The 57077-nt window shown below is 64.6% G+C and carries 59 protein-coding genes and 1 pseudogene (2 of these 60 cut by a window edge); 21 read left to right on the top strand and 39 right to left on the bottom strand.

Annotated features, from left to right (window positions below; genetic code table 11):
* A protein-coding gene (locus QM797_RS18585) for an anthrone oxygenase family protein (protein ID WP_283277146.1) crosses the window boundary here: on the top strand, positions 1-459 show its 3' portion. Its footprint begins 30 nt before the window's first position; 459 of the gene's 489 nt are visible here — the last part of the coding sequence; the start codon falls outside the window, past its left edge; the stop codon is at positions 457-459.
* Here the strand turns inward: QM797_RS18585 and QM797_RS18590 are convergent.
* On the bottom strand, positions 435-638 hold the full coding sequence (locus tag QM797_RS18590) for a hypothetical protein (protein ID WP_141217065.1): 204 nt from the start codon (positions 636-638) through the stop codon (positions 435-437). The genes QM797_RS18585 and QM797_RS18590 overlap by 25 nt on opposite strands.
* Before the next feature lie 57 nt (positions 639-695).
* On the opposite strand from QM797_RS18590, the gene QM797_RS18595 reads away from it, so the two are divergent.
* Complete coding sequence (locus tag QM797_RS18595) at positions 696-1214, top strand: DNA-deoxyinosine glycosylase (RefSeq protein WP_283277147.1); 519 nt, start codon at positions 696-698, stop codon at positions 1212-1214.
* Here the strand turns inward: QM797_RS18595 and QM797_RS18600 are convergent.
* The 12 genes from QM797_RS18600 to QM797_RS18655 form a co-directional block, all read right to left on the bottom strand.
* Entirely contained in the window at positions 1180-2013 is an 834-nt protein-coding gene (locus QM797_RS18600) for an acyl-CoA thioesterase (RefSeq protein ID WP_283277238.1), read from the bottom strand. The two genes, QM797_RS18595 and QM797_RS18600, sit on opposite strands and share 35 nt — an antisense overlap.
* 96 nt (positions 2014-2109) lie before the next feature.
* Positions 2110-3528 carry a pyruvate kinase gene (gene pyk, locus QM797_RS18605; protein WP_082073683.1) on the bottom strand — a complete coding sequence of 473 codons (1419 nt, stop codon included), beginning with the start codon at positions 3526-3528 and terminating at the stop codon, positions 2110-2112.
* Positions 3529-3650: 122 nt separating this feature from the next.
* Entirely contained in the window at positions 3651-5156 is a 1506-nt protein-coding gene (locus QM797_RS18610) for a glutamate synthase subunit beta (protein ID WP_283277148.1), read from the bottom strand.
* The gene (gltB, locus tag QM797_RS18615; RefSeq protein ID WP_283277239.1) at positions 5149-9732 is read right to left on the bottom strand and encodes a glutamate synthase large subunit; all 4584 of its coding nucleotides are present in this window, start codon (positions 9730-9732) and stop codon (positions 5149-5151) included. The genes QM797_RS18610 and gltB overlap by 8 nt, the downstream gene beginning before the upstream one ends.
* A gap of 265 nt (positions 9733-9997) precedes the next feature.
* Positions 9998-10591: an NINE protein gene (locus tag QM797_RS26390; RefSeq protein WP_502942361.1), complete on the bottom strand. Its 594-nt coding sequence runs from the start codon at positions 10589-10591 to the stop codon at positions 9998-10000.
* Between the two features lie 34 nt (positions 10592-10625).
* Positions 10626-11483, bottom strand: a complete 858-nt coding sequence (locus QM797_RS18625; RefSeq protein WP_283277149.1) for a TM2 domain-containing protein — start codon at positions 11481-11483, stop codon at positions 10626-10628.
* Positions 11476-12483 (bottom strand): prolipoprotein diacylglyceryl transferase, encoded by a 1008-nt coding sequence (gene lgt / locus QM797_RS18630; RefSeq protein WP_283277150.1) that lies wholly within the window; start codon positions 12481-12483, stop codon positions 11476-11478. The genes QM797_RS18625 and lgt overlap by 8 nt, the downstream gene beginning before the upstream one ends.
* Positions 12480-13283: a tryptophan synthase subunit alpha gene (gene trpA, locus QM797_RS18635; protein ID WP_283277151.1), complete on the bottom strand. Its 804-nt coding sequence runs from the start codon at positions 13281-13283 to the stop codon at positions 12480-12482. Before trpA ends, lgt begins: the two co-directional genes overlap by 4 nt.
* Positions 13280-14617 (bottom strand): tryptophan synthase subunit beta, encoded by a 1338-nt coding sequence (trpB, locus tag QM797_RS18640; RefSeq protein WP_371833884.1) that lies wholly within the window; start codon positions 14615-14617, stop codon positions 13280-13282. Before trpB ends, trpA begins: the two co-directional genes overlap by 4 nt.
* 69 nt (positions 14618-14686) lie before the next feature.
* Positions 14687-15496: an indole-3-glycerol phosphate synthase TrpC gene (gene trpC, locus QM797_RS18645; RefSeq protein WP_283277152.1), complete on the bottom strand. Its 810-nt coding sequence runs from the start codon at positions 15494-15496 to the stop codon at positions 14687-14689.
* Positions 15497-15578: 82 nt separating this feature from the next.
* Complete coding sequence (locus tag QM797_RS18650) at positions 15579-16241, bottom strand: TIGR02234 family membrane protein (RefSeq protein ID WP_283277153.1); 663 nt, start codon at positions 16239-16241, stop codon at positions 15579-15581.
* A complete protein-coding gene (locus tag QM797_RS18655) occupies positions 16238-17806 on the bottom strand; it encodes an anthranilate synthase component I (RefSeq protein WP_283277154.1) in 1569 nt (522 codons plus the stop codon). Before QM797_RS18655 ends, QM797_RS18650 begins: the two co-directional genes overlap by 4 nt.
* An 85-nt stretch (positions 17807-17891) precedes the next feature.
* On the opposite strand from QM797_RS18655, the gene QM797_RS18660 reads away from it, so the two are divergent.
* Both QM797_RS18660 and QM797_RS18665 read left to right on the top strand, forming a co-directional pair.
* Positions 17892-18353, top strand: a complete 462-nt coding sequence (locus tag QM797_RS18660) for a peroxiredoxin (RefSeq protein ID WP_283277155.1) — start codon at positions 17892-17894, stop codon at positions 18351-18353.
* A gap of 151 nt (positions 18354-18504) precedes the next feature.
* Entirely contained in the window at positions 18505-19026 is a 522-nt protein-coding gene (locus QM797_RS18665; RefSeq protein ID WP_283277156.1) for a MarR family winged helix-turn-helix transcriptional regulator, read from the top strand.
* Here QM797_RS18665 and hisI read toward each other — a convergent pair.
* The 12 genes from hisI to QM797_RS18725 all read right to left on the bottom strand — a co-directional run bounded on the left by hisI (position 19017) and on the right by QM797_RS18725 (position 28047).
* Positions 19017-19373, bottom strand: a complete 357-nt coding sequence (gene hisI / locus QM797_RS18670; protein ID WP_283277157.1) for a phosphoribosyl-AMP cyclohydrolase — start codon at positions 19371-19373, stop codon at positions 19017-19019. The two genes, QM797_RS18665 and hisI, sit on opposite strands and share 10 nt — an antisense overlap.
* Positions 19374-19388: 15 nt before the next feature.
* Positions 19389-20162, bottom strand: a complete 774-nt coding sequence (hisF, locus tag QM797_RS18675) for an imidazole glycerol phosphate synthase subunit HisF (RefSeq protein WP_283277158.1) — start codon at positions 20160-20162, stop codon at positions 19389-19391.
* Positions 20159-20989, bottom strand: coding sequence for an inositol monophosphatase family protein (locus tag QM797_RS18680; protein WP_283277159.1), 831 nt, complete (start codon positions 20987-20989; stop codon positions 20159-20161). Before QM797_RS18680 ends, hisF begins: the two co-directional genes overlap by 4 nt.
* A 6-nt stretch (positions 20990-20995) precedes the next feature.
* Complete coding sequence (gene priA / locus QM797_RS18685) at positions 20996-21730, bottom strand: bifunctional 1-(5-phosphoribosyl)-5-((5-phosphoribosylamino)methylideneamino)imidazole-4-carboxamide isomerase/phosphoribosylanthranilate isomerase PriA (RefSeq protein ID WP_008715867.1); 735 nt, start codon at positions 21728-21730, stop codon at positions 20996-20998.
* Positions 21731-21838: 108 nt separating this feature from the next.
* Positions 21839-22048 carry a hypothetical protein gene (locus QM797_RS18690; RefSeq protein ID WP_283277160.1) on the bottom strand — a complete coding sequence of 70 codons (210 nt, stop codon included), beginning with the start codon at positions 22046-22048 and terminating at the stop codon, positions 21839-21841.
* On the bottom strand, positions 22045-22674 hold the full coding sequence (gene hisH, locus QM797_RS18695; protein ID WP_283277161.1) for an imidazole glycerol phosphate synthase subunit HisH: 630 nt from the start codon (positions 22672-22674) through the stop codon (positions 22045-22047). The genes QM797_RS18690 and hisH overlap by 4 nt, the downstream gene beginning before the upstream one ends.
* Positions 22671-23789 carry an MFS transporter gene (locus QM797_RS18700; RefSeq protein ID WP_283277241.1) on the bottom strand — a complete coding sequence of 373 codons (1119 nt, stop codon included), beginning with the start codon at positions 23787-23789 and terminating at the stop codon, positions 22671-22673. Before QM797_RS18700 ends, hisH begins: the two co-directional genes overlap by 4 nt.
* 61 nt (positions 23790-23850) lie before the next feature.
* Positions 23851-24474 carry an imidazoleglycerol-phosphate dehydratase HisB gene (gene hisB, locus QM797_RS18705; protein WP_283277162.1) on the bottom strand — a complete coding sequence of 208 codons (624 nt, stop codon included), beginning with the start codon at positions 24472-24474 and terminating at the stop codon, positions 23851-23853.
* Positions 24471-25601, bottom strand: a complete 1131-nt coding sequence (locus QM797_RS18710; protein WP_283277163.1) for a histidinol-phosphate transaminase — start codon at positions 25599-25601, stop codon at positions 24471-24473. Before QM797_RS18710 ends, hisB begins: the two co-directional genes overlap by 4 nt.
* On the bottom strand, positions 25598-26950 hold the full coding sequence (gene hisD, locus QM797_RS18715; RefSeq protein WP_283277164.1) for a histidinol dehydrogenase: 1353 nt from the start codon (positions 26948-26950) through the stop codon (positions 25598-25600). The genes QM797_RS18710 and hisD overlap by 4 nt, the downstream gene beginning before the upstream one ends.
* Positions 26951-27039: 89 nt before the next feature.
* Positions 27040-27558 (bottom strand): DinB family protein, encoded by a 519-nt coding sequence (locus tag QM797_RS18720; protein WP_283277165.1) that lies wholly within the window; start codon positions 27556-27558, stop codon positions 27040-27042.
* A 21-nt stretch (positions 27559-27579) separates the two neighbouring features.
* Positions 27580-28047, bottom strand: a complete 468-nt coding sequence (locus QM797_RS18725; protein WP_032403983.1) for an SRPBCC family protein — start codon at positions 28045-28047, stop codon at positions 27580-27582.
* A gap of 81 nt (positions 28048-28128) precedes the next feature.
* Here QM797_RS18725 and rhtB point away from each other — a divergent pair, with 81 nt between their 5' ends.
* Genes rhtB through QM797_RS18740 form a run of 3 tightly spaced genes read left to right on the top strand, consistent with a single transcriptional unit; the run spans position 28129 to position 29293 of the window.
* Complete coding sequence (gene rhtB / locus QM797_RS18730) at positions 28129-28755, top strand: homoserine/homoserine lactone efflux protein (RefSeq protein WP_283277166.1); 627 nt, start codon at positions 28129-28131, stop codon at positions 28753-28755.
* Positions 28756-28766: 11 nt separating this feature from the next.
* On the top strand, positions 28767-28913 hold the full coding sequence (locus QM797_RS18735; RefSeq protein ID WP_155292933.1) for a hypothetical protein: 147 nt from the start codon (positions 28767-28769) through the stop codon (positions 28911-28913).
* Positions 28910-29293, top strand: a complete 384-nt coding sequence (locus tag QM797_RS18740; protein ID WP_283277167.1) for a YchJ family protein — start codon at positions 28910-28912, stop codon at positions 29291-29293. Before QM797_RS18735 ends, QM797_RS18740 begins: the two co-directional genes overlap by 4 nt.
* On the opposite strand, the gene QM797_RS18745 is transcribed toward QM797_RS18740, so the two are convergent.
* Positions 29290-29706: a DUF5997 family protein gene (locus QM797_RS18745; protein ID WP_269608293.1), complete on the bottom strand. Its 417-nt coding sequence runs from the start codon at positions 29704-29706 to the stop codon at positions 29290-29292. The genes QM797_RS18740 and QM797_RS18745 overlap by 4 nt on opposite strands.
* Before the next feature lie 78 nt (positions 29707-29784).
* On the opposite strand from QM797_RS18745, the gene QM797_RS18750 reads away from it, so the two are divergent.
* Positions 29785-30768: a LysR family transcriptional regulator gene (locus QM797_RS18750; protein ID WP_283277168.1), complete on the top strand. Its 984-nt coding sequence runs from the start codon at positions 29785-29787 to the stop codon at positions 30766-30768.
* Between the two features lie 32 nt (positions 30769-30800).
* On the opposite strand, the gene QM797_RS18755 is transcribed toward QM797_RS18750, so the two are convergent.
* Genes QM797_RS18755 through nadA form a run of 4 tightly spaced genes read right to left on the bottom strand, consistent with a single transcriptional unit; the run spans position 30801 to position 34709 of the window.
* Positions 30801-31175 (bottom strand): RNA-binding S4 domain-containing protein, encoded by a 375-nt coding sequence (locus QM797_RS18755; RefSeq protein WP_283277169.1) that lies wholly within the window; start codon positions 31173-31175, stop codon positions 30801-30803.
* 33 nt (positions 31176-31208) lie between these two features.
* Complete coding sequence (gene nadC / locus QM797_RS18760; RefSeq protein ID WP_283277170.1) at positions 31209-32084, bottom strand: carboxylating nicotinate-nucleotide diphosphorylase; 876 nt, start codon at positions 32082-32084, stop codon at positions 31209-31211.
* A gap of 1 nt (position 32085) precedes the next feature.
* A complete protein-coding gene (locus QM797_RS18765; protein ID WP_283277171.1) occupies positions 32086-33654 on the bottom strand; it encodes an L-aspartate oxidase in 1569 nt (522 codons plus the stop codon).
* Complete coding sequence (gene nadA / locus QM797_RS18770; protein ID WP_283277172.1) at positions 33651-34709, bottom strand: quinolinate synthase NadA; 1059 nt, start codon at positions 34707-34709, stop codon at positions 33651-33653. The genes QM797_RS18765 and nadA overlap by 4 nt, the downstream gene beginning before the upstream one ends.
* A gap of 79 nt (positions 34710-34788) precedes the next feature.
* On the opposite strand from nadA, the gene QM797_RS18775 reads away from it, so the two are divergent.
* The gene (locus QM797_RS18775) at positions 34789-35496 is read left to right on the top strand and encodes an NUDIX hydrolase (RefSeq protein ID WP_283277173.1); all 708 of its coding nucleotides are present in this window, start codon (positions 34789-34791) and stop codon (positions 35494-35496) included.
* Positions 35497-35612: 116 nt separating this feature from the next.
* The gene (locus QM797_RS18780; protein WP_283277174.1) at positions 35613-36017 is read left to right on the top strand and encodes a MepB family protein; all 405 of its coding nucleotides are present in this window, start codon (positions 35613-35615) and stop codon (positions 36015-36017) included.
* Positions 36018-36097: 80 nt separating this feature from the next.
* Here QM797_RS18780 and QM797_RS18785 read toward each other — a convergent pair whose 3' ends face one another.
* The 3 genes from QM797_RS18785 to bioB are packed head-to-tail and all read right to left on the bottom strand — an operon-like array spanning position 36098 to position 37934.
* Entirely contained in the window at positions 36098-36640 is a 543-nt protein-coding gene (locus tag QM797_RS18785) for a DUF2567 domain-containing protein (RefSeq protein ID WP_283277175.1), read from the bottom strand.
* A gap of 54 nt (positions 36641-36694) precedes the next feature.
* Complete coding sequence (gene bsaP, locus QM797_RS18790) at positions 36695-36919, bottom strand: biotin synthase auxiliary protein BsaP (RefSeq protein WP_283277176.1); 225 nt, start codon at positions 36917-36919, stop codon at positions 36695-36697.
* Between the two features lie 22 nt (positions 36920-36941).
* Positions 36942-37934, bottom strand: a complete 993-nt coding sequence (bioB, locus tag QM797_RS18795) for a biotin synthase BioB (RefSeq protein WP_283277242.1) — start codon at positions 37932-37934, stop codon at positions 36942-36944.
* Between the two features lie 123 nt (positions 37935-38057).
* Here bioB and QM797_RS18800 point away from each other — a divergent pair, with 123 nt between their 5' ends.
* Positions 38058-38645, top strand: a complete 588-nt coding sequence (locus QM797_RS18800; RefSeq protein ID WP_283277243.1) for a TetR/AcrR family transcriptional regulator C-terminal domain-containing protein — start codon at positions 38058-38060, stop codon at positions 38643-38645.
* A 12-nt stretch (positions 38646-38657) separates the two neighbouring features.
* On the opposite strand, the gene QM797_RS18805 is transcribed toward QM797_RS18800, so the two are convergent.
* The 3 genes from QM797_RS18805 to QM797_RS18815 form a co-directional block, all read right to left on the bottom strand.
* Entirely contained in the window at positions 38658-39065 is a 408-nt protein-coding gene (locus QM797_RS18805) for an META domain-containing protein (RefSeq protein ID WP_283277177.1), read from the bottom strand.
* Positions 39058-41361 carry an accessory Sec system translocase SecA2 gene (gene secA2, locus QM797_RS18810; RefSeq protein WP_283277178.1) on the bottom strand — a complete coding sequence of 768 codons (2304 nt, stop codon included), beginning with the start codon at positions 41359-41361 and terminating at the stop codon, positions 39058-39060. The genes QM797_RS18805 and secA2 overlap by 8 nt, the downstream gene beginning before the upstream one ends.
* 74 nt (positions 41362-41435) lie before the next feature.
* Positions 41436-42008 carry a dihydrofolate reductase family protein gene (locus tag QM797_RS18815; protein WP_283277179.1) on the bottom strand — a complete coding sequence of 191 codons (573 nt, stop codon included), beginning with the start codon at positions 42006-42008 and terminating at the stop codon, positions 41436-41438.
* A 76-nt stretch (positions 42009-42084) separates the two neighbouring features.
* Here QM797_RS18815 and QM797_RS18820 point away from each other — a divergent pair, with 76 nt between their 5' ends.
* From QM797_RS18820 to QM797_RS18835, 5 genes and pseudogenes are all read left to right on the top strand, one after another.
* Entirely contained in the window at positions 42085-42666 is a 582-nt protein-coding gene (locus QM797_RS18820) for a TetR/AcrR family transcriptional regulator (RefSeq protein WP_283277180.1), read from the top strand.
* Positions 42667-42748: 82 nt separating this feature from the next.
* Positions 42749-43150 carry a GntR family transcriptional regulator gene (locus tag QM797_RS18825; protein ID WP_283277181.1) on the top strand — a complete coding sequence of 134 codons (402 nt, stop codon included), beginning with the start codon at positions 42749-42751 and terminating at the stop codon, positions 43148-43150.
* Between the two features lie 86 nt (positions 43151-43236).
* A pseudogene (locus tag QM797_RS26395) lies at positions 43237-43560 on the top strand (ATP-binding cassette domain-containing protein); the annotation flags it as partial.
* A gap of 9 nt (positions 43561-43569) precedes the next feature.
* Complete coding sequence (locus QM797_RS26400; RefSeq protein ID WP_502942363.1) at positions 43570-44007, top strand: AAA family ATPase; 438 nt, start codon at positions 43570-43572, stop codon at positions 44005-44007.
* Entirely contained in the window at positions 44004-45074 is a 1071-nt protein-coding gene (locus tag QM797_RS18835; protein WP_283277183.1) for an ABC-2 membrane transporter-related protein, read from the top strand. Before QM797_RS26400 ends, QM797_RS18835 begins: the two co-directional genes overlap by 4 nt.
* A gap of 47 nt (positions 45075-45121) precedes the next feature.
* Here QM797_RS18835 and QM797_RS18840 read toward each other — a convergent pair whose 3' ends face one another.
* A complete protein-coding gene (locus QM797_RS18840; protein WP_283277184.1) occupies positions 45122-45901 on the bottom strand; it encodes an SIR2 family NAD-dependent protein deacylase in 780 nt (259 codons plus the stop codon).
* Between the two features lie 47 nt (positions 45902-45948).
* On the opposite strand from QM797_RS18840, the gene QM797_RS18845 reads away from it, so the two are divergent.
* A complete protein-coding gene (locus tag QM797_RS18845) occupies positions 45949-46545 on the top strand; it encodes a CHAP domain-containing protein (RefSeq protein WP_283277185.1) in 597 nt (198 codons plus the stop codon).
* Between the two features lie 3 nt (positions 46546-46548).
* Here the strand turns inward: QM797_RS18845 and QM797_RS18850 are convergent, their stop codons facing one another.
* Complete coding sequence (locus tag QM797_RS18850) at positions 46549-47418, bottom strand: sensor domain-containing diguanylate cyclase (protein WP_283277186.1); 870 nt, start codon at positions 47416-47418, stop codon at positions 46549-46551.
* A 146-nt stretch (positions 47419-47564) separates the two neighbouring features.
* Between QM797_RS18850 and QM797_RS18855 the strand changes: the two genes are divergently transcribed.
* Positions 47565-48368: a helix-turn-helix domain-containing protein gene (locus QM797_RS18855; protein ID WP_283277187.1), complete on the top strand. Its 804-nt coding sequence runs from the start codon at positions 47565-47567 to the stop codon at positions 48366-48368.
* 529 nt (positions 48369-48897) lie between these two features.
* Here the strand turns inward: QM797_RS18855 and QM797_RS18860 are convergent.
* Entirely contained in the window at positions 48898-50106 is a 1209-nt protein-coding gene (locus QM797_RS18860; protein ID WP_283277188.1) for an MFS transporter, read from the bottom strand.
* Positions 50107-50363: 257 nt separating this feature from the next.
* Between QM797_RS18860 and QM797_RS18865 the strand changes: the two genes are divergently transcribed.
* The 3 genes in view from QM797_RS18865 to treY are tightly spaced (at most 56 nt apart) and all read left to right on the top strand, a layout consistent with a single transcriptional unit that may run on beyond the window.
* Positions 50364-52499, top strand: coding sequence for an acyltransferase family protein (locus QM797_RS18865; RefSeq protein ID WP_283277189.1), 2136 nt, complete (start codon positions 50364-50366; stop codon positions 52497-52499).
* Positions 52500-52555: 56 nt separating this feature from the next.
* Complete coding sequence (gene glgX, locus QM797_RS18870; protein WP_283277190.1) at positions 52556-54847, top strand: glycogen debranching protein GlgX; 2292 nt, start codon at positions 52556-52558, stop codon at positions 54845-54847.
* Positions 54848-54850: 3 nt separating this feature from the next.
* Positions 54851-57077 carry the 5' portion of a malto-oligosyltrehalose synthase gene (treY, locus tag QM797_RS18875; protein WP_283277191.1) on the top strand. Its footprint extends 149 nt past the window's final position, so 2227 of the gene's 2376 nt are visible here — the first part of the coding sequence; its start codon is at positions 54851-54853; the stop codon falls past the right edge of the window.

The following is a 57077-nucleotide window of genomic DNA, read 5'->3' on the forward strand; positions in this document are numbered from 1 at the left end:
GTTGCCGCCGTCGGATGCGGGCTCGTCGCAGGAGTGCTGCTCGCCTTCTCCATCAGCGTGCTTCCCGGCCTGGCAACATTGCCGGTGCCCGACGCGATCTCCGCGATGCAGAGATTCAATGCGGCGATTCTCAATCCGGTGTTTCTCGGCCTGTTTTTCGGGACGGCCGTATCGTGCACTCTCGCAGCAGTTCTCGCCGTGTCGACCGGTCGGGGTTCACCCGTGCTCGTGGTGAGCAGTGCCGTTCTCTACGTTCTCGGATGCTTCGCGATCACGACTGTTCTCAACGTCCCCCTCAACGACGCGTTGGCCGGTGTGGATCCCGGCAGTGCTGCCGGCGCCCAGGTGTGGCAGAACTTCACCGACAAGTGGACGCGATGGAACAACGTCAGGACGGTTGCTGCGACTGCCGCCTGCGCCGTCCTGATCTTGGGTCAGGGCAGATCGGCACTGGGCTGATCGGACACCGAATCCTGGTGTCGCTTGCGGATTTCTTCCTCGAACCGCGCGATGAGGTGGTCGGTGTCGGCGGTCGAGACATCCCGCGCGCCTTCGTCCATCGCGGCGTCACGCCCCCGGCGCAGTGCGGCGAGTTCGGCTTCGAGTTCGTTGTTGTCGAGTACGCGTGGATCCAACATGACATCCATTGTGGTCCCCCGTCCGCCGCCCCCGCGGGGATTTGCTGTAATCACGGAATGAACGTCGTGCACAGCTTCGAGCCGATAGTCGGACCGGACGCAACCATCCTGATCCTGGGGTCCATGCCCGGCGTCGCGTCGCTGACCGCGCAGCAGTACTACGCCCACCCACGAAATGCGTTCTGGCCGATCATGGGAACGGTATTCGGTGCCGGCCCCGAGCTTCTCTACGACGATCGAACCGAGCGCCTTCGCAGCCACGGGATTGCGGTCTGGGACGTACTGAAACTGTGCACGCGTGCGGGAAGTCTGGACTCGGCGATCGTCGAATCCTCCATCGTGGCAAACGATTTCGAGAATCTGTTCGCCGAGAATCCCGGCATCGACAGGGTGTTCTTCAACGGAGCCAAGGCCGCCGAGAGCTACCGTCGCCACGTGACGACGGTGACACCCCACGTGACATTCACACGACTACCGTCGACCAGCCCGGCGCACGCCTCACTGAACCTCGATGCGAAGACGCGCGCGTGGTCGGATGCACTCAGGCGCGGACCCGCGTCGGGAAGTGGCGAATGAGACCTTCCTGCACGACGGTAGCCAGCAACAGACCGTCCATCGAAAAGAAGCGGCCGGTGGCCAGGCCTCGCGAGCCGGCGGCCACGGGCGATTCGGTGGCATAGAGGGCCCACTCGTCGAATCGGAACGGGCGGTGGAACCAGATGGAATGGTTGACCGTCGCCGCAACGATGCGGTCGAGTCCCCACGACAGGCCGTGAGTGGTGATGATCGAGTCGAGCACCGTCGTGTCCGACGCGTAGCCCATGGTCGCGGCATGGAAGATAGAGGCGTCGGGCAGATCCCCGTCGGCCTTCATCCACACGCGATTGTGGTTGAGCTTCTCGCCGGTGCCGTGCATGATCCACGCCGGATCGTTCGCGTAGCGCATGTCGATCGGTTTGAGGGCGTCGACGAACATCTGTAGCCGGTCCTCGTACCCGACAAAGTGATCGCCGAGCGGAGGCAGTGCGTCGGGGTACGGAACCTCGGGCACCTCGACGCTGTGCTCGAGTCCCTTGCCGAAATCCTGGAAGGCCGCGAGCATGACGAACAGCTCGTTGCCGTCCTGCACCGCGGTGACCTGGCGGTTGGCGAAGGCTCGGCCATCGCGTTGACGAGAGACCCGGTACTCGATGGGCTTCTTGACGTCACCACCGCGGATGAAATGAGCATTGATCGCATGCACGTCCCGCGAGGTACCGGAGACGGTGCGGCCGGCCGCGATCAGGCCCTGAGCAACGAGTTGCCCCCCGAACGTACGGCTCCCCACCTGCTCGGGGTGAACGCCGACGAACACGTCCTCCTCGATCTCCTCCAGTGCGAGGAGATCGAGGAGCGTCTCGAGATCGGTCTTGCGTACAGCTGTACTGCTCGACGCGCTTTCGCTGACGCCGGTTCCCCCCGCTTCGACCACTTACCGGTCCTCTTCTCCGATTCGGTGCACATGGATCAAGTTGGTCGAGCCTACTGTGCCGGGAGGGGCACCGGCCACGATCACGACCTGATCGCCCTTGTTGTACCGACCGAGTTCGAGCAGCGCCTTGTCGACCTCTTTCACCATCGCGTCCGTCGAGCCCACGTCGGGGACCAGGAACGTTTCGGTTCCCCAGCTCAGCGACAGTTGGCTCCGGACCTCGGAGATGGAGGTGAAGGCGAGCAACGGAAGCTTGGTGTGCAGACGAGCCAACCGTCGAACGGTGTCACCCGACTGGGTGAACGCCACGAGTGCCTTCGCATCCAGGCGCTCGCCGATGTCACGGGCGGCGTACGAGATGACGCCACGCTTGGTGCGCGGGACGTGCGTCAGCGGAGGAACACTGTCGCCCTCGGTCTCGACCGTCTCGACGATGCGGGCCATCGTCCGCACGGTTTCCATCACGTACTTACCGACCGAGGTCTCACCGGAGAGCATGACCGCGTCGGTACCGTCGAGCACGGCGTTGGCGACGTCGGACGCCTCGGCGCGCGTCGGGCGGGAGTTCTCGATCATCGATTCGAGCATCTGGGTCGCCACGATGACGGGCTTGGCGTTGGCGCGGGCGATCTGGATGGCGCGCTTCTGCACCAGCGGCACCTGCTCGAGCGGCAACTCGACGCCGAGGTCACCGCGGGCGACCATGATCGCGTCGAACGCGAGCACGATGGCTTCGAGGTTGTCGACGGCCTCGGGCTTCTCGAGCTTGGCGATGACCGGAACTCGGCGGCCGACGCGGTCCATCACGGCGTGGACGAGTTCGACGTCCGCGGGCGAACGCACGAACGAGAGCGCGATGAAGTCGACACCCAGGGCGAGGGCGAACTCGAGGTCGGCGATGTCCTTCTCGCTCATGGCGGGAACGGACACGTCCATGCCCGGCAGGGACACACCCTTGTTGTTGCTGACCGGTCCACCTTCGGTGACACGGCACAACACGTCGTTGCCTTCGACACCGGTGACCACGAGGCCGACCTTGCCGTCGTCGACGAGCAGGCGGTCGCCTTCCTTGGCGTCCTGGGCCAGCTCTTTGTAGGTGGTCGACACCCGGTCGTGAGTGCCCTCGCACTCTTCGACGGTGATGCGGATCAGCTCGCCGGCCGCCCAGGTGGTCGAGCCCTCGGCGAAACGCCCGAGACGAATCTTCGGTCCCTGCAGGTCGGCCAGAATGCCCACGGCTTTGCCGGTGGCGTCCGATGCTGCTCGAACCCTCTCGTAGTTGGCCTGATGATCGGGATGATCACCATGGCTGAAGTTCAGTCGTGCGACATCCATTCCACTCTCGACGAGTTCGCGGATGCGCTCTGTGGTTGCGGTTGCGGGTCCAAGGGTGCAGACAATCTTCGTACGTCGGCTCACGAAAGCGAGCCTAGCCGCTGGACGCCGCGTTCTCTATCGCAGACGCATCCAGCTCAATACTACCGATCGGTAGCCTCGCTACCCTGCTGCTGGGACGGTCTGTACCGGTTCAGAGACGGGGGTCACACCACCGCGAGAGGCAGTGCAGTCGGGTGCACCGGCGACGGTAATTCCGAGTGTCCGGTGAGGAAAGCATCGACTCCGTGGGCCGCCGAACGACCCTCCGCGATCGCCCACACGACCAACGACGCACCGCGATGCGCATCCCCGCACACGAACACCCCGGGTGCCGTGGTCTGCCAGTCGGGACCACACGAGAGCGCGCCCCGCTTGGTCAGCGCCAGGCCGTACTCGTCGAGTAGCGGACCGTGCTCGACGCCCTCGAAACCGATGGCGAACAACGCCAGATCACAGGGCAATTCGATCTCCTCCCCGATGGGCGTGACGATGCGTCGACCGTCCGCGTCGCGCTGCACCTCCACCTCGGCGAGCACCATCGCGCGAACGTGCCCGCGCTCGTCACCGAGGAATCGCTGGACCGCGACCTGATGACGCACGACGCCACCCTCGGCGTGGGCAGGCGAGGTGCGCAGTACCAACGGCCACGACGGCCACGGCGAGAGACTCTCGTCGCGAGCCCCCGGCAGCGCGGGGTTGTAGTCGAGTTGCGTCACCGACGCAGCGCCCTGCCGGTGGGCAGTTCCCAGGCAGTCGGCTCCGGTATCGCCACCGCCGATGATGACCACATGCTTGTCCGCAGCGGAGATGGAGGTGGGACCGTCGCCCTCGCATTCCTTGTTCGACGGCACCAGATGCTCCATGGCCAGGTGAATGCCGTCGAGATCACGACCGATGACCTCGGCGTTGTCACGAGCCCGCAGAGCTCCGACCGCGAGAACGACTGCGTCGAAGGATTCGCGGAGTTGCTCGACGGTGAAGTCGATGCCGACCTCGCAGTCGGTCACGAAATGCGTTCCCTCGGCCCGCATCTGCATCAGGCGCTGATCCAGCACCGACTTCTCGAGCTTGAACTCGGGAATGCCGTACCGGAGCAGCCCGCCGAGGCGGTCATCCCGCTCGTACACCGTGACGTCGTGTCCGGCGCGTGTGAGCTGTTGTGCCGCAGCCAATCCCGCAGGACCGGATCCCACGACGGCGACTCGCTTGCCGGTGGTGATCGTCGGCGGCTGCGGAACGATGCTGCCCTCTTCCCAAGCCAGATCCGCGATGGTCTGCTCGACCCGCTTGATCGTGACGCTACCGCCGGTGGCCGCCTCGGAAATCGAGAGCACACAGGCCGATTCACACGGTGCCGGGCACACCCGACCGGTGAATTCCGGGAAGTTGTTGGTCGCGTGCAGTCGGTCACTCGCCGCATCCCAGCGGTCACGACGAACCAGATCGTTCCACTCGGGAATCAGATTGCCCAGCGGACAGCCCGCAGTTCCGGAGTGGCAGAACGGAATTCCGCAGTCCATGCAGCGACGTGCCTGATCGGAGACCTCCGCGGCCCGTTCGCTCGTCGGCTGGTGCGAATACACTTCTTTCCAGTCCTTCACGCGCTCGCCGATCGGACGCTTGACTGCCTCGCGCTTGACGACTTTCAGAAATCCCTGTGGATCAGCCACGTGCAGCCTCCATGATCGCAGCATCGACGTCGCGCCCTTCGGCACGCGCCATTCGAGTCGCTTCCAGCACCCGCTGGTAGTCGACGGGCATGACTTTGGTGAACAGCGCGGACCGGCGAGGCCAGTCGGCCAACAACGAGGTCGCGACAGTGGACCCGGTCCACCGCCGGTGATTCTCGACGGTCTCGCGCAGCCACACCAGGTCGTCCGGGTTGGGGACCTGCAGCTCGACCATCGCCATGTTCACGTCGGCGGGATCGAGACCGAGGACGAACGCGATACCGCCGGACATCCCCGCCGCCATGTTGCGACCGGTCGGGCCAAGCACGACAACCCGGCCACCGGTCATGTATTCGAACGCGTGGTCACCCACGCCCTCGTTCACCGCGACGGCTCCCGAGTTCCTGACGGCGAAACGCTCCCCTGCCTTGCCCCGCAGGTATACCTCGCCCGAGGTTGCGCCGTACAGAATGGTGTTGCCGGCGATCACGTTGTCCTCGGCGACGAAGGGCACATCGTCGGCCGGGCGCACGACGATGCGACCACCCGACAGCCCCTTGCCGACATAGTCGTTCGCGTCACCGACCAGATCGATCGTGATCCCCGGCGGCAGGAAGGCACCGAGCGACTGCCCTGCCGATCCGGTGAACGCAATGCGAATGGTGTCGTCCGGGAGTCCACCCGCGCCGTAGCGTCGGGTGACCTCGGACCCCAGAAGCGTCCCGACGGTGCGGTTGACGTTACGTACCGGCAGCTCCAGCTTGACCGGATGGGCATCCTCGAGCGCTCCCTCCGCCAACTGGATCAGCGTTCGATCCAGCGCGAGATCGAGACCGTGATCTTGCCCGCGGAGGCGTCGACGCTGCGTCATGGGGGCACCGTGCCGGTCGACGGGCATCGCGAAGATCGGAGCCAGATCCAGGCCCTTGCTCTTCCAGTGTGCGACGCCGGCCGCTGTCTCGAGTACGTCGGCGTGGCCTACTGCTTCGTCGATACTGCGGAAACCGAGCTGCGCGAGGTACTTTCGCACGTCCTCGGCAATGAACTTGAAGAAGTCCTCGAGAAACTCGGGCTTGCCGGTGAACCGCTTGCGCAGCTCTGGGTTCTGTGTCGCCACCCCGACCGGGCACGTATCGAGGTGGCAGACACGCATCATGATGCATCCCGCCACGATCAGCGGGGCCGTCGAGAATCCGAATTCCTCCGCACCGAGAAGCGCCGCGACGATGACGTCGCGACCGGTGCGCATTCCACCGTCGCACTGCACGGTGATGCGGTCACGCAGGCCGTTGAGCACCAGCGTCTGCTGGGCGTCGGCCAGGCCGATCTCCCACGGAGCACCGGCATGCTTGAGTGAGGTCAACGGTGCAGCCCCGGTTCCGCCGTCGTATCCCGAGATGAGGACGACGTCGGCGTGCGCCTTGCTGACGCCGGTCGCCACCGTGCCGACGCCGACGGAACTGACGAGCTTGACGTGCACGCGCGCATTCTCGTTGGCGTTCTTGAGGTCGTGGATCAGCTGCGCGAGATCCTCGATCGAATAGATGTCGTGGTGCGGGGGCGGCGAGATCAAGCCGACGCCCGGCGTCGAATGTCGCGTCTTCGCCACCCACGGGTACACCTTGTACCCGGGCAACTGACCGCCTTCGCCGGGCTTTGCACCCTGCGCCATCTTGATCTGGATATCGGTGGCATTGACCAGGTAGTCGCTGGTGACCCCGAAGCGGCCACTGGCCACCTGCTTGACAGCACTGCGACGCGTCGGGTCGTAGAGGCGATCGACATCCTCGCCGCCTTCACCCGAGTTGGACCGGCCGCCCAGGTTGTTCATCGCCACGGCCATCGTCTCGTGCGCTTCGGCGGAAATGGACCCGTAGCTCATCGCTCCGGTGTTGAACCGGGTGACGATCGATTCGACCGACTCCACCTCGTCGAGCGGAACCGGTTGCCTCACACCATCTTTGAACTCGAACAAACCACGCAGGGCACCGCCTTCACGAGCAAGCCGGTCTACCTCGTCGGTATACTTCTGGAACACGTCGTAGCGGCCGGTGCGGGTTGCGTGCTGGAGCAGGAACACCGTTTCGGGAGTGAACAGGTGCAGCTCGCCTTCGCGCCGGAACTGGTACTCACCGCCGATCTCCAACCGACGATGAACACGGTCGGTGGGGTTCTCGGGATACGCCCGACGGTGGCGCAGCTTGACCTCCTCGGCGAGCACGTCCAGGCCGACGCCGCCGAGCTTGCTGACCGTGCCCTTGAAGTACTCGCGCACCACCTCGCGATCGAGACCGACCGCCTCGAAAACCTGTGCGCCGGTGTAGGACCCGACGGTCGAGATGCCCATTTTCGACATCACCTTGAGCACACCCTTGCCGAGGCCGTAAAGGTAGTTGCGCACCGCTATCGTCGGTTCGACGCCGGTCAGCTCGCCCTCGCCGACGAGATCCTCGATCGACTCCATCGCCAGATACGGGTTGACCGCCGCGGCACCGAATCCGATGAGCAGCGCGAGATGATGGACTTCGCGTGCATCGCCGGATTCGACGACGAGGGCGATTTTGGTGCGCTCCTTGGTCCGGACCAGGTGATGGTGCACGGCCGAGGTGGCCAGCAAGGACGGAATCGGTGCCCGGGTATGGTCCGAATCGCGATCGGAGATGATCAGAGTGGTGTAGCCGGCAGCGATCGCCTCCGAAGCCCGGGCCCGCAAATCCTCGATGGCCTCGGCGAGACCCTCACCGCCCCGCTCGACCTCGTACAGGCCACGCAACACTGTCGCCGACAATCCAGGATGGTCGCCGTCTTCGTTGATGTGGATGATCTTGTTCAACTCGTCGTTGTCGAGCACCGGCCACGGCAACACGATCTGCCTGCACGACGCCGCGGTGGGCTCGAGCAGGTTCTGCTCAGGACCCATCACCCGCGCGAGCGAGGTCACGATTTCCTCCCGGATCGAATCCAGCGGCGGGTTGGTGACCTGGGCGAACAGTTCGATGAAATAGTCGTAGAGCTGACGCGAGCGCTGCGACATGACTGCCGCAGGGGTGTCGGTGCCCATCGACCCCAGTGGCTCTCCCCCGGATGCCGCCATCGGCGTCAGTACGACGCGCAGGTCTTCCTCGGTATAACCGAACGCGACCTGTCTGCGCACCACAGAATCGTGGTTGTACTGAATGTGTGCGCGCTCGGGCAGGCTCTTGATCTCGAGTAGTCCGGCATGCAGCCACTCCTGATACGGATGTTCGGTGGCCAGTTGGAGCTTGATCTCCTCGTCGGGTACCAGGCGTCCGGCGAGGGTGTCGATCAGGAACATCTTGCCCGGCTCGAGGCGGCCCTTGGCGACGACCTCGGATTGCGGCACATCGAGCACGCCGGCCTCGCTGGCGAGGATCACGCGGCCGTCGGCCGTCTGCCACCAGCGACCGGGGCGAAGCCCGTTGCGATCGAGCACGGCCCCGACGTAGCTGCCGTCGGTGAACGTCACACAAGCCGGCCCGTCCCAGGCCTCCATCATCGACGAGTGGAACTGATAGAACGCCCGCACTCGCGGATCCATCGTGCGGTGGTTCTCCCACGGCTCGGGCACCATCATCATCACCACATGCGGAACACTGCGTCCACCGAGGTGCAGCAGTTCGAGCACCTCGTCCAAGGACACCGAGTCCGACGCATCGGGATTGCAAATCGGGAACAACCGCTCGAAGTCACCGGGGATCAGGTCGCTGGAGAGCAGCGCTTCCCGAGCCCGCATTCGGTTTCGGTTGCCCTTGACGGTGTTGATCTCGCCGTTGTGGGCCACGTAGCGATGCGGGTGCGCCAGTGGCCACGACGGAAACGTGTTGGTGGAGAATCGACTGTGAACAATGGCAATAGCGCTCTTGCACAACGGGTTCCGCAACTCCGGGAAGTAGAGCGGCAACTGCATCGTGGTGAGCATGCCCTTGTAGACGATGGTGCGCGAGGACAGCGACGGAAAGAACAGTCCCGACCCTTCTGCCTCGATCTCGGGGGTGACCCGTTCGGAACGCTTGCGCAATCCGTACACCAGCCGATCGAGTGACAGGCCCGCCGGACGCGCGCCGTCGACCTCGGGGGCCGCGACGAACAGGTAGCTCATGTACGGCATGCAGCCCAGAGCGGTGACTCCCACGTCGGCTCGATCGGGATCGACCTCGACCGGGACCCAGCCCAGGATGTCCAGACCTTCTTCGGTCGCAATGGATTCGACACGTTCGACGGCGAGCGCGCGCTCCCGGATTCCCTGCGGCAGAAAACACACGCCGGCTGCAAAAGTATTGTCACCGTCGGCTCGTGCCGTGGGCAGATCGAACGGCGCGAGGGAGACGAGCAGTTCGACGGGTAGCTGGATCAGAATGCCCGCGCCGTCGCCGCTGTTGGGTTCGGCCCCGGCAGCGCCGCGATGTTCCAGATTCTCCAGTGCCAGAACGCCGTCGGCCACAATGGAATGGGAGCGTCGTCCCGCGATGTCGGCGATCATCGCCACGCCGCAGGAATCCTTCTCCAAGCTCGGGTCGTACAGACCCTGCTCCGCAGGCATCCGAGAAAACAGCACCACGATCACCTCCACGTAGGCCGGTGGGTGCGTGAAGGCGGTGCAGTGTCTCGAACGCTGCGCCGTGAGTCTCGGCAACCCCGCCGGCTGGTCGGCTCGTGTCGACCGGAACGGTCGGACGAGCCGAAATCAGAACGCCTGTCGGGAATTCACCGGGACAGCTCTGGCCCGCGAAAGAATCCGAGATTACTCCCGGATGGCGAAATCGTAGCAGCTGGAATTCGCAACGATGCAATCGCGAATGCAGGTGGCCGCGGATGTGACGTCAGTCGCGCAGCGGTCGACCGTGCTCGTCGCGCACGCTGCCGGTGAGCATCATGATCCCGTCGATCAACGGCCAGATCGCGCCGAGCCCACAGGTCAGAAAGGTGACGGCTATCTGCGCCACTGCAATGCCCGGCTGGTTCAGATAGAAGCGTCCGGCTCCGAACCCACCCAGCAAGATTCCCAGCAGGCCTGCGGTCAGCTTCTGCTTGTCCGAGAACGGTTCGCCGGTGACCGGGTGACGGCCGTACGGAGCCATCGGGTCCATGAAGCCGGGCCCACCCGCGTACTGCGGTCCACCGTATTGACCACCCGCATACGGCGGGGGCGGCGGCGCGAAGTACTGACCCGAACCATCGGCGGGCGGTGGATAACCGACACCGGGCGGGGGTCCGAACTGCTGACCCTGATCGGCCGCGTCAGGAGTGTTCCAGTTCGGCGTGCTGTAGTTCGGGGTCGTGTAATTGGGGTCGGGTGCGCCGTAGACGGGACCCGAGCCTGCCGGGGTGCCCTTCTCGAACGAGATCGTCGGCTCCGTCGAACCGGATCCGTCCCCCGGCGATCCGTCGAACGCCGATGTACCTGAGTCACTCACTTCGGGCTCCCTAGTGCGGATGCGGTGCGAACTCTCAGTCTCTCAGTTTTCGCCCCTGAGCGTCCGTTACATTGCCAACCAAAATGAGCACGCCGTCGACGAGGTGCCAGACGAAGAGCCCGAACAGCAGAATCAGTCCGAGGCCGAACACTGCGGTGAGCAGAACACCGAAGAAGAGCAGGAGCAGCTGGGCGACACCGATTCCGGTACTGCCGAGATAGAAGCGACCGACACCCAACCAACCGAGAAATATCTGCAGCAGGCCGCCGACGATCTTGGACTTGTCCGACAACGGCTCGCCGGTGATCGGATCGCGACCGTACGGAGCGTCTGGGCCGACGCCGTACGGGTATCCGCCCGGATAGCCCGTAGGCGCACCGAAACCCTGCGCCTGGCCGAACCCCTGTTGCGGGTATCCCTGCTGCTGGTAGCTCTGTTGCTGGCCGTACCCCTGCTGTAGGTAGCCCTGCGGCTGGCCGTACCCCTGCTGCGGGTAGCTCTGCTGCGGGTAGCCCTGCGGCTGGCCGTACCCCTGTTGCGGGTAGTTCTGGGCCGGGTAATTCTGGGCCGGGTAGTTCTGGGCCGGCGGGAATCCTCCGACGGGATTGTCAATACTGCCGTCCGGGCTCGGGGCCGGGTAGCTCGGCGTGCTGGACCAACCTGGGCCGTTTCCGATACCCGAGTACGTATCCCAACCCGGTCCCGTGGGTCCGGTGGGTCCGTGAGATGGCGCGGACTCCGAGGTGGCGGGTGGCTCCGAGAGCGACGCCTCGGCGGTGGCACCGTAGTCGAACGGAGTGCCGAACGGTGTGGTCGGCTTGGAGTCACCGTCACTGGAATCGCCGGTGCCGGAACCGGATTCGGGGCCGTGGGTCTTGTCGAAATCAACCACGTGTACTGCCTTCTTCCTCGGCTTTCTTGTCGGACGTCTGCACGTCCAGAGCATCGACGGTTCGGTCGTTCGCGTCGGTCTCGTCCGCGTCGCCCGAGGCATCGCCGTGTGTGGCGTCGTTACCGCCGTCGACGTCGTCGTTCGATTTCAGGGTCGCGGGGTCTTCGCGGCCCTTGGTCGCGATCACGAAGTATGCGACCGCCAGGACGAAGATGATGGCGGCTGTGAAGGTGTTGATGCGAATACCCGCGATCTTCGTCGCGAAATCGTCACGCATGAGTTCCACCCAGAAACGTCCGGCGCAGTATCCGGCGACGTACAAGGCGAACAATCGTCCGTGGCCGATCGTGTACTTGCGGTCGATGAGCACCAGCAGGGCGACGATCGCGAGGCTCCACAGCAACTCGTAGAGGAACGTCGGATGGACGACCTTCTCCACGAACCCCGTCGATACGCCGTTCAAAGGATCCAGTCGACCGTTCGAGTCGACTCGCTCGTAGATCTCCAGGCCCCATGGCTGCGTGGTTGCGCGACCGTACAGTTCCTGGTTGAAGTAGTTGCCGATGCGGCCGATCGCCTGAGCCAGCAGAATCGGGGGCCCCACAGCATCACCGAATGCGGGCAAGGGGATCCCTCGTCGACGGCAGGCGATCCAAGCACCGACTCCACCGAGGAACACCGCTCCCCAGATTCCGAGACCGCCGTTCCAGACGTACAGCGCTTCGATCGGATTTCCGCCGGGACCGAAGTACGTCTTCCAGTCTGTTGCCACGTGGTAGAGACGGCCGCCGAGCAGACCGAACGGAACGGCCCATACTGCGACGTCGAGGACGGTGCCCTTCGTTCCCCCCCGAGCGACCCAACGGCGATCACCCCACACCACCGACACGACTATGCCGATGATGATGAACAGGGCGTAGGCCCGCAGAGCGAGCGGTCCGACGTGCCACACCCCCTGCGCGGGGCTCGGAATGTAGGCCAGAATCTCGGTCGAGGTCACGACGCTACGTTAGCGGAGCGGACACCCTCGGCGAGTTCCGTCGTCAGGTCACGCACCGCGTCCAGTCCGTTGTCTACAGCAGTGACCAACGCCGATCCGACGATGACTGCATCGGCGTAGCGGGCGATCTCGGCGGCCTGAGCGCCCGAGCGAACACCGAGGCCGACGCCGATGGGGATGTCGGAGTGCTTACGGATGCGGGCCGACAATTCGGGGGCCATCGAGGACACCACATCGCGGGCACCGGTCACGCCCATCGTCGAGGCGGCGTAGACGAAACCGCTGCTGGCTTCGACTGTGCTGACGAGCCGTTCCTCGGTGGACGACGGGGCGACGAGGAAAATGCGGTCCAGTCCGTAGCTGTCGGATACCTCGATCCATTCCTTCGCCTCGTCCGGAATGAGATCGGGGGTGATGATTCCGAGCCCACCCGCGCCGGCGAGATCACGGGCGAAGTTCTCGATGCCGTATTTGAGGACCAGATTCCAGTAGGTCATGACGACTGCTTTTCCGCCCGCGGCAGAGACCTGCTCGGTCACTGCGAACACGTCCTTGACCCGAGCACCGGCTCGCAGCGCGACGTCGGCTGCGGCCTGAATCGTGGGGCCGTCCATGACCGGATCGGAATACGGAATACCGACCTCGACGATGTCGCACCCGGCGTCGACCATGGTCTTGAACACCTCGACCGAGCGTGGCACGGTCGGAAAACCTGCAGGGAGGTATCCGACGAGTGCTGCGCGCCCTTCGGCGCGGCATTGAGCGAAGGTCCCGGAAAGGCGAGAGTCGTTGTTGCTCATGGCTTGATACCCACTTCGTCGTCCACGTTCGGTTCGCCGTCTCCGTCGATCAGACCGAACCATTCGGCGGCGGTATCGACGTCCTTGTCTCCGCGTCCGGACAGATTGACCAGAATGATCGCGCCCTCGCCCAGTTCCTTGCCGAGCGTCAACGCGCCGGCGATGGCATGCGAGGACTCGATGGCGGGAATGATGCCCTCGGTTCGACACAGCAACTTGAAGGCGTTCATCGCTTCGGTGTCGGTGATTCCGCGGTATTCGGCCCGCCCGATGTCGTGCAGGTAGGAATGCTCAGGTCCGACACCCGGGTAGTCCAATCCCGCTGAGATGGAATGAGAGTCGACGGTCTGGCCGTCTTCGTCCTGCAGCAGGTAGGAGTAGGCACCGTGCAGCGCACCCGGAGTACCACCACTGATGGTCGCAGCGTGGCGACCGGTCTCGACGCCGTCACCTGCCGCCTCGAAACCGATCAGTCGAACGTCGGAGTCGTCGATGAACGCATGGAAGATCCCGATCGCGTTGGACCCACCGCCGACGCAGGCGGCGATGGCGTCGGGCAGCCTCCCCGTGGAGGCGAGCACCTGCTGCCGCGCTTCGAGGCCGATGATGCGCTGGAAGTCGCGCACCATGACCGGGAACGGGTGCGGCCCGGCGACGGTGCCGAAGCAGTAATACGTGTTGTCCGCGTTGGTGACCCAATCGCGTAGAGCCTCGTTGATGGCGTCCTTGAGGGTGCGCGATCCCGACTTCACGGCCACGACGCTCGATCCGAGCAGGCGCATCCGAGCGACGTTGAGTGCTTGCCGTTCGGTGTCGACCTCGCCCATGTACACGACACATTCGAGCCCGAGCAGTGCGCAGGCCGTCGCCGTGGCGACTCCGTGCTGGCCCGCACCGGTCTCGGCGATGATTCGGGTCTTGCCCATCCGCTTAGCCAGCAGAACCTGGCCGAGAACGTTGTTGATCTTGTGAGAACCGGTGTGGTTGAGGTCTTCTCGTTTGAGAAGAATGCGAGCGCCGCCGGCGTGCGCGGACAACCGTGTCGCCTCGAAGACCGGTGACGGTCGACCGGTGTAGTCGCGCTGCAATCGATCGAGTTCGCCGAGGAATTCGTTGTCGCTGCGCACCTTCTCGTACTCGGCGGTGACTTCCTCGATCACACCCATCAGCGCCTCGGGGACGAACCTTCCGCCGTAGACGCCGAAATGCCCGCCCACATCGGGCTCGTGCGCGCTGCGATCGGTGAGGCCGATGCTGCTCTGTGGCAGATCAGCGCCCTTGAAGCGGACTACCTGCGGGGCGTCCGCGATGCCTGGAGAATTGCTGGTGCTCACCGGACCAGTGTGCCCCAACGGTGGACTGCCGCCGCGCTCGGGTCGGGTGCCCGAGTCAGCTGTGCGGGGTCAGCGCGCGGGCTTGGGGCACGACGGATGTGTTCCCGCCGTCACCAGGTCCGACACGGCCGTGCGCGGATCGCCTGCGGTGACCAAGCCCTCGCCGACGAGGACGGCGTCCGCTCCAGCTCCGGCGTAGGCGAGTAGATCGGCCGTTCCCCGCACTCCGGACTCCGCGACGCGAATGACTTCGCTCGGCAGCCCTGGAGCGATGCGTCCGAAACTGTCCCGGTCGATCTCCAGCGTCTTGAGATTGCGGGCATTGATACCGATGACGGTGGCACCGGCCTCGAGGGCACGATCTGCCTCGGCTTCGGTGTGCACCTCGACCAGCGCCGTCATGCCCAACGACTCCGTACGATCAAGCAACGACGCCAGAGCATCCTGCTCGAGTGCCGCGACGATCAGCAGGATGACGTCGGCACCGTGGGCCCGAGCCTCGTGGATCTGATACGGACCGACGATGAAATCCTTGCGCAACACCGGAATCGAGACTGCGGCACGAACCGCGTCGAGGTCTGCGAGAGATCCGTGGAAGCGACGCTCTTCGGTCAGGACGCTGATGATGCGGGCACCGCCCTGCTCGTATGCGCGAGCCAGAACTGCTGGATCACCGATGTCTGCCAATGCACCCTTGGATGGGCTCGCACGCTTGACCTCGGCGATGACGCCGATACCGTCCTCACGAAGGGCTGCCACTGCGTCGAGAGGTGCCGGGGCTGCTTTCGCTGCTGCTTTGACGGCGGCGAAATCGACCACCGATTCACGCGCGGCCACGTCGGCCCGCACACCGTCGAGAATCGAGTCGAGAACAGTCATGGTGCCCCCAGTCCTTTCTGAGCGTCGACTCCCGATGTGAGGAATCTCATCGGGGTCGGACCTAGCGTAGAGGGCGGATTCATCACGACGAACGCGGGGTACCGGACTCGTCGGTAGGGTCTTCGCCCGCGTCGAGCGCGTCCCACATCATGCGTTCGGTGAGGTCCTCGCCTTCGTCGTGCACGCCGCGCTCGGACGAGGAACTGCGAACGCGTCGAGCCACCTCGTCACGTCGCACCGCCGGGGCGTCGTACTTGGACGAGAGTACCTGCGAGGCAGATGTTTTCCGAATCGACACCACCGCCGCAGCCAGGGCGCACAGCGCGCCGATCAGGGTGACGATCGCCGGAAGAATCGATACCTCCGTCATCGAGACCTGAGCCCTTGCGGGGAGTTCGGCAAGGGCCGCCGACTCGGAGTCGGATGCTCCCGCGGTGAGCAGTCGAACGGCCGGAACAGCGGCCGACACGGCCACCACCGCGATCAACAGAGCCAGCACCCGAGAGGCCCACCCGCGCACCGCGAACGACGCGGCTATCGCTGCCAGCAGCACCAGCGCGAGCGGTGTGGTGGCAGCGGCCCAGGTGCTACCGAGAAGGTCGTCCGTCCGACTCTCCCCGAGACCGTCGGAGGACGTCACCCGAACCCACGTCATTCTCGACGCGCCCCACAGGCACGCCGCGGCCACGATCAGCAGAGCGACCGGCACAGCGGCCGACGCGCGACGACCGGATCGCTCGGTCATCGCCCACCGACCTCGCGGAGCGATTCTGCGGCCGCAACTGCACCCAGTACGGCCATGGCCTTGTTTCGTGCCTCGTCGTCCTCGTATTGCGCGACCGAATCCGCCACGACCCCCGCACCTGCCTGAACGTAGGCGGTCCCGTCCTTGATCAGAGCGGTCCGAATCGAGATAGCGGTGTCGGCGTCACCCGCGAAATCGAGGTAGCCGACGATGCCGCCGTAGATGCCGCGTCGCGTCGGTTCCAGCTCGTCGATCAGTTCCATGGCGCGCACCTTCGGTGCTCCCGACAAGGTGCCCGCCGGGAAGCAGGCCTTGACCGCGTCGAGGGCACGCTTGCCCTCGGCCAGACGGCCCGTCACCGTCGAGACCAGATGCATGACATGGCTGTACCGCTCGATGTGGCGGTAGTCGCTCACCCGGACCGTGCCGGGGGCACAGACGCGCCCGAGATCGTTACGGCCGAGGTCGACGAGCATCAGGTGCTCCGCGTTCTCCTTCTCGTCGGCGAGCAGATCCTTCTCTAGCAGCACGTCCTCTTCCTCGGAGGTACCGCGCCAGCGCGTGCCCGCGATCGGATGCGTGGTGGCGAGCCCGTCGACCACGGTCACCAGGGCCTCGGGGCTCGATCCGACGATCGAGAAAGCAGTCTCGTCGTTGTCGCCCGGAACATGCATCAGGTACATGTACGGGCTGGGGTTGGAGGCCCGCAGCATGCGGTAGACGTCGAGCGGCGACGCATCGGTGTCCATCTCGAAGCGTTGCGAGAGAACCACCTGGAACGCTTCGCCGGCTTCGATCTCCTCCACCAAGCGGGCGACGTCGGCACCGAATCCCTCGGAGGTTCGCTGCCGACGGAACTGCGGTACAGGCTTGGAGACGGTGGAGACGGTGGAGTCAGCTGGCTTGGACAGGTCGGCGCACATGCGGTCCAGTCGGCGCACGGCGTCGTCGTAGGCCTCGTCGACGTTGTCATCGGTTCCGTCCCAGTTGACCGCGTTCGCGATCAGCGTGATCGCACCCTCGTGGTGGTCGACGGCCGCCAGATCGGTCGCGAGCAGCATGACCAGTTCGGGCACACCGAGGTCGTCCTGTGCATGTTCGGGTAGCTTCTCGATGCGCCGTACCGAGTCGTATCCCATGTAGCCGACCATGCCGCCGGTCAACGGGGGCAGACCGGGCACCCGCTCCGAGTGCAACAGCTCCAGAGTCCTGGCCAGCACCTCGAGGGGATCGCCGCCGCTGGGCACCCCTGTCGGAACGTTGCCGCGCCACGCTGCCTCGCCGTCGATGACCGTGAGCGACGCCGGAGCGCCTGCACCGATGAACGACCACCTCGACCACGAACGGCCGTTCTCCGCCGACTCGAGCAGAAAGGTGCCGGGCCGGTCCGCACCTAGCTTGCGGTACGCCGACAACGGAGTCTCGGAGTCGGCGAGCACCTTTCGTGTCACCGGGACCACTCGATGCTCTGCCGCAAGCTGCCGGAACACCTCGCGGGAGGTGGTCGAGTCCGAGTTCTCGGTACCGGAGGTGGGACTGGGGTCGGTGGTCGTCTCGCCGCGCATGGCTCCATCCTCCCAGGTTCGGCCCCATGGTCACTCCGCAGGCTCCGCTCCTGACAAGGTCGGCGCTCGCGGTAACCTGCCGAGCATGAAACCAGGCGAACTCGTTCCCGATTTTTCCCTACCGGACCAGACCGGACAGATCCGAACCCTGACCGAACTGCTGGCGAACGGTCCGATAGTGCTGTTCTTCTACCCGGCCGCATTCACCCCAGGGTGCACTGCCGAAGCGTGCCACTTCCGGGACCTGGCCTCCGAGTTCGCCGAGGTCGGAGCCACCCGAGTCGGCATCAGTGCCGATGCCGTCGCCAAGCAGGCAGAATTCGCTGCGGCCAAGTCTTTCGATTATCCCCTGCTCTCCGACGAAGACGGTGCCGTCGCCACCGCGTTCGGCGTCAAGCGCGGTCTGCTCGCCAAGCTCTCGCCGGTCAAGCGCGCGACGTTCGTCATCGGCACCGACCGGAAGGTGCTCGAGACCTTCTCGAGCGAAGTACGGTTCGAGGCTCATGCGGACAAGGCGCTCGAATACCTGCGCGCCCATCGCACGTAGAACATCTGTCCGACGTGATGCCTCGGGTGGGGGGACCCTCGAGGCATCATGTGCAGACCACAACTATCTGGGCAGGAGTGGAGCCTGCAGGAACGACCCAGAGATAGGAGTGGCCTGCAGTAACGACCCAGAGATCGAGAGGTTCCCCGCGATGGACACGTCGGCGACACCGAAGGAGGCGACACCGAGTGATGCGGTGGATCGCCAGTGGCTCACCGAGAGTCAACAGGAGGCCTGGCGGTCGCTCGTCGCCCTCGTCACTCGACTTCCGGCCGCGCTGGACGCTCAGCTACAGCGTGATTCTCAGCTGACCCACTTCGACTATTTCGTTCTCGCCACCGTCAGCGAGAACCCGCAGCGGCGAATCCAACTTCGGGACCTGGCCGAGTACGCGAACGCGTCGCTCTCGCGGCTCTCACACGTGGTGACCAAGCTCGAGAAGGCCGGTTGGGTTCGCCGGGAGTCCATCCCAGGCAGCCGCGGTTCCTACGCGGTGCTGACCGACTCGGGCATGGCGAAGGTCGTCGAATCGGCACCCGGGCACGTCGGCACGGTACAGGCGCTGGTGTTCGAGGGACTATCGGACGCGGAGGTCGAGCAGCTCTCGACCCTGAGCGCTACTCTGCTGGCTCAGTTGGACAAGGGAATCGCTGCGGGCACAGGTCACGCCTGAGAGTTCTCGGGCCCCATCAGCACATCGGCGTCGAAGCAGGTGTGTGCGCCGGTGTGGCATGCCGCACCGACCTGATCGACGACCAGAAGCACGGCGTCACCGTCGCAGTCGAGCCGAACCTCGTGCACATACTGCGTGTGCCCCGACGTCTCACCCTTCACCCAGTACTGCTGCCGGGACCTGGAATAGTAAGTGCCCTTGCGGGTTTCGAGGGTTCGAGAAAGCGCCTCGTCGTCCATCCAGGCGACCATCAGCACCTGCCCGGTCGACCGTTCCTGCACGACCGCACTGAACAGTCCGGCCTCGTTGCGCTTGAGTCTCGCGGACAGACTCGAGTCGAGTGTCATCGGAAAACCTCTTTGCTATCGAACGACGATGTGCTCGGCGCGCATCGCATCTTTGACCTGACCGATGGTGAGATCGCCGAAATGGAAGACGCTGGCGGCGAGAACGGCGTCCGCCCCGGCCTGCACTGCGGGTGAGAAGTGCTCCACTCGTCCCGCTCCCCCGCTGGCGATGACCGGCACGTGCACCGCAGCCCGGACGGCCGCGATCATCGGTAGATCGAACCCGGCCTTCGTGCCGTCGGCATCCATCGAATTGAGCAGAATTTCTCCCACGCCCAGTTCGGCACCACGTACCGCCCATTCGACGGCGTCGATACCGGTTCCGCGTTTGCCGCCGTGTGTGGTGACCTCCCAGCCCGACGGGGTGTCCTGCTGCCCCTGCGGAACGGTTCGAGCGTCGACCGAGAGCACGACGCACTGAGACCCGAACCGCTCACTGAGCTCACGCAGCAACTCGGGTCGGGCGATCGCGGCGGTGTTGACACTGACCTTGTCCGCTCCGGCCCGCAACAGACGATCGACGTCGGCGACAGTGCGTACTCCGCCGCCGACGGTGAGCGGAATGAACACCTGCTCGGCTGTACGGCTCACGACGTCGAGCATCGTGCCTCGATCCGAGGTAGACGCGGTGACGTCCAGAAAGGTCAGCTCGTCGGCTCCCTGCTCGTCGTAGGCAGCCGCTAGTTCGACGGGATCGCCTGCGTCGCGGAGGTTTTCGAAGTTGACACCCTTGACGACACGTCCGGCATCGACGTCGAGGCACGGAATCACTCTGACCGCGACGCTCATCGCGCAGGTCCTTCCAGGTAGTCGGCGGGGTCACCGAGTTCGGTGATCACCTTCAGTAGCTCGTCGTGCACTCCGGGCCCGGCCGCGAGCACCGACGTCGAGTCGACCGTCCAGGGTTCGCCCGCGAGGTCGGTGACGATTCCGCCTGCGGCGCGCACCAGCAGCGCACCGGCAGCGTTGTCCCAGGCCCGGTGGCCGAAGACGACCGCGCCGCCCAGTACACCGCTGGCCGTGTAGGCCAGATCCACTCCGGTGGCACCGTGCATCCGCAGGCGAGAGGACTGCATCGACAGCTCTTCGAGGATGCGGAACCTGAACCGTCCGGGCAATGAGCCACGGCTGGCGACGTTGAAGGCACCGAATCCGATCATGGACTCGCGCAACACCTTCGGCTGCAGCGTTGGGAGCTCGACACCGTTCAGAAGAAGCGGACCGCCTGCTACAGCGGCGAATCGCTGATTTACCAGCGGCAGCCACGTGAGCCCAAGGACGGGTTCTCCGTCATCGAGCAACGCCAACAGCGTTCCCGCCGAGGGCAATCCCGACGAGTAGTTGAACGTGCCGTCGATGGGGTCGAGCACCCAGACGAGTCCGGAGTTCAGATCCGGTCCGCCGAATTCCTCACCGTGAACAGCAATTCCGGTTGTCTCGAACAATTCCGCACCGAGCCGACGCTCGAGTTCGAGATCCACCGCGGTGGCGAAATCGTCGGGGCCCTTCTGCACTGCACTCGGTGCGCCGACGCCCGCAACGAACCGATCGCGGACGCCGTCGAGCAATCCACCGGCGATCTCGAGCAGACGAGTCGGTTCCTCGGGAAGGGTCATTCGTTGCTACCGAGACACCGCGGCGAGGGCATCGGGCAGCGTGAAACGTCCGGCGTACAGCGCTTTTCCGACAATGGAACCTTCCACACCGCGATCGACCAGGCCGGCAATCGCTTCGAGATCTGCAATGGTGGACACGCCGCCCGACGCGATGACCGGCTTGTCGGTCTTGGCACACACGTCGGCGAGCAGTTCGAGATTGGGCCCCGTCAATGTGCCGTCCTTGGTCACGTCGGTGACCACGTAGCGCGAACACCCGTCGCGCTCGAGCCGCTCGAGCACCTCCCACAGATCGCCGCCGTCGCTGACCCAGCCGCGGCCGCGTAGACGAGGAGCGCCGTCGACGATCAGCACGTCCAGACCGACCGCGACGCGATCACCGAACTCACCGATCGCACGGGAGCACCACTGCGGATCCTCGAGGGCTGCAGTACCGAGATTGACTCGCGCACAACCGGTCGCCAGCGCCGCGCGCAGCGACTCGTCGTCACGAATACCGCCCGACAGCTCTACCTTGACGTCGAGTTCGCCGACGACCGACGCGAGCAACTCCCGGTTGGAACCCCGCCCGAACGCGGCGTCGAGATCGACGAGATGGACCCATTCCGCGCCATCGTTCTGCCACGCGAGGGCGGCATCACGGGGCGACCCGTACTTGGTCTCGCTTCCGGCTTCTCCTTGAACGAGACGAACAGCTTCGCCGCCTGCGACATCGACAGCAGGCAATAAGACCAGGCTCACGTGCGGTTATGCTACGGGCCGAGCGGCGGTCGATTCAAAACGGGTCGGCGGTGGCCAGGAACGACTGGTCACTTACTCAGGAGTGCAGCCTGCAGAACGACAGAATCACTACTTCCGGCCGAGCTCCTTGGTCATACGAGTGGACACCACTCCCATTGCTGCGATCGCTCCGACCACACCGGCCAAGGCAATCGACAGAGCTACGCCGGCGCTCGGCTGCAGGATGGCGATCAGGGCAGTGGCGAGTGCCAGCACCGCGACGGCCGCACCGAGTGCCCGGAAGGCCAACCTTCCCAGCGAGAACTCTCGGTCGCTCACACCGATCGAACCCAGTTCTCGAGTAGCGCGGCACCGGCGTCACCGGATTTCTCCGGGTGGAACTGGGTGGCCGAGAGCGCGCCGTTCTCCACGGCAGCGAGGAACCGGCCGCCGTGATCGGCCCACGTGAGCAACGGCGCAGCGATGGTGTCGCTGGGTTCGAGCTCCCACTGCTGGGCAGCGTAGGAATGGACGAAATAGAACCGGGTCTGCGGGTCGATGCCGTCGAACAGCACGCTCTTCTCCGGTGCCTCGACGGTGTTCCAACCCATGTGTGGCAACACGTCGGCTTGCAGGCGCTCGACGGTGCCAGGCCATTCCCCACACCCGTTGGCTTCGACACCGAATTCGACGCCACGATCGAACAGGATCTGCATCCCGACGCAGATGCCCAACACTGGACGTCCACCGGCCAGACGACGCCCGATGATGCGGTCACCGCGCACCCCCAGCAGACCCTCCATGCACGCGGCGAACGCTCCGACACCGGGAACGACCAATGCCTCTGCATCCAACGCTTCGTCGAAATCCGAGGTCACCGTCACGTCGGCACCGACCCGGGCCAACGCCCTCTTCGCCGAGTGCAGATTGCCCGAGCCGTAGTCGAGCAACACCACAGAAGTCATGAGGGAAGTCTATCGGGGCGTGGTCGGGCGATCAGCGCCACCGCCGCAACGACGACCACCGTGATTGCGGCCGCGGTGAATCCCGCGGTGTACCCCACGCTCGTGGCGAGAACGCCCAGCGCGAGCGCACCCGCACCGGTGCCTGCGTCGAAGCTGATGTTCCAGACGGCGCTGGCGCTGCTGTATCGAGCGGGCCCGGCCGCGTCGAACGCCATCACCAAACTGTCGTTCTGGCATGCTCCGTATCCGATTCCGAACAGAACGGCGGCAACGAAGAACAGTGCAGCGGGCATGTTCCCCAGTGCAGCGAACGCGAACAGCGCAATGCCGATCGCAGCCGACACCAGCGCGGGAACGACGGAGCGTCCGATGCCGATTCGATCTGCAACCGATCCTGCGGTGTACCGTCCGACGAGCATCGCTGCGCTGACGACGGCCAATGCGAGACCGATCATGGCGGCTCGGTTCGATTCGGCAATCGGGAGCAAGCTGGTGATTCCGCCGTAGGCCGCAGACACCGAAGCGACGACGAGGCACGGCACGAGGAACTGGCGCACGTCGAGGCGAACTCGCTCGGTCGCGGGCGGCTGTGGTGCGGGTCTGGTGGGTGGTAACAGCGCTACACCGATCACACCCGCTGCGGGCACCAGGGCACCGAGCACGAACACAGCCGTCGGATTCGCAGCAAAGATCACCAAACCCAGTGGCAGCGTGATCATCTGAGCCAACGCAACGGCGATCCCCTGCGCACCCGTCGCACGGCCGAGCAGAGCAGTGGGGGCCAGCTCGGCGACGATGGCAGCACCGGCCACCGTCAGCATGCCGAAGCCTGTTCCTCTCAGGGCCGACACGGCCAGTGCCGGTACGGCATCGACCGACACGATGAACAGCAGCGACGGAACACCCAGCAGCAGACAACCAGCAGCAAGTACCGCGCGGTGGCCGACGCGCATCAGCATCCGCGGCACGAACAGCTGAGTGATCACCGTGGTGGTCATGAAGATCGCGGTGCTGGCCGCCGCCACCGCGTCGGATGCCCCGGATTGCGACACTGCCAGGGGTATGACCGGAAGCAACAATCCCCAGCCACCGAACGACGCTGCCCCCATTGCCATCGCGGCCGGAAGCCCACGAATCGCCAGCAGACCACTCAAAGCACGAACGCCGGTCGATCGGTCACAGACTTCCTTTGGTAGAAAGAATTCCGGTCACCCGAGGGTCGTATTCGGTGGCCTGACGCAGTGCCCGCGCGACCGCTTTGAACTCTGCTTCGGTGATGTGATGCTGGTCGCGGCCGTAGATCACTCGGACGTGCAACGCGATCCGAGCGTTCGAGGCCAGCGTCTCGAACACGTGCTTGTTGATCACGGTGGAGTACGGAACGCCCGGATAGCCGCCGATGACGGAGTGCACCATGTAGTCAGGCTCACCGGTGTGCACGCAGTACGGACGACCCGACACGTCGACGGCCGCGTGCACGAGCGTTTCGTCCATCGGAATGAACGAGTCGCCGAACCGGGTGATGCCGGCCTTGTCGCCGAGGGCCTGCCCGAGGGCTTGCCCAATCACGATGGCGGTGTCCTCGACCGTGTGATGTGCCTCGATCTCGATGTCGCCCTTCGCGCGCACCGTCAGGTCGAAACGAGCATGGGTACCGAGCGCGGTGAGCATGTGATCGTAGAAGGGAACGCCGGTGGAGATGTCGACGATGCCGGTGCCGTCGAGGTTCAGCTCGACCGAGATGTCCGACTCCTTGGTGGTGCGCTCGATCTTTGCGATACGGGGAGCGGGTGTGGTCACTTCTGTGCCTCTGCTCTTTCGGTCGATGCGAGTGCTGCGCTGACGGTGAGGAACCGGTCGTTCTCGTGCGCCAGTCCGATGGTGACGCGTAGATATTCTTCAATTCCGACGTCCCGGATGAGCACACCTTCGTCCAGGTACCGCGTCCAGGTTGCGGCCGCATCGGAGAACCGGCCGAAGAGCAGGAAGTTGGCGTCGGACGGGACCACGTCGTATCCCTGGCCGGCGAGTGCACGTGCAACCCGATCACGCTCGGCGGAGAGCTCGGCCACGCTGCCGAGGGTGTCCGAGGCGTGCCGCAGCGCCGCGCGAGCGGCGGCCTGGGTGACCACCGACAGGTGATAGGGCAAGCGCACCAACAACATCGCGTCGACGACGGCCGGGGCCGCAACGAGATATCCCAGCCGACCACCGGCGAACGCGAACGCTTTGCTCATGGTTCGGCTGACCACGATCTTGCTGGGGTAGCTCTCGATCAGTCCGATTGCGCTTGTCGCCGAAGAGAATTCGGCGTAGGCCTCGTCGACCACCACGATTCCCGGTGCGGCGTCGAGGATCCGCCGCAGATCCTGCTCGTCGATACTGTGCCCCGTCGGATTGTTGGGGCTGGTGACGAACACGACGTCGGGCTTGCGCTCCTCGATCGCCTGCACCGCATAGTCGACGTCGAGCGAGAAGTCTGCCCGACGCTTCGCGGGAATCCATTCGGTCTGAGTTCCCGAGGAAATGATCGGGTGCATCGAATACGACGGCACGAAACCCAGCGCGGTGCGGTCCGGTCCACCGAACGCCTGCAGAAGCTGCTGCAGAATTTCGTTGGATCCGTTGGCCGCCCACACGTTGGCGGTCTCGACCGCGAAGCCGGTCTGGCCGGTCAGGTAGCGCGCGAGGTCGGCACGCAACTCCTCGGCATCGCGATCTGGATAGCGGTGCAGTTGCGCAGCAGCAATCCGCACCGAATCAGCGACGTCGTCGATCAAGGCCTGCGTCGGCGGATGCGGATTCTCGTTGGTGTTCAACTGAACCGGCACGGTGAGCTGCGGCGCACCGTAAGGCGACTTACCGATCAGCGCCTCGCGCAGAGGTAGGTCTTCCAGCGAGACCGACTGTCCCAGAGCATCGCTCATGACGCATCACCGGTGCGCAACCCTTCGAACCGCAGCCGCACCGCTTCGCCGTGGGCCGGGAGATCCTCCGCATTGGCCAGGGCAATGACATGCGCAGCAACATCTTTGAGCGCAGCTTCGCTGTAGTCCACCACATGGATGCCCCGCAGGAACGTCTGCACGCTCAGGCCGGACGAGTGCCGAGCGCAGCCGGCGGTCGGGAGCACGTGATTGGACCCGGCGCAGTAGTCACCGAGGCTCACCGGCGACCAGGCTCCGACGAACACGGCACCGGCGCTGCGCACCCGAGCTGCGACGTCGGACGCGTCCTTCGTCTGGATCTCGAGGTGTTCGGCGGCGTACGCATTGACGACCGCCAACCCCTGCGTGATGTCGTCGACAAGAACGATGCCGGACTGGCTACCGTTCAGTGCCGTGGCCACGCGTTCCGCATGCCGAGTGGAGGCCATCTGCGCGTTCACGGCCACATCGACCGCGTCCGCGAGTTCGGTGCTGTCGGTCACCAGCACGCTGGCGGCCATGACGTCGTGTTCGGCCTGGCTGATCAGGTCTGCTGCCACATGGATCGGGTCTGCGGTGCCGTCGGCGAGAATCGCGATCTCGGTAGGTCCTGCCTCGGAGTCGATTCCGATGAGCGAGCGGCACAGCCGCTTGGCCGCGGTGACGTAGATGTTGCCGGGACCGGTGATCAGATCGACAGGTGCCAGTTCACCGCCATCGGTATCGACACCGCCATACGTGAGCAGAGCGATACCCTGGCCGCCGCCCACAGCCCAGACCTCGTCGACGCCGAGGAGCTGCGCGGCCGCGAGGATGGTCGGGTGGGGCAGGCCACCGAAGTTCTTCTGCGGCGGTGACGCCACCACCAGCGAACCGACACCTGCAATCTGGGCCGGAACGACATTCATCACGACCGACGACGGGTACACAGCGTTGCCACCGGGCACGTAGAGCCCCACGCGATCGACCGGAATCCAGCGCTCGGTCACGGTGCCGCCGGGTACCACCTGGGTGGTGTGGTCGGTTCGGCGCTGATCCGAGTGCACCAGACGGGTTCGCTCGATCGCGACCTCGAGCGCCGCCCGGACGGCTGGATCCAGCTCGTCGAGTGCTCGAACCAACTCCTGCTGGGGAACTCGAATGTGGTCCGGTCGGACTCCGTCGAATTTCTCGCTGAACTCGAGGGCCGCGTCGGTACCGCGCTCCTTGACTGCGTCGACGACGGGGCGAACCTGATGCAGCACCGAATCGACATCCACTCCGCCTCGGGGAAGTGCGCCGCGTAGTTCGGCGGTGGATGGAGTTCGTCCGCGTAGATCGACGCGCGCGAGCTCGATGCGGGCAGGCATAGTGGGCCCCTTCGTGAAGTCGGTTCGGTGCCGGGGTTCGGTCGAATCAGTGTTGTCCGAACTCCCAGGATAGTTCCACCGAATTCGGCTCAGCCCCGCACGTCCCACAGATGGTGAATCGGATCGTGGATGTAGTACGCGGCCAGTGATTCGACGGAGAAGTTCGACCCGTCGCTGCGTCGACCCGTCCGGTGTCGTTTCTCCGGCGGCACGGCGGCGAAATCATCGGCGAGAGCCAAGGCAGCATCGGCGAGCCCCGCAGCCACCGACGCGGGGTTCTGCTCGTTGTAGTTCTCGGACACCGCGGTGGCGTCTTGGTCCCAGTTCGCGAACTCCGGATCGTCCTCGTTGAGCACCAGCTCGAGGCGGGTACGGAAGATTCGATGCGCGTCGCGAACATGAGCGGCGTATTCGAGCGCAGACCACGTCGAGTCGTCGGGGCGCAGTGCTACGTCGTCGCGCCGCAGAACCGCATCCCAACGCTCGACGTCGGCGCGGATCAGGTCCGGGATGTCGTCGTAATCGACGGCACTCGAGTCGAACCCGCAATCCGGGCACGCTCGCTCGAGTACCCAGGTCCAGTTCTTGGTGTCGGGATCGATCGGCATGCCGGTCAGAATAGATTCAGGTCAGGCGTAGCGGGCAGCCAGGTTGTGCAACGTGCTCTTGATCCCCTGCGCATTCTTCTGCGGCATCTTGAACAGCTCCAACATCTTCGGAACCTTCGCCGTGCCGTACTTGAAGCTCTCGGTCACTGTGGTCAGGCCCGGCTGCGTCTCCTCGAACTCCCAGCGCCAGCTGTGACCCATCGGGTGCTGCCATTCGACGACCTTGTGCCGATCAGCGTCGACGAACTCGGTGACGGTGCTGGTGATCTTGTACGGCACGCCGTACTGCTTCATGCCGACGGAGAACTTCGCGCCGGTGCTGAGGCGATCGGGACCGCGGACGGTGTCCTTGACCGTGCCCGATCCGTCGAGCTCGCCGTGCCGGGTGGGATCAGCGACGATGTCGAACAATTCGGACGCCGACGCCCGCACCTCGGTCTGACGGGTGACTTGCTGCGGACCTGTGTCGATAGTTCTGATGTCTGCCATCTCCCCGGGCTACCCCACAGCGCCTCGTTCGACACACCGGTCGAGACGAAAGCGAATTGACGGGCATAGTTCAATGAACACATGTCCTGGTCAGTGTGGCTCGCATTTCTCGGTGCGAGCATCGTCATCAGTCTGTCCCCCGGTGCCGGTGCCATCGCATCGATGTCCACCGGGCTTCGCTACGGCCTGCGCCGCGGCTACTGGAACATCTTCGGTCTGCAGATCGGCTTGCTCCTGCAGATCGGCATCGTCGCCGTCGGACTGGGTGCAGTGCTCGCCAGCTCGGCACTGGCGTTCACTGCGATCAAGTGGTTCGGTGTTGCGTACCTGGTCTACCTGGGTGTCCGTCAGTGGCGGGCAGCTCCCACCGACGTCGCCGAAGCCCCCGCGGTTGCCGACCGCGGAACGACGATGCTGGCACGAGGATTCCTGGTCAACGCCAGTAACCCGAAGGCCGTCGTGTTCATGGTCGCCGTCCTCCCCCAGTTCCTCGATCCGGCACTGCCTCTGCTCACTCAGTACCTCGTCATCGCGTCCACGATGGTCGCGGTCGACATGCTGGTGATGACCGGATACACCTCACTGGCATCTCGGGTACTGCGGCTGATGCGTTCACAGCGTCAACAGAAGACAATGAATCGCACGTTCGCCGGGATGTTCTTCGCTGCCGCAACGTTCCTCGCGACCGTCCGTCGGGTCACACCGTGAGGAAGTATCGCGTGATCATGAAGAACGCGCTCGGCGGTGACCCGATTCCATTGGGATTGTTCGACACTCTCCTCGAAGCCAACACGTGGATCCAGGATGTCGGTAAGCGCGACGAGCACGAACTCGGCACCTACACAGTGGAAGTCGTCGACGAGTGAGTGGACGGTGTCCGTGTTCGAGTGGTGACACCTTCGACGCATGTTGTGAGCCGTATCTGCGCGGCAATGCGAGCGCGCCGACGGCCGAGAAGCTGATGCGATCTCGATTCACTGCGTTCGCCGTCGGCGATGCGGCTTACCTACGCGCGTCGTGGCATCCCGACACCGTTCCGGACGAGGTGGATGTCGATCCCGATCAGCGGTGGTACCGACTCGACATTGTCGGGGTCGACGCCGGCGGACTGTTCGACGACGAGGGAACCGTCGAGTTCCGAGCGCACTACAAGCACCCCGAGGGGGCGGGCACGATGAGCGAGAAAAGTCGATTCGTCCGCGTGGGCGGCCGCTGGCTTTACCTCGACGGGGTGGTCTCGCGCTAGAGGTTGCGCAGCTTGGTCGGCCGATTCCCTGCAGTACGACGTGCTTCCTGCTTCTCCTTGATCCGTTCGGCATCCTTGCGAACCTGGATCTGCGTCCGGCGCTCACGAACGAGCCACTGCGGCGGGCTGGCGACGAGCTCGTCGATGGCGTCACTGGTCAATGCTTCGGTGACACCGCCGCGAGCCAGGCCTGCGATGGAGACGCCCAGCTTCTTCGCGATGACGTCGCGGGGAAACGGTCCGTTGGTCTGCAAGTCGGTCAGCCACTGCGGCGGATCGTTACGCAACGCGTCCAGGTCGGATCTGCTGACCATCGAGTTCTGAAACTCTTCGGGCGCTGCGGGAAGGTAGATGCCGAGCTTGTTCGCCGCGGTCAATGGCTTCATGGTCTGCTGTTTGTTCTCCGGGCTCACCGGACCACCTTATCCGGCATTCCGCGGACTCGACGCCACCGTCCCGCACGTTGCGCGCCGTCCCATAGGCTCGACTCCGTGAACATCGATGTGCAGACACTGCGCTGGTACGCCGCAGTGGCGCAACAACTGCATTTCGCCCGCGCTGCTCAGTCGCTCGGAATCTCGCGAATCCGCCTGAGCAAGACCATCGTGGAACTCGAGGAGCAGCTCGGCGTCGACCTGTTCGTGCCAGGGGTCTCCCCCACCGAACTCACTGAGAACGGCCGCGCTCTGCTCGAGCGGGCTCTGGTGGAGATTGCCGAGGACGATCGACTGTCCGAGCTAGCCGAGGTTGCTGCTGCCGAGCCGACGACATTCACCATCGGATACGCCGAAGGTGTGACGCTGACGAAGTGGACGCGTATCTGGGCGGATCGGTTCCCGGACATCACGCTGGCCGTAACGGCGACGACGCCGGAGACACAGGTGTCGGCCCTGCACGACGGAACGGTCGATGTGAGCTTCGTCAGGCCGCCGATCGATCGCGAGGGCCTGAGCGCCATCGGCCTGTATCAGGAAGTCCAGGTTGTGGTGGTCCCGAAAGACCACGCCGTCGCAGCATTCGATTCCGTAACCGCGAACGATCTCGCCGACGAGCATCTGCTGGCGGATCCCGCGACGGTGCCCGAATGGGCTGCTGTGGCAACGGAACTCGAAGTCGGCAATCGCTCTGCCCTGCCCCCGATGAATTCCACTGCCGAGACGTTCGAGTACGTGGCTGCCGGGCTGGGTGTGGCGATAGTGCCGCATTCGGTGGCCCGATTCAACGCTCGCAAGGATCTCGTCTACCGCCCGGTGACCGACATCGAGCACTCCCAGATTGCGTTGGCCTGGGTCGCCGAACACGAGGACGACCGCATCGAGGAGTTCATCGGCATCGTACGAGGACGGTCGACCCGAAGTTCACGAGGCTCGGCAGACGACGCGCCAGTCAAGAAGAAGAAGGCGCACCCCTCCAAGCCGGCTCGTCCGGTGGTGAAGACGAAAACGAACACCCGCCGCAGCGGCAAGCGTCGCTAGACGGGCCGACGACCTGTGACGAACCGGGCGAACTAGAGACCCAGGCCCCGCAGTCGGTCGATCTCACGACGATCGCGCTTGGTCGGTCTACCCGCTCCTCGATCACGACGCGGTACTGAGGCCAGAACTTCCTTCGGAGGCGGCGGCGGACTGCGGTCGATCAGACACTCGGGGACAACAGCTGCACCGACACGCTTGGTGATCGCCCGCACGACCACAACGATCTTCTCCACGCCGTCTACCCGGAGCCGAACCTCGTCGTTCGGACCGATTCGCAGACCGGGCTTCGCGGGGGTTCCGTTGACGCGGACGTGCCCACCACGGCACGCAGCGGCTGCCGCGGACCGCGTCTTGAACAACCGCACCGCCCAGATCCAGCTGTCGAGGCGGGCACTCTGTACTTCCATCTTCGAACGAATTCCTCACATCGCGGGGCTCGACTACATGTCCAGACCGAGATCGAGCACTGTCACCGAGTGTGTCAGACCGCCCACGGCCAGAAAGTCGACCCCCGTCCGCGCGTAGTCCCGTGCCACGTCGACCGTCAACCCACCCGAGGATTCCAGCTTGGTCTCGGGAGCGAACTTGTCGCGACGCTGGACCGCCATCTGTGTCTGCCACAGCGCAAAGTTGTCCAGCAGAACGAGTTCGACGTTCTCGGCAAGTACCTGGTCGAGTTGTTCGAGGCTGTCGACTTCCACTTCACAGGCGATGTTCGGCGCAGCGGCCCGCACCGCGTTCAACGCAGCGACGACCGATCCGGCAGCCGCAACGTGATTGTCCTTGATGAGCGCGGCATCGCCCAACCCCATTCGATGATTGACTCCACCGCCGGCGCGCACCGCATACTTCTGCAACGAACGCATGCCCGGCAACGTCTTTCGGCTGTCCCGAATCTTGCACTCGGTGTCTATTACCTCGGCGACCCAGCCGGCTGTCGCGGTGGCGATCCCCGACAGATGGCACACGATGTTGAGCATCGTGCGCTCGGCTGTGAGCAACCCTCGTGTCGGGGCCTCGACCGTCAGAACGGTCTGTCCTGGTTCCACACTCGCCCCGTCCTCGATGCGATGCACGATGGAATATCCCTCGCGACCGATCACCTCGTCGAGGACCAGAAGGCCGACGTCGAGGCCGGCGATCGTGCCGAACTGGCGTGACACCACCGAGGCCGTCGCCACGGCGTCCTCGGAAACCGTTGCGGTGGTGGTGATGTCGGGTCCGTACCGTAAGTCCTCATCCAGCGCCGTCCGGATCAGTGCAAGCACCTCGGCTCGGTCGACGCCTGGGTTCACCTCGGTCGAGATTTCGGACATGTCAGCTCGCTCCCGTCATCACGTCGTTGTTCACGATCCCCAGCTGTCCGTCGGGATCTCGTTCGATGTGCAGGCTTCGGCCTTGCGCCGGCGCACTCTCGGGGAAATCGCGTCGGGTGTGGCACCCTCTGCTTTCGCGACGATGGTTCGCGGCCAGGACGATGACCTCCGCCGCGGCCGTCAACGCAGCATCCTCGACTGCGCGTGCATCGACCGGCGGTTCCGATACGACACCGTGGGCCAGGACGCGTTGTGCCGCAGCGAGTCCCGCTGCATCGCGAACCACACCGACCTCAGCCGTCATCGTGTGCTGCAGCACGCCGCGGTCGATGCGTCGGTAGGTGGGTAACGCGAGGTCCGTGACCTCGACCCTCGTGCCGACCCGCTCGGCAGCCACAATCGCCGCACGCTCACCCACGACAAGACCTTCGAGCAGACTGTTCGAGGCCAACCTGTTCGCGCCGTGCAAGCCCGTGCGTGCCACTTCACCCGCGGCGAGCAAGCCCGGAACCGAGGTGCGTCCAGCCGTATCCGTCACCACTCCTCCGCACGAATAGTGCGCTGCAGGTGCCACCGGAATCAGGTCCGTCGCCGGATCGATGCCGGCCTCGAGGCACGAAGCGGTCACGGTCGGGAATCGCTCGTGGAAGTGCTCCACGAGGCGGGCGTCGAGCAGCACGTGGTCGCCGCCGCTGTCGTGCAGTAGTTCTGCAATGGCCCGGGACACCACGTCGCGTGGCGCAAGATCACCGAGCGGGTGCACTCCGGCCATGAACGCACGGCCTGCGACATCCACGAGGTGTGCACCCTCGCCGCGTACCGCCTCGCTGATCAACGGACGGCGTCCCGTCGTCCCGGCAGCGAACAGCACCGTCGGATGGAACTGCACGAATTCGAGATCGGCCACGCGGGCACCTGCATCGAGGGCGAGCGCGATGCCGTCTGCCGTCGCGCCGGCCGGGTTGGTGCTGCACGAGAACAGCTGTCCCAGTCCGCCGGTGGCCAGGAGAACCGTCGGGCAATGAACGACTCCGACGCCACGAGGCCCACGGACGAGGAGACCGACAACCTCGCCGTCGGTGGTCAGCACCCGCAGCGCGGTCGTGTCGAACTGCACCGTCGGCACTGCACCGTCGAGTGTGCGCTGCACCTCGGCACCGGTGGCGTCGCCGCCGGCATGGATGATGCGGCGCACACTGTGGCCGCCTTCCCTGGTGCGTGCGACAGAGCCGTCGGCAGCGCGATCGAATTCTGCACCTGCAGCTTCGAGCGAGGCGATCGCCGCCCGCCCGCCGGTAACGATGGAGCGCACGGCGTCCTCGTCGCACAGTCCTGCACCGGCAGCACACGTATCGGCCACGTGCGATTCGATCGAATCGTCGACTTCTGCTCCGACGACAGCGATCCCACCCTGGGCATACTGCGTCGCGGTGTCGGTGGAGCTCCCCTTGCTCACGGTCAGCACCCGAAGGCCGCGGGCGGCAGCGGTACGAGCCGCAGTGAGTCCGGCGATACCGCCGCCGACAACGACCAGATCAGCTCCGGTTTCCCACGCGACCGACGGATTCACTCGCCGCCGCCGGGGGTACCGATTTCGATCATCCGCTGCACCGACTTACTGGCAATGTTGGCGGTTTCGAGGTCGACATGTACCTCGTCTCGTCCTTCGACGAGGCAGCGAAGCAGCGCCGCAGGGGTGATCATCTTCATGTAGCCGCACGATGCACGGTCGTTGACGGCGAGGAATTCGACGTCGGGTGCCGCCATCCGCAATTGGTGCAGCATGCCGATCTCGGTGGCGACCAGGACCTGCTTCGACGCGGTGGTGCGGGCAGCGTCGAGCATGCCGCCGGTGGAGAGAATCTTGACCTTCTCGGCTGGAACGAATCCTTCGCCGGCGAGGTAGAGAGCCGACGTGGCGCAACCGCATTCGGGGTGCACGTACAGCTCTGCATCGGGGTGGGTGCGAGACTTCTCGGCCAGCTCGTCGCCGTTGATGCCGGCGTGCACGTGGCATTCTCCGGCCCAGATGTGCAGATTCTCGCGTCTGGTCACGCGCTTGACGTGTGCGCCGAGGAACTGATCCGGCAGGAACAGGATGTCGCGGCTGGGGTCGATGGACTGGACGACCTCCACGGCGTTGGACGACGTGCAGCAGATATCGGTCAGCGCTTTGATCTCGGCGGTGGTGTTGACGTACGAGACGACGACGGCGTCGGGAAAATCGGCCTTCCATTCGCGGAGCTGGTCTGCGGTGATGGAATCGGCCAGCGAGCAGCCGGCGCGCTGGTCCGGGATGAGGATCGTTTTCTGCGGGCTCAGGATCTTGGCGGTCTCGGCCATGAAATGAACTCCGCAGAACACGATCGTGTCCTCGGAGACCTCGGCGGCCATACGCGAGAGCGCAAGAGAGTCGCCGACGTGGTCGGCGACATCTTGAATCGCCGGCAGCTGGTAGTTGTGCGCGAGCAGAGTCGCGCCGCGTAGATCGGCGAGCCGGCGCACTTCGGCCGCCCATTCCGGAGTTGCCTCCACTCCCCCGTAGCCACCTGCTCCGTCGACGATGTCGCGAACTCCGGCGAATGCCGAGTCCAGGATGTTCACCCGGGTAGCGCTGCTGGTCATGACGGTTCTCCTTCACCGATCATCCGGTCGTCGGTGACCGAATTTCCTCCGAGGGAGTTTTCGACCTATGATCGAAAACATGATTCATCGTAGCACCGTCCACGAAGTACTCATTGCGGTGTTCCAAGTTCGAGCCTTTTCCGACCCGGACATCCCCGAACTGGCGGTGCTGCTGTGGCAGCGCGCCCTCGATCCCGAGGTCGGCACCTGGTCGCTACCCGGCGGCACTCTGCGCGACGACGAGAACCTCGCGACATCCGCACGTCGCCAACTCGCCGAGAAGGTCGACGTGCGCTCGGTGGCGCACCTCGAACAGCTGTCGATCTTCAGCGAACCCGATCGGGTACCGGGAGACAGGAGGATCGCGTCGACCTTCCTCGGCCTGGTGCCTATCTCGGCAGAACCGACACTGCCTGCGGACACGACATGGCACCCCATCTCCGCTCTGCCCCACATGTCGTTCGATCATGGAACCGTCGTCGCTCACGCGAGACATCGGCTGGTCGCGAAACTGTCGTACACCAACATCGGCTTCGCACTGGCACCGGTCGACTTCGCGATCTCGTCCCTGCGCGAAATCTACGGTGCAGCACTGGGGTACCAGGTGGATGCCACCAACCTGCAGCGAGTGCTGAGCCGTCGCGGCGTCATCGAACCCACGGGCCGTCGGGCACCATCGGGCAAAGCCGGAGGCAGGCCGCCGGCTCTGTTTCGCTTTGCCGACAACAGCATTCGAGTCACCGACGAGTTCGCCGCGTTGCGCCCGCCCACCCCCAATACTCCCTAGCCCGCACGCTCGCGAAGGCCGGACGCCGGCGGGACAGCTATGGCACCCTCGCACTGTTCGCCGGTAAGTTCCGTGCGGTGGAAAAAACGGCATTCGATTGGTATCTACGAGACGTCATGGATCCAGTCGATACCTCGACGGTCGGCCGCTGCGACGAAACGAACGCCGAATACTGCGGCCTGGTGGCCCAGCTCCACGGTGAACGGTGGAGGGTGCGCACAGCTCGCGTGACGCCGCGTAAACCCGGTCTCTTTCTGGCCTTTTGGCGACGAGGGGCGGACGGAACCACAGAACCGTTCCGATCGACGGACCAGGATGGACTTCTTGTGCTGATCGACACAGACGGTCACCGCGCGGGATTCAGATTCACGGCAGAACAACTCGACCGACTCGGGATCACCGCATCCCCGGCACACTTGGGAAAGCGGGGCTTTCGCGTGTACCCAACCTGGTGCACCGGGCTCAATCCCCAGGCACGACGAACGCAGCAGCAGCACGCGGAGGCATTCTTCGAGGTCTGAACCTTCGGAGCTGCCGACGTCGAGCCCTGGACGCACCGCTGCTCTCGTGCACGCAGACAGATCGCAAAAATGGATCGACGTCAGTCGGCCCGATTCGAGTCGAACGACGGTGGCGGCGGGTAGAACTCGACGTCGAGGTCGTCCGGTTCGGGATCGGTATGTCGCAGATTGTCGTTGGGGTTCATTGCTGCCAACAGCAGAACGACCAACGACGCCGTCAGCGCCTGGACGATCAGCACCAGTGGAGTCTCGATGCTCGGTGCCACCGTGACGATCGAGCCCACTACAGGGTCGGCGGACTTCGGAAACCGCAGAGCGGCAATTGCATTACCGACCACAATCGCAGCGATCGAACCGGTCAGTGCACCCACGAAGATTGCCGCGAACAGGCGTGCACCCCGCTCCGACTTCCACAGCCACCAGCCGACCGGGAGTACGAGACCGAGGGAGAACGAGACGAGGGAGAAGATCGCGATGGCGTCGAATCGGTGCAGACTCTCGCCGGTCAGAGCCGCCCCGCGGTCCTGCGCCACCACGAGCAACTGCTGCGCGGGTGCCAGTAGGCCCCACAGCATGCCGCCCAGTGCAGACAGCGCCACCGATATCGCTACCACCACCGCCATAACCCGGCGGGTGCTGTGTCGCGGTGGACTTTCGAGCAGTTCCGACATGGACACCTATCGCCTGCCCGTCGCTGCCGAGTCGATCAGGCCGTGCCGCGAGCACACCGAGGACCACCCGTCGGGGACAATCTGAACCACCATTCGGCGCCCGCATCTGGCGCAGAAGCGCGGAGGTTCGAGCCCGAGGCGGACGGCGACCGGCAACGAATCGGAACCCGCTACCGCCTCGGACGTGACAGACCGACCGGTGTGCGGGTCGAAGTGGGTCTCGCTCGTCATTCGACCCACCCTAATACGCACATCAGATAGTCGAGTTCAGCGCTTTGATCGGCATCTGCAGCTGACCGAGAAGATCGAGGTCCTGCTCTGCCGGACGGCCGAGAGTCGTCAGATAGTTTCCGACGATTATGGCGTTGATCCCACCGAGTATCCCCCGCTCGGCACCGAGATCGCCGAGCGTGATCTCGCGGCCGCCGGCGAATCGCAGAATCGTCCGCGGCAGTGCGAGACGGAACGCGGCGACGGCGCGCAGAGCATCGGATGCCGGCAGCACGTCGAGGTCTCCGAACGGGGTCCCCGGTCGCGGATTGAGGAAGTTCAACGGCACTTCGTCGGGCTCGAGTGCGGTGAGATCGGCCGCGAATTCGGCTCGCTGCTCGAGTGTCTCCCCCATCCCGAGGATGCCGCCGCAGCACACTTCCATGCCTGCCTCCCGCACCATCCGAAGCGTGTTCCACCGCTCCTCCCAGGTATGCGTGGTCACGACATTGGGGAAGTACGATCGAGAGGTCTCCAGGTTGTGGTTGTAGCGGTGCACACCCATCCCTGCGAGCTGATCGACCTGATCTTGCTCGAGCATGCCCAGCGAACACGCGATGTCGATGTCCACCTCGCCTCGAATGGCTTCGATTCCGGCCGCGACCTGGGCAAGCAGCCTGGCGTCGGGTCCGCGTACCGCCGCGACGATGCAGAATTCTGTGGCCCCGGTCTTCGCGGTCTGCTTGGCCGCCTCCACCAGAGACGGGATGTCGAGCCAGGCAGCGCGCACCGGAGATGCGAAAAGCCCTGACTGCGAACAGAAGTGGCAGTCCTCGGGACATCCGCCGGTCTTGAGGCTGACAATTCCCTCCACCTCCACCTCGGGGCCGCACCACTTCATTCGCACTTCGTGCGCCAGCAGCATCGTCTCCTCGAGACGGTCGTCGCCGAGTTCGAGGACCTCGAGAACCTGAGATCGTTCGAGTGCAATGCCGTCGTCGAGCACCTGTGTACGCGCCGTGCGCAAAATGTCCATTCCGGTCCCCTCGTAGACGAACGGCGACATATTGAACACCGTTCAAGTTGAACGGTGTTCACGTTAGGCACCGCGCTCGGCTACTGTCAAAGCGACGAGGCGTCGATCGAATTGGGGGAAGCAGTGCAACTCAACAGGCAGGACGTCCTCGACGGCGCGATCGCCATTCTCGACGAGTACGGCCTGGCCGACCTGACCATGCGCCGGCTGGCGACGTCCCTGCACGTGCAGCCCGGTGCGCTGTACTGGCACTTCCCCAACAAACAGACCCTGCTCGGCGCGATCGCCGACGATCTGCTCTCCAGCGCCGATGCACCGCCCACCGAGGGCGCGTGGGACACGCAGATCGAGCAGATCGCGCATCGGCTGCGCGACGCGCTTCTCTCCCGTCGAGACGGGGCCGAACTGGTCGCCGCGACCTACGCGTCGAGGATGACCACCAATCGCATTCGCGAACGCATTGCCGCCGTCTGCATTCGCGCGGGACTTCCGCGACGCGACGCAGAACTGACCGCCGACACCCTGCTCTACTACGTCCTCGGCCAGACCGTGGACGAACAATCGCGTCTACAGATGGACTCCGCGGGAGCCCTCACTCCCGAAGCGTCCCCCATCTTCGAGAGTCCGGACCCGACCAGCAGATTCGATTTCGGATTGCGGCTTTTCGTCGACGGAGTCCGCCACTCGACAACCGATCGGATCCGGCGCTAGAGCTCCAGCCGATCAGGACTCCGCGAAGACGATCCGCTCGCTTCCGTTGTCCAGGGTCATGGTGCCGTCGTTCCGAGACCACCGTGGCGTGGACGTCAAGAACGCCGAGAGCCACGCGTCCTGATCCATCAAAGCTCGAGGGCAGCCGATTCGGGTAGAACCGAGAGAATCGGTGGTGATCCTGCCCTGCGAGGTGTCCACCGTGGCGAACAATCTGTTGCACCCGGCCTCCGCCGAAATTCGGTCGTCGGCGAATTCGAGCCTGATCGTGGTTCCGTCCACCGGCACATACGAGTCGGAAGCGTCGATGGAGGTATAGGTCTTGTCGGCCGGGAATTCGCCGTACGAGTCGGCACACCCGGAAGCCACCGCGCTCACGCCCAACGCGAGAGCGACCAACGCGCGCCGCGCGTCAGCCACCGAAGATCGGCCCCAGGCCGGCAGCACCGGCATTTCCGCGGGACGCGAACGGGTTGTCGTGCACCATGTACGTCCAGGTCGAGGTCGGTCGACGCAACCCGGCGTCGTCGAGATCGATTCCGTCGGAGGTGATGTCGGCCGACTCGAAGGTGGCGTGTGAGAGGTCCATCGCCTTCGAAGACACCGTCCTGAACGCTTCGACCGCGATGCGGTGATACTCGTCCAACGGATTCTCGCGCCCCAAGGCCCGAAGGTGAATGCTCTCACGCACGTCTGCGAGGTGCGCGAGGTAATCGGACCACGACCGATCGAGGTGGTACAGGACTATCTGGCGGGCGACCTCGACCAGAGTCTCCTCGGACACGTTCTCGCGGAGCTCTTTCGAGCGCTTCGGCGACTGCTGCTCGAGCAGAGTCAACGCCTCGTTCGAGTCGAGTAACGTCGCTCGGCGGCGATCCAGGATCTCGCGGTGTTGAGCCGTCAGCTGATTGTAACGCCAAGTACGAGAGTGTATTTCGAGCATCTGGCCCTCGGCGATGCGTTGTGCGTGATCGACACGGTCGGCCGCTGCCGGCGAGGTGAACATTCCGCTGTCATCGATACCCTTCGGTGCATCCTTGTCGCCGATGTTGTTCTTGACGACGTCGTCCTCCCAGCTGCCGAAGAACAGCGAACGACCCGGATCTCCCTGCCGACCTGCGCGCCCCCGGAGCTGATTGTCGAGTCGCTCGGTTGTGTGGCGACCGGTGCCGAGAACGACCAGTCCGCCGAGCTCGGCAATACGTTCGCGATCGGCACCGTCGGGACCGCCGAGCTTGATATCGGTTCCGCGGCCCGCGATCTGAGTCGACACCGTCACCGCGCCGTGCACTCCGGCCGCGGCGATGACCGCTGCTTCCTCCGCATCGTTCTTCGCGTTGAGCACCACCACGTCCACGCCCGACGCAGTGAGTGTCTCGGCCAACGCCTCGGACTCGGCGACATCATGGGTTCCGATCAGAATCGGCTGGCCGGTCTCGTGAATCTCCTTCACCTGCAGTGCAATTGCAGCGTTCTTGTGCTCGATCGTGTCGTACACACGGTCGTTCTCGTCGACCCGCGCGGTCGGCACGTTGGGCTCGATGATCGAGACGCCGAGGCTGTAGAACGTACGAAGCTGCTCCCCCGCCGCCATCGCCGTGCCGGTCATGCCGCACACCGTGGCGTACCGATTGATCAATGCCTGCACGGTGATCGTGTCGAGAATTTCGCCGGTCTCGGTTGGCTCGAGCCCCTCTTTGATCTCGACCGCCGCCTGCAGCCCGTCCGGCCAGCGCTGAAGTTCGGCGACGCGGCCACGCGAGGCGTTGATCAGCTGAACCCGCCCGTCACGAACGATGTAATCGACGTCGCGCTGCACCAGCACCTGCGCGTGCAGAGCCACATTGACCGCCACCAGCGTCGATCCGACATGCTGCTCGGAGTACAGATCGATTCCGCCGAGCTCTTTCTCGATCCGCAACGCACCCTCGTCGGTGAGGAACACGTTTCGTCCCTCGGCATCGGTGTCGTAGTGAACACCCTTGTCCAACAATCGGACTGCGTTCATCACCGTCGAGGTCGAGACGTCACCCGACACCGAACCCGCCAACACCAGCGGGACGAGCGCCTCGTCCACCAGCACGGAGTCGGCCTCGTCGATCAGCGCGACGTCCGGGACGGGCGAAACCAGGTCCTGTCGATCGTTCACCAGATGATCACGCAGGACGTCGAAGCCGACTTCGTTGACCGAGGCGTACGTGATGTCGCAGGCGTAGGCGGTGCGACGCTCCTGCGCGGTCGACGCCTCACCGATGGAACCGACCGTGATGCCCAGAACCTCGAACAACGGCTTCATCCACTGCGCGTCGCGTTGTGCGAGGAAGTCGTTGACCGAAATGACGTGCACCGAACGCCCGGACAACACATATCCGACGGCAGCGATGGCACCGGCCAACGTCTTGCCCTCACCGGTCGCCATCTCCACCACATCACCGGCGAGAAGTCGCACGGCACCATGGAGTTGTACGTCGAAGGGCCGCATGGACAGTGCTCGCTCGCTCGCCTCGCGCACCAACGCGAGGTACCGCGGAACATCGAGCCGCGCTGCACTGTCGACGCGGAGTGCGGTCGCCTCTGTCGCCAAGTCGCTGTCGTCCAGAGCAGCCGCCCACTCGGCGTGATCCTGGGCTCGGTCGACGCGCTGACGGGACGTGCTCTGCGCCTTCTGCGCGGAGCGTCCGAGTACACGCCAGAACCGGTCGGAGCCCAAAGCCATGTGCAATCCCTACCTGAGAAAGAAAGAACGTTCCTTTCCACAGTACCGAGTGCGACGTCGTCCTCGGTTCTGCATCATCGATCGACCGTGTACTCGTTCACCACCACCCCCGACTCGAAGGGGGTACTGGCCACGAGGCGACTTCGGGTCGGCGAGTACCCACGCTCGGCGAAGAGGCGCTTACCCGAGCCGAGCAGTATCGGGTTCACCTTGAGGATCAGCCTGTCTATTTCGCCCGCTACAGCCGACGCCAGCATCCCTCCGCCGGCCAGCCAGATCCCACTACCTTTCTCTCTCTTCAGCTTTCGGACCATCGCCGCAGGGTCCTCACCGGTGAGAGTCACGGCCGCTTCCACGCCCGAGTGGTTCCGCGAGAAAACGTACTGCTTCAAGTGGCCGTACGGACCCTCCGGCGGATGGATTCCACCGGCCTTGTACGTGTTCCAACCCATGAGCACGGTGTCGAAACGACTCAGGTCCGGGGTCAGTCCCGTCGCCCGAAGGCCCAGTGTCGGAATGGTATCGGTGTACTCACGCAGAATCATGTCGATGTGGTCGCCCTGCATCGGGAAGTCCGCGAAGGTGTCGTCGGGGGCAGCGATGTAGCCGTCGAGACTGACGGCGACGTAGTAAACCAGTTCGCGCATGAAATTCTCCGATCACGACGGGTGTAGTGGTTGCTTTAGACTACGACATCCGTAGTGGTTCCGCTAGCCTGTTTCCATGGCTCGCAACCCACTCCGACGCTCCGAACTGGCCGACGCCGGGCTTCGACTGCTCGCCACCGAAGGAGCTCGCGGACTGACCCACCGCGCGATCGACGAGGAAGCAGCTGTACCCAAGGGAACGGCATCGAACTATTTCAGGACCCGCGCCGATGTCATTGCCGGACTGATCGAACGCATCGGCGAGAGACTCGCACCCGACGCCGAGGTCCACGAACCACTCGCTGCGCAACCTCCCAGCCCCGAGCTGTTCGGCGCGTACATCCGCGACATCGTCGCCCGACTGCTCGCGAACAGCGACGTGACACTCGCACTGTTCGAGTTGCGGCTCGAGGCATCGAGACGACCGGAGATCAGGGAGATGCTCGGCGGCTGGCAGCGCTCGAATTTCTCCGCCGACGTCGAATTCAACCTCGCCGCAGGACTACCCGGGGGTCGCAAGGAAGTCGCACTCTTCCACTACGCGATCGATGGCCTACTGCTCGACCGCCTCACCTACCCGATCGATCCGGACACCTCGACGGACGAGGTTGTCGACGCCCTGGTTGCAGGCCTCCTGCACCCCCGATCGGTGCCCTGAACACCCACTGACCCCAAAAACCTGGACAAACCGACGAGTCCGTATTACCGTCTTCCACTAATCAACTAGTGAAAGGGTCCTGGTGATCGCGTACCGCATCGATCGTCAGTCCGGCATCCCCACATATGTCCAACTGATACTGCAGACCAAACAGGCCTTGCGCCTCGGATCACTCAACGTCGGCGACAAGCTCCCGACGGCTAAAGACGTGGTCACGGCACTTGCCATCAACCCGAACACGGTGCTCAAGGCCTACCGCGAACTCGAACGAGAAGGCCTGGTCGAACCACGGACCGGATCGGGAACCTTCGTCGTCGCCTCCCTGGCGAAACCCGGCATGGCCGAGAGATCAGCCCTCGAGAACGAACTGGGCCGCTGGATCCGCCATTGCCTGGCAGCAGGACTGGACAGACCGGACCTCGAGGCCATCGTCACCGCTGCCCTCGACACCCACTTCGACCGACCGGAAAGAGACGGATCATGACCGACGCAGTTCTCACCATGGACGAGGTGGCAAAGTCGTTCCGCCGAAAGACTGTCCTCGACCACTGTTCGTTTGCCATCGAAAGAGGAAGCGTCACAGCGTTGGTCGGCTCCAACGGTGCAGGCAAGTCGACTCTGATGTCGTTGGCCGTCGGACTGCTCACACCGGACTCCGGCAACATCCGAGTACTGGGCGAAGCCGTGGGCCAACGCGGCATCGCGCCTGGCCTCTCCTACCTCGCTCAGCACAAGCCTCTGTATCCGCACTTCACCGTGGCCGAGATGCTCCGATTCGGCCGAAACACCAACGCTCACTGGGACGATGCTTATGCGGCAGAACTCGTTTCCGCAGCGGGGATAGCCGTCTCGGCACGCGTCAAGTCACTCTCCCCCGGCCACCGCACCCGGGTCGCGCTGGCCTTGGCTCTGGGTCGGCGACCGGAGGTACTGCTGCTCGACGAGCCTCTCGCAGATCTGGATCCGGTTGCCCGCCGCGCAGTGGCCCGAACTCTCATGCGCGACGCGGCCGAGAACGGCACGACCATCGTCCTGTCATCGCACGTGTTGTCCGAACTGGTCGACGTCGCCGATCGACTACTCCTGTTGCGCGACGGACGCATTCGACTGGACGGTGAACTGGACACCATCACCGCCGAGCACTACCTCCTCGTCGGTAGCACCGATGCCGAACCCACCGCTGACAACGGAACCATCATCTCCGACGTATCTGGTTCCGGCGCAGCAGTATTCGTTGTCCACGGCACTCGACCGGAGACAGCGCGACCGGGCTGGACCGTCGAAGACGCCACAGTGGACGACGTGGTACTCGCACACCTCGGTACGGAGGTAGCGGCATGATCTGGGTGACGTGGAGACAGTTCCGCGCGACAATTCTGTTCGGGGTCCTGACCCCACTGGCGTTGGCAGCGATCACCGTTGCGATCACAGTTTTCGACGGTGGCGTTTTCCCCACGGCTTCCCTGAGTGGATGCTTGTCGTTCGAGGCCACGAAGTGCAGGGCGGAAACCGCGCAGGCGGTCGCAATCATGTTGACCGTCGTCCTACCTGTGGTGCTGGGCGCCTTCGTCGGCGTGACGGTGTTCTCCCGTGACCTCGAACGGCGAACGCACGTAATGGGTTTGAGCCAGTCGGTCAGCCGACGGCGGTGGTACACGACGCGAGTGGCCGTGGTGTTCGTGCCCACTGTGCTCGCCATGACGCTGCTCGGATGCTCCTTGTACTGGGCCAAGTATCAGACCGCGCCCGATGAGTTCGCCGTCGGCTTCGGCGGATACGATTCGGCCCTCGAGTTTCCGGTTTTCGGTGCAACAGGATTCGTCGCAGGTGGTTACACCGCCATCGGACTGATGCTCGGCGCAGCCCTTGCATTGGCTCTACGAAACACAGTGGCAGCGATGATAGGGACTGTAATCGCCACCTCGCTACTGATCTCGTTGTTCCCCGGGCAGATTCGGGAGCACTTTGCGGCGGCATCCGTCGAAGAGCTGACCCTGGAGCAGAAAAGCAACGAGATGTACGGCGGCGGTACCCCGGACTTCTCTCTGCCACTCGACTCGAGTGAACTATTCTATGCGCGTTGGGTTTTTTCGTCCGACTATGTCGATGCCGATGGACGACCCGTGGCGATCGACTGGCAACAATGCGGCCAACTCGAGAATCGTCGGGACATGAGCGAATTCGAGACGGTCGCCGACTACGAGGAGTACTCGGATGGGCTACTCGAGCGGGTCAAGGAATTACAGCTCGACTGCTTCCGCGCTCAGGGGGCCGACGCTTTCGAGACGAAATACCACGAGGATCGACTGTTCTGGCGGTTCCAGGCGATCGAGACAGCTCTGTCGTTGCTGATTGCCGGTCTTTTCGGAGGACTCTCTCTACTGCTGGTCAGGAGACTGCGGCCGTGAGATCGAATGGTCGGTGAAATAGCCACGGCAACAGCAATTTTCGACGTTCACAGTCGCTCGACGAGTGCCGGCAGCCCCACCGCCGCAGTGGTGCGCCACCGGTGATCGGCCATGTCCGAGACCTCGGTCTCGACCGGGTTGATCTCGACAACCGTGGCTCCGGCACTGCGAGCGATCGCGGGCAGTCCCGCGAACGGGTACACGACTCCCGACGTGCCGACCACGAGAACGAGGTCGGCATGTCGGACGGCATCCTCGGCCGCCTCCCACGCGGCCTCGGGCAGCGATTCGCCGAACCATACTGCGCCCGGCCGAATCAGCCCGCCGCACAACGGGCATTCAGGCGGCGGAACCCGCTGGTCCGACTCGCCCGGTGCATCGGCGGCACCGGAGTCGAGTTCTGCTCGTGTCCCACAGTCGCTGCAATACGGCTCGAACAGAGACCCGTGCACATGTGACAACACCGTGGCTCCGGCTCTCTCGTGGAGGTCGTCCACATTCTGGGTAGCGATGTCGACGTGCGCCCGCTGCTGCCATTGCGTGAGTGCCACGTGACCGGCGTTGGGCTCGGAGCGCCGCACCAACTCCGCTCGCCATCGATACCAGCCCCACACCAGATCGCTGTCGGCCGTCCAGCCCTCGGGGCTGGCGAGGTCCTTGGGATCGAAGTCTTTCCACAACCCGCTCTGGGCGTCCCGGAAAGTTGCGATCCCGGACTCGGCCGACATACCGGCACCCGTGAGAACGGTGATGCGCGACGCTTCGCGGGCAGCGTCCACCACAGGCTCTGGAACAGCATGGGCCGGCAAGTTCCGAGGGAAGGTCACGTCCTCATTGTGCCAATCTGCGTGTCCGGTCGCGCTACCGTGGTCGCATGAGCATCGACGCCAGCGCGCGTACTCGACGACGGTGGCCGCTGTGGGTGGCGGCCTGGACGGCTGTCGTCGTGATTGCGGTGGTCGGTGTTCTGTGGCTGGCCCCGAGCCGATACCTCCCGTGGGACACCGAGGCCTTTCCCGAGGTGAACACCGGTGAACTGACGGCCGATCAGGCCCGAGTGGTGGAACTGTTGCGCACCGAGCACGAGCAGCAGCGCCCGGGAACGTTCTATGCCGAGGGTGTGGACGAAGCCTGGTGTGCCGACTTCGTCAGCTGGATCATGAAGGAAGCGGACATGCCGCTGTCGAACCCCAATTCCGGTTCGTGGCGCATACCCGGCGTCTACACCTTGCAGGAGTTCTACCAGGAGCAGGGTCGATTCGAGGCTGTCGGCAGCTACACGCCGTCGGTCGGCGACGTGGTGCTCTACGACAACAGCAGCTGGATCGGCCAGCACACCAACGTGATCGTGGCGGTCGACGGAGACGAGGCCATCACCGTCGGCGGTAACGAGGCCGGAAAGATCCGCATCCACACCCTGCACTATCGATCCGACTCCGGCGTGGTCGGATTCGGCCGACTGGCGAACTGACGCTCACTCGCTGGGCCGGCAACTTCCGTCGCCGTACGACCGCGCGCCACCATCTCGCTTGGCCTGAAAGAGCAACATGTCTGCGCGATCGAAACAGTCGTCCACGGACTCGCCTCGTCGCAACGTCGTGTGCCCCGCGGAGAATGTCTGCCGGTCGGGAACGACGGCGGCGAGCTCGGTCAGCACGGCCGCCATCGTCGTCGACCCCACTCCCGGCATGGCGAGAGCGAACTCCTCCCCACCCCATCTCGCGATCGAGGCTCGGGCACCGACCAGATCTGCCGCAGCAGCGGAGAACCGAACCAACAGTTGATCACCACGGCCGTGGCCGTACTTGTCGTTGTACAACTTGAAACGGTCGAAATCGATCATGGCCAACGCAACCGCGCCCTCGGCCCCCGACGGTGTGGTCAACTGGTGCAACCGATCTCGCCATCCGCGCCGATTGAGCAGTCCGGTGAGGGCGTCGGTCTGTGCCGCTACGCGCAGGTCGTCCTCGACGCGCCTTCGATCGGTGGTGTCGTGCACGACGGCCATCGTCCACTTCTCACCCTCCGGTCCGGGAACCTCGCTGGCCGAGATCCAACCCCACCGCACTGTGCCGTCGGCATGCAGGTAGCGCTTCTCGACGTGAACCGATTCTCCGCGAGCCTTCGCGTCGTCCATGATCTGCTCCATGGCGGCGTGCTGGGCCAAGTCGTCGGGGTGGGTGAACTCACGAGAAGATCTGCCGGGTAGGAGTTCACGAGGACACCCGACGATCGCTGCGTAGGCCTCGTTCGCGAGAACGAGCAGTCCGTTTTCATCGGCGAGCGCCAATCCGACCGTGCTGGCCTCGAACATTTCCCTGTACCAACGATCGGCGTCGACCATCTTCAGCCAGGTCTCTTCCTCGAACGGTGCGAGCCACGACGATTCACACGACGACCCGACGATACGCCGCGCTGCATGCCCCGCCTTGGGAAGGCGACGTCAGACGGTGTTGACATTGACCTAGCGTCAAGGTTCACACTGATCACATGAGAATCGGAGCTCTGGCGGAGGCCGCCGGAACGACACCGCGCACGGTCCGTCACTACCACCGTCTCGGTCTGCTCGACGAGCCGCGGCGTCTGTCCAACGGATATCGCGAATACACGATCGACGACGTGGTACGTCTGATGAGAGTTCGGTGGCTGGCCGACTGCGGGATGCCACTCGGCGAGATAGCCGCCGCACTCGGTGAGTCCCCTGCGGGCGAGACCGATGTGATCGCTGATCTCCGGGCACTTCTCGTCGGCACAGAACTCGAGCAGTCCGCGCTCGCCCGCAAGCACACCCGCCTGTCGGCACTGCTGAACGATGCCATCGAACATCGCCAGTTCACCGCCCTTCCGCGCGAGCTGGCCGACGCTCTGAGCGCGTCGATCGATGCTTCCGCGGAGACGGACCGAGAAGCGTTGATCCGTGAACGCGATCTACTCGAGGTGATGGCGATATCGGGCACCGTTCCCGCATCGTTCTTCTCTACCGTGACCGCGACACTGAACGATCACAGCCTCCATCAGAAGTACCTCGGACTGTTACGCAGATTCGCGGCCCTCGAAGGCCGAGACCCAGTCGAGGCCGAGAGCGATATCGATTCGCTCGCAGCGGAACTGGCGTCGATGCTCGATCTCGATTCGCTCGCCTCCACTCCACCCGACACCGCGGTGAACACCAGTGAGATCAGCTCCCTGAGTATCGACGACATCCTGCCCGATCCGGCCCAGCGCACCGTGGTCATCCGCGCCACCGCACGCCTGCAGACCAGCGTCCACCCGCCGTCCGGAGACACCCCATGACGGTCGACTTCCCTGTCCAGGTCGGTAGATGGCACTCGCTGGTGCTGTGGACGCGCGGGCAGCACGCGCCGATCGCTGCGGACTCGATCGTGTTCACTGCGACCCGCGGAACGCTCGGACTACCCGTCATGTTCGGAGCCGCCACCGTGATCGAGATGGTCGTTCTGCACTTGCTGATTCCATGGCCGTGGCTCAGTGCGCTGGTCGCAGCCGCGTCGGTGGCGTCCCTGGTGCTGCTCGCGTCATCGGTCGCCCTGAATCGGGCGCACCCGCATGTTCTCTCACCCGAAGCCCTCGTTCTAAGCATGTCCGGCACGGTCGTAGCGAGAGTGGACCGCGCGGATATCGTGTCGGCTCGAATCCACCGACGCTACGGCGTCGTGTCGCCCGCTCTCGACGAAGGCCGGCTAGTCCTACCGAACCAGGACGGCACAACGGTCGATATCGAGCTGTCCAGTGCCGCAGAGGTTGTGGTTCCCGCACTCCTGCAACGATGGCGAATATCCGGCTTCGCTCACTCGTTCGGTGTTCAAGTGGACGATCCCGCGGCACTGGTGGCTGCGCTCACTCCAGCCACTGCGGCACCTGAAGTGGAGCGGCGCAGCAGACGCGTTGCGAACAACAGGACCAACAACGCGAGCACGGTGATACCGGATCCGGCCCAGATGGGCGAGGTGTAGCCGAGGCCGGTCGAGATCGTCACGCCGCCGAGCCACGCGCCCAGCGCATTTCCGAGATTGAACGCGGCGATGTTCGCACCGGACGCCATCGTCGGGGCGTCGGGTGCGAACGACATCACCCGCATCTGCAGCCCTGGCACCGTCGCGAAACCGAAAGCGCCCATGAGGACGAGGGAGGCAACAGTCGCCGGACGACTCTCTGCGGTGAGCGCGAAGAAGACGAGAACGACGGTCAACGCGCCGAGCAGCGTCAGCAACGTGGCGGTGAGGTTGCGGTCGGCTGCCCTGCCGCCGAGGTAATTTCCGATGAAGAGGCCCCCGCCGAAGAGCACGAGCAGCCAGGGCACCGAGCTCGACGCGAAACCGGTGACGTCGGTGAGCGTGAACGCGATATACGTGAACGCGCCGAACATACCGCCGAACCCGAGCACCGTCGTGGCGATGGAGAGCCACACCTGAGGAGACCGAAACGCACGCAATTCGCGGCGCAGATCGCTCTCCTCACCGATCCCGGTTTCCCGAGGAACGAGGGCGGCGATACCGATCAGCGCAACGATGCCGATCACCGTGATGGCCCAGAACGCCGAGCGCCATCCGTAACTCTGACCGAGGAACGTCCCGAACGGAACACCGAGAACGTTGGCAGCGGTGAGGCCGGCGAACATCATGGCAATCGCTCCCGCCTTCTTTGCGGGCTCGACCAGACCTGCCGCGACCACGGCACCGATTCCGAAGAAGGCTCCGTGGCACAGCGCTGCGATCACACGACCGAGCATCATCGTGTCGTAACTGCCCGAAAGTGCAGAGATCAGGTTGCCTGCGATGAACAGACACATCAGTGCGAGCAAGACGGTCTTGCGGGGAAGTCGCGTCACCGCAGCGGTGACCACCAGTGCTCCGACGACGACGGACAACGCATAGCCGGTGATGAGCCAGCCGGCGGTGGATTCGGTGACCGAGAAGTCGGCCGCGACCTCCGGTAGTAGGCCCATGATGACGAATTCGGTCAAGCCGATGCCGAATCCCCCGATTGCGAGGGCGAGCAGGCCGAGAGGCATGTCGAATCTCCTGTGACGAAGTGGCGTGGGTATTCATCTGGCTGTCGCATGTAGTTGCACACGCTGGGTAAATAGTTGCACACGCGTTTTATATGCGCAAGACGGCAATGGCCTCGGGCAACGTCGACGCTTCCGAACTGGGACGATTGCCCGGAAGCAGACTCCAGGAAGTGGTTCACCCCGCGTACACGTATTGTTTGCCCGGTATCGCACATCCGACCGATTAGTCGATCGACAGCCGGAGCCACTTCTCCTTCATGCATGTACACCCGACCGACAGCGACTCGGCCACCGATTTATCGGCACCGGTCCCGGGCGCTTCCGATCCGACACCCGGCTCACGGAGTCGACCACCGCAACGGCGGGATCTCAACGGCTTGCGCGGCGTCGCGATCGCACTCGTCGTCGTGTTCCACATCTGGATGGGTCGCGTGTCGGGGGGCGTCGACGTCTTCCTGACGCTGTCCGGGTTCTTCTTCACCGCATCCCTACTGCGATCGGCCGAGGCCGGGGCGAGCCTGAATCCGATCACCCGCATCACGCGAGTGCTGCGCAGGCTCGGTCCACCGCTGCTGATCACGCTGCTCGCAGTCGCCGTCGCATCGGTGTTCCTGCTGCCGCGCACCCGCTGGGCAGACCTGGGTGATCAACTCGTTTCCGGTGTCTTCTACTACGTGAACTGGCAGCTGGCGACAACAGCGAACGACTACTTGGCGGCCGACCCCTCGGTGAGCCCCGTTCAGCATCTGTGGTCGGTCGCCGTGCAGTTCCAGTTCTATCTGCTGGCCATCGCCGTTGTGTTCGGTCTTGCATGGGTCCGACGCATCACCCGACCCGAGGGACCGCGAAGTCTTCGACCACGCACCTTTACCGTGATCTTCGCGCTCATCGCCGTGCTGTCGTTCGTATACGCGGCGGACGGCGTTCGACGGCATCAGGCATGGAACTACTACGACACCGGTGCGCGGCTCTGGGAGATCATGCTCGGTGCCGCACTCGCGGCCCTGTTTGCCTCGCGAACCTGCAGCTCGGAGGCTGCGGCCTCGCCCGGACATTCCCGCTTGTCGACGACCGCACGCGGAGTTCTGGCCGTTCTCGGAATGGCCGTCATCGTCGCGTGCGGTTTCGTCGTCGACGGAGTGACCGCGTTTCCGGGTCCCTTGGCGTTGATTCCGGTGCTCGCGACCCTCGCGTTGATCGTCGCCGGGTCCGAGACCGCCGTCGCGGCCACTCTCTCCAACCGGTTCTTCGCCTGGGTCGGATCGATCGCATTTCCGCTGTATTTGTGGCACTGGCCACTGTTGATCTTCTATTTGTCGGCCACCGGCAGATCCCATGCGGACGTACTGGGGGGTCTCGGCATCGTCGGTGCGTCGGTCGCACTCGCATGGCTGACCGTTCGTCTGGTCGAGCGCCCCACGCAGTCGAGCACGTTCACACCGGGACGCATCGCGGTCACTGCCTGCGCGGGGATCGCCGCGCTCGCCGTGACGGCCGGTTCGATCGGCTGGAACGTCTACATCGACCGGTCGATCACCGCGGTGCAGGCCGACGAGTCGGTCGATGAACTGACTCACCCGGGAGCGCTCGAACTGACCGACGGGATTCGCGCCGAGGCGGCCGCCGTCCGTCCCCCGCTGTACTCGGCACCCGAGGATCTCCCCGCCACCACCCTCCAAGGCTGCATCGCCGACTTCGAAACACGCGATGCGGTCTCGTGTAGCTACGGCGACCTCGACGCGGACCGAACCATCGTGCTGGCAGGCAGCTCACACGCCGAGCACTGGGTGACGGCCCTCGACGCGCTCGGAATCCGGCACGGGTTCAAGGTCGTCACGTTCCTCAAGATGGGCTGCCCGTTGAGCATCGACACGATGCCCATGCTCGGCCCCAACGAATACCCGGATTGCCTCGACTGGACGCAGACCGTGCTCGCCGACGTCGCAGCGATGGAACCTGCCTACGTGTTCACCACCGCCACCCGTCCGCGGGAAGACTTCCCCGGCGATTACACCCCCACCTGGTACGCCGCGGTATGGCAGCAACTCGCTGCGGACGGTGTCGGAATACTGGGTGTCCGGGACACGCCGTGGCTTGCGTACCGAGCGATCGACTGCCTGGCCGACGGTGGCGATGCCACCTCGTGCGGCATTCCCAGGGACGAAGCACTCGACCCCGTCAATCCGGCGCTTGCGGCCTCGTTCCAGTTTCCCGGGTTCTCCGCTCTCGACCTGTCCGATGCCGTCTGCGACGCCACCGTGTGCCGCGTCGAGCAAGGCAACGTACTGATCTACCGTGACGAGCATCATCTCACTGCGACCTACGTGCGAACTCTGACCACCGAGCTGGGACGGCAGGTCGGGTCGGCCACCGGATGGTGGGCCGGACCGTGAGTCGAGCGCCTCGCGCTCGGTAGGCCCGGGCCCACCGGCCACAGTAGGGTTGATCCATGCTGCACGAAGCCTCCGACGACACGCCAGCCATCGCAGTATGGCCGGGATCCGCTTATCCGCTGGGCGCGACCTACGACGGAGCAGGAACCAATTTCGCACTGTTTTCCGAGGTCGCGGAGGCCGTGGATCTGTGCCTGATCGCCGACGACGGAACCGAGACCCGCATTCGTTTCGAGGAGTCCGACGGCTACGTCTGGCACGCATATCTGCCCACGGTGGTACCGGGTCAACGCTACGGCTACCGCGTTCACGGCCCATGGGATCCAGCAGCCGGGCATCGCTGCGACCCGAGCAAGCTGCTCGTGGATCCGTACGGCAAGGCGTTCGAGGGATCGTTCGACGGCGACCGATCGCTGTTCTCCTACAACATGGACGCGCCGGCTCCCGAACCCGAGGCCGAGGTACAGATCGACGAGGAATCCGCGGATTCACTCGACGCCGAGGCCCCGTTCGAGGACGCCACCGATCTCGCAGATCCCGACGACGAGATCATCGAGGAAGCTCCCATCGCGCACGACGACGTGCCGAACAACGACTTCCCCCAGCATGATTCGCTCGGTCACACGATGACCACCGTCGTGATCAACCCCTTCTTCGACTGGCAAGCCGATCGCGCCCCCAAGCGCCCGTATCACGAGACGGTGATCTACGAGGCCCACGTCAAGGGGATGACGATCAACCATCCCGACATCCCCGAGGCCGAGCGCGGCACCTACGCAGGCCTGGCGCATCCGGTGATCATCGACCACCTCAACCACCTCGGTGTCACGGCCATCGAACTCATGCCGGTGCATCAGTTCATGCAGGATCAGGTTCTGCTGGACAAAGGATTGCGAAACTACTGGGGCTACAACACATTCGGCTTCCTTGCCCCGCACGCGGAGTACTCCTCACTGCAGTCTCCCGGTGCTGCGGTCACCGAGTTCAAGGCCATGGTTCGTTCGTTCCACGCCGCCGGCATCGAGGTGATCCTCGACGTGGTCTACAACCACACCGCCGAGGGCAACCACATGGGCCCGACGATCAGCTTCCGCGGCATCGACAACGCCGCGTACTACCGACTCGTCGACGGCGATCTCGAGCACTACATGGACTACACCGGCACCGGAAACAGTCTCAATGCGCGACACCCCCACACACTTCAGCTCATCATGGACTCGCTGCGCTACTGGGTCACCGAGATGCACGTCGACGGGTTCCGCTTCGACCTCGCGTCCACGCTGGCTCGCGAACTGCACGACGTCGACCGGCTGAGCGCGTTCTTCGATCTGGTTCAGCAGGATCCGGTCGTCAGCCAGGTCAAACTGATCGCCGAGCCCTGGGACGTCGGTGAGGGCGGCTACCAGGTCGGCAACTTCCCCGGACTATGGACGGAGTGGAACGGCAAGTACCGCGACACCGTGCGCGACTACTGGCGCGGTGAGCCGGCCACCCTGGGCGAATTCGCGTCGAGATTGACCGGATCCTCGGACCTGTACGAGGCCACCGGTCGTCGCCCCGGCGCCAGCATCAACTTCGTCATCGCGCACGACGGGTTCACGCTCAACGACCTGGTGTCGTACAACGACAAGCACAACGACGCCAATGGCGAGAACAACAACGACGGCGAGAGCCACAACCGCTCATGGAACTGCGGCGTGGAGGGCCCGACGGAAGATCCGGAGATCCTGGACCTACGTGCCCGCCAGATCCGCAACATCATGGCGACGTTGCTGCTCAGCCAGGGCACGCCGATGATCGCTCACGGCGACGAGATGGCGCGCACTCAGCAGGGCAACAACAACGTCTACTGCCAGGACTCCGAACTGGCCTGGATGGACTGGTCGTTGGCCGAGACCAACGCGGAACTGATCGAGTTCACTCGCAACGCCATCGCCTTGCGCGCCGAGCACCCGGTGTTCCGTCGGCGCCGGTTCTTCGAGGGCCGTCCCATCCGAACCGGTGAGCAGGCCCGGGACATCGCCTGGCTCACCCCCGCGGGCGAGGAGATGACTCCCGAGGACTGGGACAGCGGATTCGGCAAGTCGCTCACCGTGTTCCTCAACGGCGACGGAATCCCCGAGCCCAATCAGCGCGGCGAGCGCGTGGTGGACGACTCGTTCCTGTTGTGCTTCAACGCACATCACGAGACCATCGAGTTCGTGACCCCGGACGGGGGCTACGCCAAGGAGTGGACGGTGGCACTGAACACCGCGTCGCGAACCGGGACAAGTGAGAAATCGATCGAAGCGGGTACACCGGTGGAAGTCACCGCTCGTTCCCTACTCGTTCTACGAAAGACTGCCTGACACATGCCGCTGCCCACCAGTACATACCGGTTACAACTGCGGGGCGATGCCTTCACGCTGGCCGACGCCTCCGACGTGGTCGATTACCTGCACGACCTCGGGGTCACCCACCTCTATCTGTCGCCCATCCTCACTGCGACCGAGGGCTCGACTCACGGTTACGACGTCACCGACACCTCCACGGTCTCGGCCGCACTCGGGGGCCGAGAAGCATTGACGCAGTTGCATTCTCGGGCCGCCGAACTGGGCATGGGGATCATCGTCGACATCGTGCCCAACCACGTCGGAGTGGAGGATCCGCGGCAGAACGGATGGTGGTGGGACGTACTGCGTCGTGGTCGCGACTCCGAGTACGCGACGTACTTCGACATCGACTTCGGAGCCGACAACGGCGTCGACGGCAAGATCGCCATCCCCGTCCTCGGTAGCGCGAGCGACGTCGGCGAGCTGACCGTCGACCGCTCCGAGGACCAGCCTCTGCTCGCGTTCTACGAGCACCGCTTCCCCATCGCCGACGGCACGGACAGCGGCGACGCGCAGGCCGTACACGACCGTCAGGCCTACCGGTTGGTGAGCTGGTCAGACGGTCTGATCGGATACCGACGGTTCTTCTCCGTGAACGGCCTGGCAGGAATCCGGCAGGAAGACCTCGACGTCTTCACCGACTCCCACCGCCAGGTGGCCGGTTGGATCGAAGACGGACTGATCGACGGACTGCGGGTCGACCATCCCGATGGGCTGGCCGACCCCGCCGGCTATCTCACCGAACTGCGCGGACTACTCGGACCCGACCGGTGGCTCGTCATCGAGAAGATCCTGGCCGACGGCGAACCGCTGGACGAGTCGCTCCCCGTCGACGGTACGACCGGATACGACGCCTTGGCCGCCGTCGGTGGGGTGTTCGTCGACCCAGAGGGCGTGCACGCGCTCACTGCGTTGTCCCAGGTGCGCTCGGGCATCGCCTACGACAGCGAGACGCTGCACGAGACGGAGCTCGACCTCAAGACCGGCGTCGCCCGCGGTGATCTGTCCCCGGAGGTGCGACGCCTCGCTCGGGCCGTCGTGCGCGAGTCCGGCACCACCGTCGATCTCGAGTCCGTCATCGACGCGATAGTTGCCGTCGTCGCGGCCGTCCCGGTCTACCGGACCGACTACGCGCCGCTCGCCGGCGTGCTGCCGGGCGTGATCGCTGCTGTCGGCGAGGAGCAGCCGGACCTGGCGGGCGGTCTGGGCGCTCTGGCGACCGCCCTCGTCACCGGCGCAGAATCGCCGGTCCGCTTCGACCAGGTCTGCGGTGCCGTCACGGCCAAAGGCGTAGAGGACTGCCTGTTCTACCGCGCCAACCGGCTGATCTCCCTGCAGGAGGTGGGCGGCGACCCGAGCCGATTCGGTTGCAGCACAGCGTATTACCATCTTACCAATGCCGATCGAGCGCGACGCTGGCCGGCTGCGATGACCACCCTGTCGACTCACGACACCAAACGCGGCGAGGATGTGCGGGCGCGAATCGGCGTGCTGTCGCAGACACCCGAGCTGTGGGCTCGCTGCATCACGGACTGGGAAGAGCTGACCCCCAGTCCCGACGGCACAACCGGAATGTTCTTGTGGCAAAACCTTTTCGGTGTCTGGCCGGTCGACGGAGTGATCACGTCCACGCTACGTGAGCGCGTTCACGCCTACGCGGAGAAGGCAATTCGCGAGGCCGCCCTCCGCACGACGTGGACTGCTCCGGACGAGGAGTTCGAGTCCGCGGTGCACGGCTGGCTCGACGCCATCTTCGACGGTGCCGTCGCTCGATCGATGACGATGCTGGTCGAAAAGCTCGCTCCTCACGGCCATTCCGACGCACTCGGGCAGAAGTTGTTGAACCTGGCGGGCCCCGGTATCCCCGATGTGTATCAGGGCACCGAGCTGTGGGAGGACTCGCTCGTCGACCCCGACAACCGCAGGCCCGTCGACTACTCGGTGCGTCGATCGATGCTCGCCGCGTCGAACACCGGTATTCCGTCGCTCGATACGGGAGCAGCCAAACTGGCCGTGGTTCGCTCCGCGCTGCACGTACGCCGCGAGCGGCCGGAGAGCTTCGTCGGCGGCACCTACGCGCCGATCGTCGCGGACGGATCCGCTGCCGAGCACCTCGTCGCATTTTCACGCGGCCCGGTTCCCGGAAACGCGGACGTGATCGCACTTGCGACCAGACTCTCGCTCGGCGTATCCGAGACGGGCTGGG

Origin of the sequence: Rhodococcus sp. IEGM 1381 (assembly GCF_030056795.1) — a bacterium.
GTDB lineage: Bacteria > Actinomycetota > Actinomycetes > Mycobacteriales > Mycobacteriaceae > Rhodococcoides.

Coding starts and splice junctions, on each gene's coding strand:
- QM797_RS18590 (WP_141217065.1), bottom strand. CDS start 638: ATGTTGGATCCACGCGTACTCGACAACAACGAACTCGAAGCCGAACTC.
- QM797_RS18595 (WP_283277147.1), top strand. CDS start 696: ATGAACGTCGTGCACAGCTTCGAGCCGATAGTCGGACCGGACGCAACC.
- trpA (WP_283277151.1), bottom strand. CDS start 13,283: ATGAGCAACAACGACTCTCGCCTTTCCGGGACCTTCGCTCAATGCCGC.
- trpC (WP_283277152.1), bottom strand. CDS start 15,496: ATGACTGTTCTCGACTCGATTCTCGACGGTGTGCGGGCCGACGTGGCC.
- QM797_RS18650 (WP_283277153.1), bottom strand. CDS start 16,241: ATGACCGAGCGATCCGGTCGTCGCGCGTCGGCCGCTGTGCCGGTCGCT.
- QM797_RS18655 (WP_283277154.1), bottom strand. CDS start 17,806: ATGCGCGGCGAGACGACCACCGACCCCAGTCCCACCTCCGGTACCGAG.
- QM797_RS18660 (WP_283277155.1), top strand. CDS start 17,892: ATGAAACCAGGCGAACTCGTTCCCGATTTTTCCCTACCGGACCAGACC.
- QM797_RS18665 (WP_283277156.1), top strand. CDS start 18,505: ATGGACACGTCGGCGACACCGAAGGAGGCGACACCGAGTGATGCGGTG.
- hisI (WP_283277157.1), bottom strand. CDS start 19,373: ATGACACTCGACTCGAGTCTGTCCGCGAGACTCAAGCGCAACGAGGCC.
- hisF (WP_283277158.1), bottom strand. CDS start 20,162: ATGAGCGTCGCGGTCAGAGTGATTCCGTGCCTCGACGTCGATGCCGGA.
- QM797_RS18680 (WP_283277159.1), bottom strand. CDS start 20,989: ATGACCCTTCCCGAGGAACCGACTCGTCTGCTCGAGATCGCCGGTGGA.
- hisH (WP_283277161.1), bottom strand. CDS start 22,674: ATGACTTCTGTGGTGTTGCTCGACTACGGCTCGGGCAATCTGCACTCG.
- QM797_RS18700 (WP_283277241.1), bottom strand. CDS start 23,789: ATGGCAATGGGGGCAGCGTCGTTCGGTGGCTGGGGATTGTTGCTTCCG.
- QM797_RS18710 (WP_283277163.1), bottom strand. CDS start 25,601: ATGAGCGATGCTCTGGGACAGTCGGTCTCGCTGGAAGACCTACCTCTG.
- hisD (WP_283277164.1), bottom strand. CDS start 26,950: ATGCCTGCCCGCATCGAGCTCGCGCGCGTCGATCTACGCGGACGAACT.
- QM797_RS18720 (WP_283277165.1), bottom strand. CDS start 27,558: ATGCCGATCGATCCCGACACCAAGAACTGGACCTGGGTACTCGAGCGA.
- QM797_RS18725 (WP_032403983.1), bottom strand. CDS start 28,047: ATGGCAGACATCAGAACTATCGACACAGGTCCGCAGCAAGTCACCCGT.
- rhtB (WP_283277166.1), top strand. CDS start 28,129: ATGTCCTGGTCAGTGTGGCTCGCATTTCTCGGTGCGAGCATCGTCATC.
- QM797_RS18755 (WP_283277169.1), bottom strand. CDS start 31,175: ATGGAAGTACAGAGTGCCCGCCTCGACAGCTGGATCTGGGCGGTGCGG.
- nadC (WP_283277170.1), bottom strand. CDS start 32,084: ATGTCCGAAATCTCGACCGAGGTGAACCCAGGCGTCGACCGAGCCGAG.
- nadA (WP_283277172.1), bottom strand. CDS start 34,709: ATGACCAGCAGCGCTACCCGGGTGAACATCCTGGACTCGGCATTCGCC.
- QM797_RS18775 (WP_283277173.1), top strand. CDS start 34,789: ATGATTCATCGTAGCACCGTCCACGAAGTACTCATTGCGGTGTTCCAA.
- QM797_RS18780 (WP_283277174.1), top strand. CDS start 35,613: ATGGATCCAGTCGATACCTCGACGGTCGGCCGCTGCGACGAAACGAAC.
- QM797_RS18785 (WP_283277175.1), bottom strand. CDS start 36,640: ATGGCGGTGGTGGTAGCGATATCGGTGGCGCTGTCTGCACTGGGCGGC.
- bsaP (WP_283277176.1), bottom strand. CDS start 36,919: ATGACGAGCGAGACCCACTTCGACCCGCACACCGGTCGGTCTGTCACG.
- bioB (WP_283277242.1), bottom strand. CDS start 37,934: ATGGACATTTTGCGCACGGCGCGTACACAGGTGCTCGACGACGGCATT.
- secA2 (WP_283277178.1), bottom strand. CDS start 41,361: ATGGCTTTGGGCTCCGACCGGTTCTGGCGTGTACTCGGACGCTCCGCG.
- QM797_RS18815 (WP_283277179.1), bottom strand. CDS start 42,008: ATGCGCGAACTGGTTTACTACGTCGCCGTCAGTCTCGACGGCTACATC.
- QM797_RS18820 (WP_283277180.1), top strand. CDS start 42,085: ATGGCTCGCAACCCACTCCGACGCTCCGAACTGGCCGACGCCGGGCTT.
- QM797_RS18835 (WP_283277183.1), top strand. CDS start 44,004: ATGATCTGGGTGACGTGGAGACAGTTCCGCGCGACAATTCTGTTCGGG.
- QM797_RS18845 (WP_283277185.1), top strand. CDS start 45,949: ATGAGCATCGACGCCAGCGCGCGTACTCGACGACGGTGGCCGCTGTGG.
- QM797_RS18850 (WP_283277186.1), bottom strand. CDS start 47,418: ATGGTCGACGCCGATCGTTGGTACAGGGAAATGTTCGAGGCCAGCACG.
- QM797_RS18855 (WP_283277187.1), top strand. CDS start 47,565: ATGAGAATCGGAGCTCTGGCGGAGGCCGCCGGAACGACACCGCGCACG.
- QM797_RS18860 (WP_283277188.1), bottom strand. CDS start 50,106: ATGCCTCTCGGCCTGCTCGCCCTCGCAATCGGGGGATTCGGCATCGGC.
- QM797_RS18865 (WP_283277189.1), top strand. CDS start 50,364: ATGCATGTACACCCGACCGACAGCGACTCGGCCACCGATTTATCGGCA.
- glgX (WP_283277190.1), top strand. CDS start 52,556: ATGCTGCACGAAGCCTCCGACGACACGCCAGCCATCGCAGTATGGCCG.